The 52,442-nt window shown below is 29.2% G+C and carries 44 protein-coding genes; 31 read left to right on the forward strand and 13 right to left on the reverse strand.

The genetic code is table 11. From position 1 onward, the window contains the following. Positions 1 to 81: 81 nt before the first annotated feature. The 4 genes from I6E15_RS04005 to I6E15_RS04020 all read right to left on the reverse strand — a co-directional run bounded on the left by I6E15_RS04005 (position 82) and on the right by I6E15_RS04020 (position 2,962). On the reverse strand, positions 82 to 585 hold the full coding sequence (locus I6E15_RS04005; RefSeq protein ID WP_235244673.1) for a flavodoxin: 504 nt from the start codon (positions 583 to 585) through the stop codon (positions 82 to 84). 14 nt (positions 586 to 599) lie between these two features. Next, complete coding sequence (locus I6E15_RS04010) at positions 600 to 1,307, reverse strand: tRNA threonylcarbamoyladenosine dehydratase (RefSeq protein WP_235244675.1); 708 nt, start codon at positions 1,305 to 1,307, stop codon at positions 600 to 602. Then, positions 1,297 to 1,548, reverse strand: coding sequence for an acyl carrier protein (locus I6E15_RS04015; RefSeq protein WP_235244677.1), 252 nt, complete (start codon positions 1,546 to 1,548; stop codon positions 1,297 to 1,299). The genes I6E15_RS04010 and I6E15_RS04015 overlap by 11 nt, the downstream gene beginning before the upstream one ends. A gap of 343 nt (positions 1,549 to 1,891) precedes the next feature. After that, complete coding sequence (locus tag I6E15_RS04020) at positions 1,892 to 2,962, reverse strand: AbrB family transcriptional regulator (RefSeq protein ID WP_235244693.1); 1,071 nt, start codon at positions 2,960 to 2,962, stop codon at positions 1,892 to 1,894. 105 nt (positions 2,963 to 3,067) lie between these two features. On the opposite strand from I6E15_RS04020, the gene I6E15_RS04025 reads away from it, so the two are divergent. After that, on the forward strand, positions 3,068 to 3,457 hold the full coding sequence (locus I6E15_RS04025) for a VOC family protein (RefSeq protein ID WP_235244701.1): 390 nt from the start codon (positions 3,068 to 3,070) through the stop codon (positions 3,455 to 3,457). Between the two features lie 79 nt (positions 3,458 to 3,536). Here I6E15_RS04025 and I6E15_RS04030 read toward each other — a convergent pair whose 3' ends face one another. Further along, positions 3,537 to 4,364: an MBL fold metallo-hydrolase gene (locus I6E15_RS04030; RefSeq protein WP_235244709.1), complete on the reverse strand. Its 828-nt coding sequence runs from the start codon at positions 4,362 to 4,364 to the stop codon at positions 3,537 to 3,539. 182 nt (positions 4,365 to 4,546) lie between these two features. Between I6E15_RS04030 and I6E15_RS04035 the strand changes: the two genes are divergently transcribed. The 12 genes from I6E15_RS04035 to I6E15_RS04090 all read left to right on the forward strand — a co-directional run bounded on the left by I6E15_RS04035 (position 4,547) and on the right by I6E15_RS04090 (position 18,264). Beyond that, complete coding sequence (locus I6E15_RS04035) at positions 4,547 to 4,738, forward strand: hypothetical protein (RefSeq protein WP_177160977.1); 192 nt, start codon at positions 4,547 to 4,549, stop codon at positions 4,736 to 4,738. Positions 4,739 to 4,952: 214 nt separating this feature from the next. Then, the gene (gene ligA / locus I6E15_RS04040; RefSeq protein WP_235244711.1) at positions 4,953 to 6,962 is read left to right on the forward strand and encodes an NAD-dependent DNA ligase LigA; all 2,010 of its coding nucleotides are present in this window, start codon (positions 4,953 to 4,955) and stop codon (positions 6,960 to 6,962) included. A gap of 78 nt (positions 6,963 to 7,040) precedes the next feature. Beyond that, entirely contained in the window at positions 7,041 to 9,695 is a 2,655-nt protein-coding gene (secA, locus tag I6E15_RS04045) for a preprotein translocase subunit SecA (protein ID WP_235244719.1), read from the forward strand. Positions 9,696 to 9,725: 30 nt separating this feature from the next. Further along, positions 9,726 to 10,442, forward strand: a complete 717-nt coding sequence (locus I6E15_RS04050) for a hypothetical protein (protein WP_177160980.1) — start codon at positions 9,726 to 9,728, stop codon at positions 10,440 to 10,442. A 133-nt stretch (positions 10,443 to 10,575) separates the two neighbouring features. Beyond that, entirely contained in the window at positions 10,576 to 11,571 is a 996-nt protein-coding gene (gene rfaD, locus I6E15_RS04055; RefSeq protein WP_235244741.1) for an ADP-glyceromanno-heptose 6-epimerase, read from the forward strand. Positions 11,572 to 11,584: 13 nt separating this feature from the next. Continuing rightward, positions 11,585 to 12,391: an undecaprenyl-diphosphate phosphatase gene (locus I6E15_RS04060; protein ID WP_235244743.1), complete on the forward strand. Its 807-nt coding sequence runs from the start codon at positions 11,585 to 11,587 to the stop codon at positions 12,389 to 12,391. Positions 12,392 to 12,421: 30 nt separating this feature from the next. Further along, a complete protein-coding gene (locus I6E15_RS04065) occupies positions 12,422 to 13,477 on the forward strand; it encodes a type IV pilus twitching motility protein PilT (RefSeq protein WP_235244745.1) in 1,056 nt (351 codons plus the stop codon). 12 nt (positions 13,478 to 13,489) lie between these two features. Further along, positions 13,490 to 14,890, forward strand: a complete 1,401-nt coding sequence (locus I6E15_RS04070; RefSeq protein WP_235244755.1) for a coproporphyrinogen III oxidase — start codon at positions 13,490 to 13,492, stop codon at positions 14,888 to 14,890. 12 nt (positions 14,891 to 14,902) lie between these two features. After that, a complete protein-coding gene (locus tag I6E15_RS04075) occupies positions 14,903 to 15,400 on the forward strand; it encodes a ComEA family DNA-binding protein (RefSeq protein WP_235244763.1) in 498 nt (165 codons plus the stop codon). 9 nt (positions 15,401 to 15,409) lie between these two features. Then, positions 15,410 to 16,312, forward strand: a complete 903-nt coding sequence (hslO, locus tag I6E15_RS04080; RefSeq protein WP_235244765.1) for an Hsp33 family molecular chaperone HslO — start codon at positions 15,410 to 15,412, stop codon at positions 16,310 to 16,312. Positions 16,313 to 16,431: 119 nt separating this feature from the next. Then, positions 16,432 to 17,214, forward strand: coding sequence for a formate/nitrite transporter family protein (locus I6E15_RS04085; protein ID WP_235244779.1), 783 nt, complete (start codon positions 16,432 to 16,434; stop codon positions 17,212 to 17,214). Between the two features lie 18 nt (positions 17,215 to 17,232). After that, the gene (locus tag I6E15_RS04090; protein WP_235244781.1) at positions 17,233 to 18,264 is read left to right on the forward strand and encodes a hypothetical protein; all 1,032 of its coding nucleotides are present in this window, start codon (positions 17,233 to 17,235) and stop codon (positions 18,262 to 18,264) included. A 342-nt stretch (positions 18,265 to 18,606) separates the two neighbouring features. Here I6E15_RS04090 and I6E15_RS04095 read toward each other — a convergent pair whose 3' ends face one another. Continuing rightward, positions 18,607 to 19,773: a dicarboxylate/amino acid:cation symporter gene (locus I6E15_RS04095; RefSeq protein ID WP_235244797.1), complete on the reverse strand. Its 1,167-nt coding sequence runs from the start codon at positions 19,771 to 19,773 to the stop codon at positions 18,607 to 18,609. 210 nt (positions 19,774 to 19,983) lie between these two features. Here I6E15_RS04095 and I6E15_RS04100 point away from each other — a divergent pair, with 210 nt between their 5' ends. The 10 genes from I6E15_RS04100 to I6E15_RS04145 all read left to right on the forward strand — a co-directional run bounded on the left by I6E15_RS04100 (position 19,984) and on the right by I6E15_RS04145 (position 35,575). Then, positions 19,984 to 23,022 (forward strand): UvrD-helicase domain-containing protein, encoded by a 3,039-nt coding sequence (locus tag I6E15_RS04100; RefSeq protein WP_235244805.1) that lies wholly within the window; start codon positions 19,984 to 19,986, stop codon positions 23,020 to 23,022. Between the two features lie 184 nt (positions 23,023 to 23,206). Then, positions 23,207 to 24,241 (forward strand): carbamoyl phosphate synthase small subunit, encoded by a 1,035-nt coding sequence (locus I6E15_RS04105; RefSeq protein WP_235244807.1) that lies wholly within the window; start codon positions 23,207 to 23,209, stop codon positions 24,239 to 24,241. 54 nt (positions 24,242 to 24,295) lie between these two features. Next, the gene (gene carB / locus I6E15_RS04110; protein ID WP_235244881.1) at positions 24,296 to 27,502 is read left to right on the forward strand and encodes a carbamoyl-phosphate synthase large subunit; all 3,207 of its coding nucleotides are present in this window, start codon (positions 24,296 to 24,298) and stop codon (positions 27,500 to 27,502) included. A gap of 223 nt (positions 27,503 to 27,725) precedes the next feature. Next, a complete protein-coding gene (locus I6E15_RS04115; RefSeq protein WP_235244883.1) occupies positions 27,726 to 29,150 on the forward strand; it encodes an alanine/glycine:cation symporter family protein in 1,425 nt (474 codons plus the stop codon). A gap of 249 nt (positions 29,151 to 29,399) precedes the next feature. Next, positions 29,400 to 31,424 (forward strand): BglG family transcription antiterminator, encoded by a 2,025-nt coding sequence (locus I6E15_RS04120; RefSeq protein ID WP_235244885.1) that lies wholly within the window; start codon positions 29,400 to 29,402, stop codon positions 31,422 to 31,424. A 107-nt stretch (positions 31,425 to 31,531) separates the two neighbouring features. Next, the gene (locus I6E15_RS04125; RefSeq protein ID WP_235244894.1) at positions 31,532 to 31,969 is read left to right on the forward strand and encodes a PTS sugar transporter subunit IIA; all 438 of its coding nucleotides are present in this window, start codon (positions 31,532 to 31,534) and stop codon (positions 31,967 to 31,969) included. A 33-nt stretch (positions 31,970 to 32,002) separates the two neighbouring features. Beyond that, positions 32,003 to 32,278 (forward strand): PTS sugar transporter subunit IIB, encoded by a 276-nt coding sequence (locus tag I6E15_RS04130; protein ID WP_235244897.1) that lies wholly within the window; start codon positions 32,003 to 32,005, stop codon positions 32,276 to 32,278. A gap of 37 nt (positions 32,279 to 32,315) precedes the next feature. Further along, on the forward strand, positions 32,316 to 33,686 hold the full coding sequence (locus tag I6E15_RS04135) for a PTS ascorbate transporter subunit IIC (RefSeq protein WP_235244905.1): 1,371 nt from the start codon (positions 32,316 to 32,318) through the stop codon (positions 33,684 to 33,686). A gap of 27 nt (positions 33,687 to 33,713) precedes the next feature. Then, positions 33,714 to 34,610, forward strand: coding sequence for a carbohydrate kinase family protein (locus I6E15_RS04140; RefSeq protein ID WP_235244907.1), 897 nt, complete (start codon positions 33,714 to 33,716; stop codon positions 34,608 to 34,610). A 5-nt stretch (positions 34,611 to 34,615) separates the two neighbouring features. Continuing rightward, positions 34,616 to 35,575, forward strand: coding sequence for a ketose-bisphosphate aldolase (locus I6E15_RS04145; protein WP_235244910.1), 960 nt, complete (start codon positions 34,616 to 34,618; stop codon positions 35,573 to 35,575). A gap of 631 nt (positions 35,576 to 36,206) precedes the next feature. On the opposite strand, the gene I6E15_RS04150 is transcribed toward I6E15_RS04145, so the two are convergent. Together I6E15_RS04150 and I6E15_RS04155 are read right to left on the reverse strand one after the other, a co-directional pair. After that, positions 36,207 to 36,548: a DUF2023 family protein gene (locus tag I6E15_RS04150; RefSeq protein WP_177160964.1), complete on the reverse strand. Its 342-nt coding sequence runs from the start codon at positions 36,546 to 36,548 to the stop codon at positions 36,207 to 36,209. Further along, entirely contained in the window at positions 36,548 to 37,024 is a 477-nt protein-coding gene (locus I6E15_RS04155) for a flavodoxin (protein WP_235244912.1), read from the reverse strand. The genes I6E15_RS04150 and I6E15_RS04155 overlap by 1 nt, the downstream gene beginning before the upstream one ends. 415 nt (positions 37,025 to 37,439) lie before the next feature. Between I6E15_RS04155 and clpB the strand changes: the two genes are divergently transcribed. Beyond that, positions 37,440 to 39,998, forward strand: coding sequence for an ATP-dependent chaperone ClpB (gene clpB, locus I6E15_RS04160; protein ID WP_235244914.1), 2,559 nt, complete (start codon positions 37,440 to 37,442; stop codon positions 39,996 to 39,998). A gap of 45 nt (positions 39,999 to 40,043) precedes the next feature. On the opposite strand, the gene I6E15_RS04165 is transcribed toward clpB, so the two are convergent. Together I6E15_RS04165 and I6E15_RS04170 are read right to left on the reverse strand one after the other, a co-directional pair. Next, the gene (locus I6E15_RS04165) at positions 40,044 to 40,742 is read right to left on the reverse strand and encodes a queuosine precursor transporter (protein WP_235244923.1); all 699 of its coding nucleotides are present in this window, start codon (positions 40,740 to 40,742) and stop codon (positions 40,044 to 40,046) included. Between the two features lie 15 nt (positions 40,743 to 40,757). Further along, positions 40,758 to 41,462 carry a radical SAM protein gene (locus I6E15_RS04170; RefSeq protein WP_235244925.1) on the reverse strand — a complete coding sequence of 235 codons (705 nt, stop codon included), beginning with the start codon at positions 41,460 to 41,462 and terminating at the stop codon, positions 40,758 to 40,760. 263 nt (positions 41,463 to 41,725) lie between these two features. Here I6E15_RS04170 and I6E15_RS04175 point away from each other — a divergent pair, with 263 nt between their 5' ends. Further along, entirely contained in the window at positions 41,726 to 42,805 is a 1,080-nt protein-coding gene (locus I6E15_RS04175; RefSeq protein WP_235244934.1) for a tetratricopeptide repeat protein, read from the forward strand. A gap of 194 nt (positions 42,806 to 42,999) precedes the next feature. Here I6E15_RS04175 and I6E15_RS04180 read toward each other — a convergent pair whose 3' ends face one another. The 3 genes from I6E15_RS04180 to xseB form a co-directional block, all read right to left on the reverse strand. After that, the gene (locus I6E15_RS04180; RefSeq protein WP_177160814.1) at positions 43,000 to 43,707 is read right to left on the reverse strand and encodes a hypothetical protein; all 708 of its coding nucleotides are present in this window, start codon (positions 43,705 to 43,707) and stop codon (positions 43,000 to 43,002) included. Positions 43,708 to 43,798: 91 nt separating this feature from the next. Beyond that, entirely contained in the window at positions 43,799 to 44,686 is an 888-nt protein-coding gene (locus I6E15_RS04185) for a polyprenyl synthetase family protein (RefSeq protein WP_235244943.1), read from the reverse strand. Then, complete coding sequence (gene xseB / locus I6E15_RS04190) at positions 44,679 to 44,915, reverse strand: exodeoxyribonuclease VII small subunit (protein ID WP_177160816.1); 237 nt, start codon at positions 44,913 to 44,915, stop codon at positions 44,679 to 44,681. The genes I6E15_RS04185 and xseB overlap by 8 nt, the downstream gene beginning before the upstream one ends. A gap of 170 nt (positions 44,916 to 45,085) precedes the next feature. On the opposite strand from xseB, the gene I6E15_RS04195 reads away from it, so the two are divergent. From I6E15_RS04195 to I6E15_RS04220, 6 genes are read left to right on the forward strand one after another with little or no spacing between them, the layout of a single operon-like run. Beyond that, positions 45,086 to 47,206, forward strand: a complete 2,121-nt coding sequence (locus I6E15_RS04195) for a penicillin-binding protein (RefSeq protein ID WP_235244951.1) — start codon at positions 45,086 to 45,088, stop codon at positions 47,204 to 47,206. 16 nt (positions 47,207 to 47,222) lie between these two features. After that, positions 47,223 to 49,514 (forward strand): replication restart helicase PriA, encoded by a 2,292-nt coding sequence (gene priA, locus I6E15_RS04200; protein WP_235244959.1) that lies wholly within the window; start codon positions 47,223 to 47,225, stop codon positions 49,512 to 49,514. Positions 49,515 to 49,553: 39 nt separating this feature from the next. Then, a complete protein-coding gene (def, locus tag I6E15_RS04205; protein ID WP_235244979.1) occupies positions 49,554 to 50,066 on the forward strand; it encodes a peptide deformylase in 513 nt (170 codons plus the stop codon). Positions 50,067 to 50,080: 14 nt separating this feature from the next. Continuing rightward, the gene (locus tag I6E15_RS04210) at positions 50,081 to 50,353 is read left to right on the forward strand and encodes a septum formation initiator family protein (protein WP_235244987.1); all 273 of its coding nucleotides are present in this window, start codon (positions 50,081 to 50,083) and stop codon (positions 50,351 to 50,353) included. 36 nt (positions 50,354 to 50,389) lie between these two features. Continuing rightward, positions 50,390 to 51,436: a class II fructose-bisphosphatase gene (gene glpX / locus I6E15_RS04215; RefSeq protein ID WP_177162405.1), complete on the forward strand. Its 1,047-nt coding sequence runs from the start codon at positions 50,390 to 50,392 to the stop codon at positions 51,434 to 51,436. A 10-nt stretch (positions 51,437 to 51,446) separates the two neighbouring features. Beyond that, entirely contained in the window at positions 51,447 to 51,932 is a 486-nt protein-coding gene (locus I6E15_RS04220; RefSeq protein ID WP_235244989.1) for a hypothetical protein, read from the forward strand. Positions 51,933 to 52,442: the final 510 nt, after the last annotated feature.

Consider the following 52,442-nt stretch of genomic DNA (forward strand, 5'->3'; position numbering starts at 1 on the left):
ATAACAGTTTGTAGGGGAGTTCTGATACTCCCCTATAAAAATGGCTATTTATCAACTGTTTGTTGTGACATAGCCTTAATTTTAATAAAATTCTTTTGTAATTTCTTTAATCCAAGCAAATACTCTATCAGGAGTTTCATCATCTTGGTTATTTTCATCAAGGGCAAGACCTACGAATTTATCTCCGATAACAGCTTCGCTCTCTTTATAAAGATATCCTTCATTAGAAGTCATTCCGATAACTTCTCCACCTCTTGCTGTAACTATATCATATAGTTTTCTCATACCTTCAACAAAAGATTCTCCAAAAGTAAATTGGTTTCCAAGTCCTACAAGAGCGACTTTCTTATCAGTAAAATCCATATTTTCAAGTTCACTTCTATGGCTTTCCCAATCTCTTTGTAATTCTCCAACTCCATAAGTAGGTGTTACAAGGATAAGATTTTTATAATTTTCAATCTCTCCAATACCGTCAGCCACATTAAATATTTCGTGGTCGATTTTTCTTAAGTTAAAATCTATTTCATCTGCAATAGCCTCTGTTTTACCAGAAGTTGTTCCATAAAATACTCCTATTTTTTCCATTTTTTTCTCCTTTATTATTTTAAATTACAAATATCTTTTATAACTTCACCAGCTATAATAAGACCTGCCACTGATGGCACAAAAGAAATACTTCCAACATTCACAGATTTTTCTCTGCTTCCCTCTTCATTAATAGGTTTTATTGGATTTTCCTTTGAGTATAAAACTTTTAATTTTTTAATTCCTCTTGCTTTTACCTCTTTTCTAATTACACGAGCCAAAGGGCAAACAGAGGTTTTTGATATATCAGCTATCTCCAATAAAGTTGGGTCAAGTTTGTTTCCAGTCCCCATTGATGAAATTATTGGGATACCAAGTCTAGCACTATTTTCTATAATGCTAAGTTTAGAAGTGACCATATCAATAGCATCAACTATATAAGTATAATTTTTATTTTCAAAAAATTTATCACTGTTTTCTTTTAGATATTTTTCGTTGATTTTATTGATTTTAATATCAGGATTTATAGATTTAGCTCTTTTTTCGATAAGGTCAGTCTTTCTTTCTCCAACAGTATCCATTGTGGCTATAATCTGTCTGTTAATATTAGTTATATCCACAGTGTCGTAGTCAACGATTGTTAATTCTCCAACACCACCACGAACTAATCCTTCAACTACATATCCTCCCACTCCTCCAAGTCCAAAGACAAGTACATGGGAATTTTTAAGTTTTTCTAAATTTTCTTTTCCAATTAATAATTCTTCTCTTTTAAATATCATTTTTCTCCAATTTTTTATCAGTATGTTCTATAAGTTCTTTAAAAGTTATAATATGTATTGCCTCAGCGTAAGGGATAGACACTCCAAATCCAACTTCAATCTCACTTATAATATTTGCTATATCAAAAGAATCAGCACCTAAATCTTTGAATAAATCTGCATCATCTACGATAGATGAATAGGGGATTTCAAGTTGTTCCTCTATTATTTTTTTAATTCTTTCTATTTGATTTAATTCCATAGATTTCACTTCCTTAATAATTTACTGCTAATATATTATATAATATTTAGAGAAAAATTTAAAGTATAAATTCCATAATTGTTATGATTAAAGAGTTTTATATAATTAAAAATTACTCCATATTCCAGAAATCTGATTTAGTGAATAAGAAAATAAAAAATTACTCCAGACTTCAATAAGTTGATTAACTACGGCTTATCTCACTAAAAGCATAAAACTCACTACGCTCAAACAGTTATGCTTTTTAGCGTTCGATAATTCCTTGTTAATCTAACTTCTTTCAGTAATTTTCGTAATTTTTTAAATTTTCTTTATTAGGTAGAATGTAACTTTTAATATAATTTTAAATAAAGAAATCCTTAATTATATTAATAATTATGGGATAGATTGCCACCACAGTTACAAGTCTAAAAAACTGCATTGTGGCTACCTTAGGAGTATCAGCTCCAAGTTCACTAGCAATTATAGATATATCAGACATTCCACCGGGAGCTGTTGCAAAAAGAGAAGTCTCTACACTAAAATCAGTTATCTTATAAATTAAAATTCCAAGTAAAAGATTCATCAAACAAAATCCCATAATTACAATTCCAACAGGAATAAAAATTTCTTTAAGGCTTACAATATCTCCAAGTGTCATCTTAGCTCCAATTAAAGCTCCAGCTAATACTTGGATAAGTTGTCTTAGTCTTAGTGGCATAAAAGCGTTGCTAGAATAAATATTATAAATAGCAGTAGCCACCATTGATAAAGTCATAGCACCAGATGGAATATTTAATATTTTTCCAATAACTCCTCCGATAGCTCCTATAACTAAAGTTATAAATACCTTTACAAATTTTTCTTTTTGGCTAAGATATAAGAAAGTATCTTCTTTGGAAGTATCAACTTTAGGAACAGTATTTTTTATATTTCCTTTTGATTTATTAAAGTTTTTTACAATTATTTTTATAAGTGCAGGGATAAGACTTACCACAGATATAAGACGTACCATTTGAAGTAAGGCTACCTTAGATGAGTCAGCTCCAAAATCATAAGAGATAATTGTCATATCAGTTAAACCTCCGGGAGCTGTTGCAAATAGAGCTGTTACCATATCAAGTGGTGTAAACTTATAAATAAAATATCCCATTAGAAAATTAACAATTCCCATTAAAATTACCATAATAAGACTTGGCAAGAAAATATTTTTAAGTCCTTTTACATCATTGGCTGTAATTTTTGCACCAATAAATGTTCCAGTAGAGATTTGGGCGATAATTTTATATGATTGTGGTAAATCAGCATTATTTGTTAATATGTTAAAAATAGCCACAGCAAATAAAGAGCCTATCATAGCACCTGCAGGAACTTTAAGTTTAAGAGCTATCATAGCACCGATAAGTCCTACCAATAAAGTAATTATAAAAAACATATCCCCTCACCCCTTTGTATACACCGCTTTTAATATAATTATACTACAAGAAAATACAAAAATAAAGTATAATATAGTAAAATAAAATGATTTTGGAGGATAGTTATGTTAAATATAGAAAATATTCATCATGTTGCAATAATAGCGTCAGATTACAAAAAATCAAAGGAGTTTTATACAAAAATTTTAGGTTTCCAAATAGAAAAGGAAACTTACAGAGAAGAGAGAGACTCTTATAAATTAGATTTAAAAATAAATGGACTTTATCAAATAGAGCTTTTTTCTTTTCCAAATGCTCCAAAAAGAGTTACTAACCCAGAGGCAAGAGGTCTAAGACATCTAGCTTTTCAAGTGGCTGACTTAGAAAAAGAGGTAGAAGAGTTAAATAAAAATGGAATATCAACAGAGCCAATAAGAGTTGATGAGGTTACAGGAAAAAGATTTACTTTTTTTAGAGATCCAGATGATTTACCACTAGAATTATATGAAAAATAAAAAAAGAACTGTTGCATTTTTTAGAAGTAGGTAATAAAAAGTTTAATCTACTTTCTAATTTTGCAACAGTCCTTTTAAATTAAAATATTTTTATCTCATCTCCAGTATTTAAAGAACAGCTTAAGAAATCCTTGTCATTTTTAATAAGCTCAACTATTTTTTCACCAGAACAGTGAGAGAAACCAAGAAGTTTAACTCCAAGTTTTTTAAGTTCTACTAAAGTTTTAGCAAGACGTTCATCACTAGCCTCTACAAGATGTGTTCCCCCATAAACTGCACATATATCCATATTAAATCTTTCTTTTATAGTTGATAGTATATTTAAAATCCCTGGGTGAGAGCAACCTGTAACTACAACAAGTCCCTCATCAGTTTTTATAACCAAAGATATCTCATCACGAAAATCATCTATTTGAATTTTTCCATCTCTTTCCACTACAAATCTAGCTGGACTTTTTTCAAAATCATAATTTCTTTTAAAATTACCAACTAAATAAACATTTTCTTGTAGCTCTAGCATATCATCACAGATAATATGTTCAATCCCATTACCTTCTAAGAAATCTTTATTAAATCCACAACCAAGATAAGTGTATTTCATTCCATCAAAAGAGTATTTAGGGTCAAAATAATTTTTTCCAGTGATAAGTTTTTTGATTTTAAAATTGTCTACCAAATCTAAAAATCCACAAGAGTGGTCATAGTGAGAGTGGCTACAAATTACAGTATCGATTTTTGATAAGTCGATATTCATTTTTCTAGCATTTTTTATAAATTTATCTCCACCGCTACAATCAAATAGATAAGATTTATCATCAACAGTCACAAAAAAAGATAATCCGTGTTCAAAAGCTAAAGCACGATTTCTCGAACCAGTATTTTCCAATAAAGTTTTTATAGTTATCATTTTTTCCTCCAAGTTTTTTATTAGATTATACCACATCTTGTTAAAAAGTGATTTAATTTTTAAGAAAGTGTTTACAATTTGCTCTATTTCTAATGAAAAATAAAAAATATATATAAATCCTTGAAAAAATGCAATGAAAGGACTATAATCAAATTGCTGGAGAGAATAGGAGATGATTTTTGATGAAAGAACATAAATATGTAAACTTTTCTCAGGAGGCAGACGTACACTATATAATAAATAAATATCATAAAAAAGAGCACGAGGCTGTAAAAGAATATCTTGAGACTTTAAAAGGTCAAAAAAATTTAACTCATGATGAAGTTTTTGCTTTAATAGAGAAAAATTTAAAATTCAAAAAAATAGCTAAGTAGTTTACTTTGATTAAATATATTTTTTAATTTATAGCTCCAGTACAAAGAGGGGTTGTTGCAAGTTTAAGAATATATGATTAAAAATTATTATAAATTTTGTAATTTTTAATTTATATTTTTATTTTCTAAGAGTGCAATAACTCCATTTTTTTATATTAAAAATACTTGTAATATGATATAATATTGTGAAAAATAAAAGCACGAAAGGAAGTTTATGAAAAAAGAAGAGAGAATAAAAGAGCTAAGAGAACTTATAGAAAAATATAGTTACTATTATTATACATTAAACGAAAGTCTTATCTCTGACGTAGAGTTTGACAAGCTTTTAAAAGAGTTAGAAGAGTTAGAAAAAGTAAATCCACAATATTCGATGTTTGACTCACCAACAATGCAAGTAGGGTCAAGCCTTAAGAATACAAAATTTAGTAAAGTTACTCATAAAGAAAAGATGTTAAGCCTTTCTAATAGTTATAATATTGGAGAGATAGAGGATTTTATAAAAAGAGTGGATAAACTTTTGGAAAATAGAAAAAAACCAAGCTATGTCCTAGAAGTTAAACTAGACGGACTTTCAATTAGTGTAACCTATAAAGATGGAAAACTTGTTCAAGGGGTTACAAGAGGAGATGGAGTAATTGGAGAGGATGTAACAGAAAATATTTTACAAATCCAAAGTATTCCAAAATTCTTAAAAGAAAAAATTGATATAGAGGTAAGGGGAGAAATCGTTTTACCAATCAGCAAATTCCAAAAAATAAATGAAAAAAGATTAGCTAATGGTGAAGAGATATTTGCAAACCCAAGAAATGCGGCGAGCGGTACATTAAGACAACTTGACCCAGAGATAGTAAAAGAAAGAGGTCTTGATTGTTATTTCTATTTCGTTGTTGGTGGAGAAAAATATGGTATCAAAACTCATAGAGAGGCTTTTGATTTCATAGAAAAAATTGGTCTTAAGACAACAGGAATTGACGAAGTATTAACATCAGTTGAAGAGATAGATAAACGTATTGAGTATTGGAAAGATGCAAGAGAGAAACTAGACTATGAAACAGACGGAATGGTTTTAAAAGTAAACGAGATAGAGTATTGGGAAGTTTTAGGAAATACTACAAAATCTCCTAGATGGGCAATAGCATATAAATTCCCAGCAAAACAAGTGTCAACAAAACTTTTAGGTATTACTTGGCAAGTTGGAAGAACTGGAAAAGTTACACCAGTGGCAGAACTTGAAGAGGTAGAAGTATCAGGTAGCCGTGTAAAAAGAGCTAGTCTTCACAACTTTGATGAAATAGTTAGAAAAGATATTAAAATTGGAGATAAAGTATTTATAGAAAAGGCAGCTGAGATTATACCGCAAGTTGTAAAATCTATAAAAGAACTTAGAACTGGAGAGGAACAAGAGGTTTTAGCACCTACAACTTGCCCAATCTGTGGAACAGCACTGGAAAAAGAAGAGGGGCTTGTGGATCTAAAATGTCCTAACCCAAGTTGCCCTGCAAAAGTTCAAGGAAGATTTGAATATTTTGTATCTCGTGATGGAATGAATATAATAGGTCTTGGTCAAAAGATAGTTGAAAGATTTTTAGAGCTAGGTTACTTAAATGATGTAACAGATATTTATAGACTTTCAGAACATAGAGAAGAGATGGAAGCCTTAGAAAAAATGGGTAAAAAAAGTGTAGAAAATCTTTTAAACTCAATCGAAGAAAGTAAACAAAGAGAGTATTCAAAGGTTTTATACTCACTTGGTATCCCAGAAGTTGGAAAATTTATGGCAAATCTTTTAGCTGACGAAAGCGGTAGCATAGATAGACTTATGGAAATGACAAAAGATGAGCTACTTATGATAAATGGAGTTGGAGAAAAAGTGGCTGATTCTATTATAAATTTCTTTGCAAGTGAAGAAAATTTAGAGATAATAGAAAAATTAAAAGGCTTTGGTTTAAACTTTTCTGGGGAAAAACAGTCTAAGGTAGAGAAGAACGTTTTTGAAGGAAAAACTTTTTTAGTCACTGGAAAGCTAACTAAATTTACAAGAGAGGGGATAAAAGAGGAGATAGAGAAGTTCGGAGGAAAAAATCTATCTGCTGTAAGTAAAAACTTAGATTATTTAATAGTCGGAGAAAAAGCTGGAAGTAAACTTAAAAAAGCCCAAGAAATTGGTACTATAAAAATAATTACTGAAGATGAATTTTTTAACATTGTAAGTGAAAAAGAGTAATAATTTGACTATTAAATAAGATTATGATATATTAATTATGTATAATTGTAAAAACTAGAATGGAGAGGAAATGAAAATATGATAACTGGTCTATTGAAGATGATTTTTGGTACTAAAAACGACAGAGAGATAAAAAGAATTCAAAAGAAAGTAAAAATGATTAACGCCTTAGAAGGAGATTATTCAAAACTTACTGATGAAGAATTAAAAGCTAAAACTGAAGAGTTTAAAGCTAGACTTGCAAAAGGTGAAACTTTAGATGATTTATTAGTAGAAGCTTTTGCAGTAGTAAGAGAAGCATCAAAAAGAGTTTTAGGAATGAGACACTATGATGTGCAACTTATCGGAGGAATTGTTCTTCACGAAGGAAAAATCACAGAGATGAAAACAGGAGAAGGAAAAACATTGGTTGCCACTTGTCCAGTTTACTTAAATGCTCTTACTGGAAAGGGAGTTCATATAATCACAGTTAATGACTACCTAGCAAAAAGAGACAAGGAACAAATGGGAAGAGTTTATGAATTCTTAGGTCTTACAACTGGAGTTATTCTTAATGGACTAGAAAATGAAGAGAGAAAGAAAGCTTATCAAGCTGATGTAACTTATGGAACTAACTCTGAATTTGGATTTGACTACCTAAGAGATAATATGGTAGGAAGATTAGAAGATAAAGTTCAAAGAAAATTAAACTTCTGTATAGTAGACGAAGTTGACTCAATATTAATTGACGAAGCTAGAACACCACTTATCATATCTGGTGCTGCTGAAAATACAGCAAAACTATATCAAACTTTCTATAAAATAGCTACTTTCCTTGAAAGAAGTAGAGAAACAGAAAAAATAACAGATGTTAAAAAGAAAAAAGAAATGAACATTCCAGATGAAGTTTGGAAAGATTATGAAGTTGATGAAAAAGCAAAAAATATCGTTCTAACTGAAAAAGGTATTAAAAGAGTTGAACAAATGCTTAATATAGAAAATCTTTATTCTCCAGAAACAATCGAATTAACTCACTACTTAATGCAATGTTTAAAAGCAAAAGAGTTATTTGAAAGAGATAAAGATTATTTAATCAGAGAAAATGAAGTAGTAATAATAGACGAATTTACAGGAAGAGCTTTAGAGGGAAGAAGATATTCTGACGGTCTTCACCAAGCAATCGAAGCTAAAGAGGGAGTAAAAATAGCTGGAGAAAACCAAACTCTTGCATCTATCACTTTACAAAACTACTTTAGAACGTATGAAAAACTTTCTGGTATGACAGGTACAGCTGAAACAGAAGCTACTGAGTTTATGTTTATCTATGGATTAGCTGTTGTAATTATCCCTACAAATAAACCAGTTATAAGAAAAGACAACGGAGATATAATCTACAAAACTCATGAAGAAAAAATCGAAGCTATCGTTGCAAAAATAAAAGAACTTTATGATAAAGGACAACCAGTATTAGTTGGTACAATCACTATTCAAGGTTCAGAACTTTTATCAAACGAATTAAAAAAATTAAATATACCTCACAATGTATTAAATGCTAAGTTCCACGAAAAAGAAGCTGAAATCGTTGCTCAAGCAGGAAGATACAAAGCTGTAACTATTGCTACAAACATGGCAGGTAGAGGGACTGACATAATGCTTGGAGGAAATCCAGAATTTATGGCAAAATCAGTTGCTAAATCACAAGAAGAATATGATGAGTTATTAGGAAAATATAGAACTCAATGTGAAGAAGAAAAAGAAAAAGTAAAATCACTTGGAGGATTATATATTCTTGGAACTGAAAGACACGAATCAAGAAGAATTGATAACCAATTGAGAGGAAGATCTGGAAGACAAGGAGACCCAGGAGAATCTCAATTCTATCTATCTCTTGAAGATGATTTAATGAAACTATTCGGTTCTGACAGAGTAAAAACTGTTATGGAAAAATTAGGAATGGAAAGAGGAGAACAAATCACTCATAGAATGATAACAAAAGCTATTGAGAACGCTCAAAAGAAAGTTGAATCAAGAAACTTTGGAATCAGAAAATCTTTACTTGAATTTGACGACGTAATGAACAAACAAAGAGAGGCAATCTATGCAAGTAGAAATGAAGCTCTTTCTAAAGATGACTTAAAAGAAACAATAATTGCAATGCTAAGAGGAAGTATCCAATCAGCAGTAATCGAAAGATTTGTTGGAGAATATAAAGAAGAGTGGGATATAAAAGGTCTTGCTGAATTCTTAGAAGAAAAATATGGATATGTAATAGAAAACTTAGATGATTATAAAGCTTATGGTATTGAAGAATATGCCGATAAATTAGCTGATGAGTTAGAAGCAAAATATAACGAAAAAGAAGCAGAAATCACTCCAGAAATAATGAGACAAATTGAAAAATATGTTTTATTAGAAGTTGTTGATAACAGATGGAGAGAACACCTTAAAGCTCTAGATGGTTTAAGAGAGGGAATTTACTTAAGATCTTATGGACAAAGAGACCCTATCGTTGAATATAAATTACTTTCTGGAGATTTATATGGAAAAATGCTAGAAACAATAAAAAGAGAAACAACTTCTTATATGTTTAAAGTAATGGTAAGAAATCCAGAAGACGAGGCTAAAATAGAACAAGTTGAAGTTGAGGATTTAACAAAAGAAGAAGATAACGTAAATATTGGTGGACCAGATAATCCAGACGCACCTTGTGCTTGTGGAAGTGGAAAACCTTATAATAGATGTTGCGGAAGATAAAAAAGAAACTAATAAAGGTATGGTGATAAAATGAAAAAAGCTTTACTAATAATGTCAGTTTTAGTTTTAGGTGCTTGTAGCTCTCTAAAAAATAACGAAAGACAAGTTACAACAGATGAGATGAAAAACTGGGAACAAACTATATCAAAAGCTGTAGTAGAAAGTGCTTATATATCAGATGAATATGGAAATGAAGATCCAATCTATTACTTAAGAAAAACTGGTAAAATGTCAGAAAAAGATTTTAACTTCTTAAGTACACTAACTACTAAAAAAGAGATGGACGAGGAAGATATAGAAAAATTCCAAAAACTTTTAAATAAATATCCAAATAAAATAGATAGAAAATTCTTCTTAGAAGATACTAACTTAAAAAATCCAAAAGGATTAGTTGATAAAATGGTAGCAGATTCTCGTCTTAGAATGGCTAACCCATCAAACCACATAGCAACTCAAGTGGCTAGTGAAGAAGAGTGGCAAGATATAGTTACTCTTTCTCAAAAATCTGATTTAGATGAAAAAGATACTAAAAAATTAAGAAAACTTTTAAATAAATTTATAAAAAGAAAAGAGTTCTTTGATGAAAGAAGTTGGTACGGAGCTGAGATCTCTGAAAGATTAGAAGAGATAGTAGGAAAAGCAAAAGTTGGATATGAAGATAAAAAACAACTTAACAATATAAATGCAAAAGCATTATACATAGCTTATCCTGATTATTTATCACCATTAGAAAGATGGAAAGATTAATTTAGATGGCGTCTTCAAGACGCCATTTTTTGATGAAAAACCAATAAATCACTTTAAAATTTTAGTAAAAAATGGTAAAATCTATATAAGTATATAAATAAGACACAAATGGGTAGAAGAAAGGAGAACTTTTATGATTATAGTAACTGGAGCAGCAGGATTTATAGGAAGTGCTTTTATATGGAAATTAAATGAAATGGGAATAAATGATATCTTAGCTGTTGACAAAATGAGAACTGAGGATAAATGGTTAAACTTAAGAAAAAGAGATTATGCTGATTGGGTAGATAGAGATGATCTTTTTGCTTGGTTAGAAGATCCAGAAAATGCTAAAAAAATAACAGGAGTTGCTCACTTTGGAGCTTGTTCAGCTACAACTGAAAAAGATGGAGATTATTTAATGAGCAATAACTATGGATATACAAAAAAATTATGGGAGTTCTGTGCAAAACAAAATATAAACTTTGTAAATGCTTCATCAGCAGCAACTTATGGAGCTGGAGAGTTAGGATATGATGATGATATATCTGTAGAAGAATACAAAAAACTTATGCCATTAAATAAATATGGATATTCAAAAAAATTATTTGATGACTGGTCATTTAAACAAACAAAAACTCCAAAACAATGGATAAGCTGTAAATTCTTTAATGTTTATGGACCACAAGAATATCATAAAGGAAGAATGGCGTCAATGGTATTCCATACATTTAACCAATATAAAGAAAATGGAAAAGTAAAACTTTTTAAATCTCATAAAGAGGGATTTGGTGACGGAGGACAACTTAGAGATTTCGTTTATATAAAAGATATTGTTGATGTATTATATTTCTTCTTAACTGAAAAAGTAGAATCTGGAGTATACAATCTTGGAACTGGAGAGGCTAGAAGTTTTAGAGATCTGTCAATGGCTACTATGGAGGCAGCTGCTGGTAAAAAACTAAATGAAAAAGAAGTTATTGAATATGTTCCTATGCCAGAAGATTTAAGAGGAAAATATCAATATTATACAAAAGCTGAGATGGCTAAACTTGCAAGAACTGGTTATAATAAAAAATTCCATACTCTAGAAGAGGGAGTTTATGACTATGTTGTAAATTACCTTGCAAAAGAAGACCCATATCTATAGGAGGAAGTTTTAGATGAATCCATTTTTACTAGTAATAATTCTTGGGATAGTAGAAGGAGTTACAGAATTTTTGCCAGTTAGTAGTACTGGACATATGATTTTAGTGGAGAAATTTATAAACAGTCCCTATGTAACAAAAGCTTTTATGGATAACTTTTTGATAATAGTTCAACTTGGAGCGATACTTTCTGTTGTAATTTATTTCTGGAATGATATTCACCCTTTTGTAAAATCAAGAGAGGTCTTTGCTCAAAGATTAAATCTTTGGAGTAAAGTTATAGTTGGAGTTATACCAGCAGGAGTTTTAGGACTTTTATTAGATGATTATATTACAGAGTTTTTCTTAGGAAATACAACAGTAGTAGCGATTACTCTTATTCTTTATGGAATAATTTTCTGTTTCATCGAGGGAAAAATAAAAAAAGCTAATCCAATAACAAAGATAGAAGATATACCTTATAAATTAGCACTAGCTGTTGGATTTTTCCAATGCCTTGCTATGATACCAGGGACATCTCGTTCAGGTTCAACAATAATCGGTGCATTACTACTTGGACTTGCTAAAGGAGTAGCAGCAGAATTTTCATTTTTCTTAGCAATCCCAACAATGATGGGAGCTACACTTTTAAAAGTTGTAAAAAATGGTCTATCTTTTACACCATTAGAGTGGCAACTATTAGGAATAGGTTTTGTAGTATCTTTTATAGTTGCTTATGTAGTAATAAAATGGTTTATGGGATATATCAAAACTAAAACTTTTAGATTATTTGGAATATACAGAATAATATTAGGAATATTGGTTTTATTATTTTTAAGATAATAAAATTTTAAATATTGGGAAGGAGAATCTATGAATAAAGAGATTTTTTTGGAAATGATAGCTAAGGGAAGAACTTACAAAGTAACCGACATTCATTTATCAGTAGATGAATTTCCAATTTTTAGGGTAAATGATAAAATATATAGATTTGAAGAGTATGAGGCTCTTACAAAAGAGGGGATTGAATCACTAGCTGAGGAGATTTTAACTTTTGAAGAGAGAGAAAGATTAGATGAAGAAAAAGAGATAGATCTGTCTTTTAGAGATTTAAGTGGAAATTGTAGAATAAATATATTTTACGAAAGGGGAAATCTTTCTTTTGCAGTAAGAATCATAAGAGATGAAATTCCTACAATAGAGGAGTTAAATCTAAGTGTAAAAGTAAATGATTTCTTTGATGAAAGACAAGGTTTAATAATTGTCTGTGGAAAAACAAGCTCTGGAAAAACTAGCACAATATCAGCTATGCTTAATAAATACAACAATGAAAATTGTTATAATATTTTAACATTGGAAGATCCTATCGAATATATTCACAAGAATAATAAATCTATAATAAGACAAAGAGAGATAGGAAAAGATGTAAAAAGTTATAAAGAGGGAATAAAATCAGCTCTAAGACAAAATGTAGATGTTATTATGATTGGAGAGTTAAGAGATAGAGAAAGCGTAGAAATGGCTTTAACTGCTGCTGAGACTGGTCACATTGTAATTACAACTCTACATTCAAACAGTGTAATTGATACAGTAGATAGACTTATTGGAATGTTTGGAGAGGAAAAAAGAGATTTTATCCAAAGACTTGTGGCATTAAATCTTATAGGAGTTATTCATCAAGAGTTTACAACTGGTATAGATGATGAGGCTCAACCTATAAAAGTTCCTATTTGTGAGATAATGTATATGAATAGTGGTATACAAAATCTTATAAAAAATGGAAAAATTTCACAAATATCTTCATTTATAGATGTCAGTGGAAGAAAAGGAATGCTTAATAAACAAGAATCTATAAAAGAACTTTATAGAGCTAAAAGATTTACAACTGAGCAATTTGAAAAAGAGATTAAAAATTTAAGAAAGATTTAATAGGAGTATGATTTGGAAATAAGATTGGACTTTGAGGCAAAGGAAAATACCATATATGAGTTTAAAAAAGTTCTTTTGCCTGAAGAAGATATAGATATTTTAGAGGTAAAGACCATAGAAGAAACTAAAGATTATATATCTTTGGAACTTTCTTGTGGAAATAGAAAAAAAATCTTTACTTTAAAAAATTATACAGATAGAATGGTAGACCAAAAAACAGTTATGGTAAAGGCTGGACTTTTACTTTTGTTTGATAAAGTTTATCCTTGGGGGGCTTTGGTTGGTGTTAGACCTACAAAACTTATAAGAAGATATCTTATTATGGGGTATACTTATGATGAGATTGATGAGATTTTAGAAAAACTTTATTTTGTGTTTCCTGAAAAAAGAAAACTTCTTATAGAGGTAGTGAAAAAAGAAAATGAATACCTAAACCCAAAAGGTATAAATATGTATGTAGGTATTCCTTACTGCCCTACAAGATGTAAATATTGTTCTTTCGCCTCATACGAGATAAATAGCAAACTTGGTAACTATTATGACGATTTTGTAAAAACTCTTATTGAGGAGATAAGACTTACTGGTGAGATGCTAAAAGATAAAGATGTAAAGATAGAATCTTTATATTTTGGTGGAGGTACACCAAGTATCTTAAAAGAAAAAGATCTAAAAGATATCTTAGAGGAACTTTATAAAAATATAGATCTTAGTCATTTAAAAGAATTTACATTCGAGGCTGGAAGAGAGGATACTCTTACGAAAGAAAAGTTAGAAATATTAAAAGAGATGAAAGTGGATAGAGTAAGTCTTAATCCACAGACTTTTAATGAAAAAGTTTTGAAAGAGCTTAATAGAAATTTTGATAAAAAACATTTTGATGAGATGTTTAGAGAGATAAAAAAACTTGGTTTTGTGGTAAATATGGACTTTATAATCGGTCTTCCGGGAGAGAGTGTTGAGGATATACTAAATACTTTTGAAACTGTAAAGGGATATGATATAGATAATCTTACTATACATTTCTTAGCTATAAAAAATGGTTCAACTCTTATTAAAAATAAATATAGAATAACTGAGATTGAAAGCCAAAGAATAGAGGATAAAATAAGAGAGGTAGTAGAGGAAAAAAATCTGAAACCATATTATCTATACAGACAAAAAAATAGTATGAACTGGGGAGAAAATCTTGGTTACTCTATTGAGGGAAAAGAATCTATATTTAATATAGAGATGATAGAGGAAAATCAATCAACTATCGGTCTTGGTGGAGGAGCTATCAGTAAAAAAGTAGAGATGATAGACGAAACAAGATTTTCAATAGTTAGATATATAAATCCAAAAGACCCATATATGTATATCTGTGAATTAAAAGACAGAATGAAACAAAAAGAGGAGTTATTTAAGAATTTATAAAAGGGGGAACATATGAAAAAAATCTATTTATTAATATGTAACTTTTTTATTATATTTTCTCTAGCTTTTTCACTGCAAAGTGAATACAAAGTAATCTATAGCGATAAAGGTTCAGGAAAACTTGATATCAATATTGCAAAACAAGAGGATATGTTAAAAGCTGGAGTGGCACCAAGTTATGTTTCAAAGATAATAAGTTTTAGAGATAAAAAAGGTGGCATAGAATCTCTTGATGAGCTTGATAGAATAAATGGTATAGGTAAGAAAACTTGTAAAAAACTTGAAAAATATTTTTTCGTAGGAGATAATTACAAGATAAATCCCCTTAAAATTAATAAAGCTGATGAAACTTTATTAAAATATTATGGCTTTTCAAAAGAGGAGATAAAGGCTATCCAAAAACTTAAAAAAGAAAATAAATATATAAGAAATAATATAGAATTAAGAAAAATTTTATCTAAAAAAAGCTATAACAAATACAAAGACTTATTTAGATATGATAGATATTAGGAGGAAAAATTGAAAAGTAGAATAATAAGAGGAGTTAGTAAAAACGCTAGATTTTTTGTAATAAACTCAACAGATGTAGTACAAAAGGCTTTAGAAATTCATAAATGTAGTCCAACAGCAATCGCTGGTTTTGGAAGATTTTTAACAGCAGGTCTTATAATGGGAGCATCACTTAAAGGAGATGATAAACTTTCTCTTATAACTGATACAGATGGACCAGTTAATAATATGGTTGTAACAGCAGACGCAAATGGTCATATAAAAGGATATTTATCGAATCCACAAGCTGATTTACCATTAAAACCAATAGTAAATCAACCAGATGTGGCAAACTTAATCGGAAAAGGAAGTCTTAGAGTAATAAAAGATATGGGACTTAAAGAACCATACTGCGGATTATCTGAAATTCAAACTGGAGAGATTGCAACAGACATAGCTTATTATTATGTAACTTCTGAACAAACTCCAACAGTAATCGCTTTAGGAGTAGATCTTCAAGATGAAAAAACTGTAAGATCAGCTGGTGGATATATGGTACAACTATTCCCGGGAGCTGACGAAAAATTTATAGATCTTTTAGAGGCAAAAATAAAAGCTATAAGAAATGTTACAGAACTTTTCAAAGGTGGAATGGACTTAGAAAGAATAGTAAAACTTCTATATGAAGATATGAGTGATGAAACTTATCAAAAACTTGTAGAAGATTATGAAATCTTAGAAGAGAGAGAAGTATCATATTACTGTGATTGTAATAAAGAAAAATATTATAAAGGTCTAATCACTCTTGGAAAAGAAGAGATATTAAATCTTTTAGAAGAACTTGATGGAACAATAGAAACTGAATGTCACTTCTGTGGTAAAAAATATCAATTCACTAAAGAGGATTTTAAAGAGTTTTTAGAAAGCAAATAGTATTGACATATTTAAAAAAAAGATGTTATACTGTTAAAGTGTTAAAAATATAAAAAATATAGATATAGCACATCAAATATGGTGTGCTTTTTAAAAAATATCAAAAAAAAGGAGATGAGATGTCGTTACATTTATTTCATAGTCCAGTTGAAGCTATTGAGGTTATAATAAAAGGAAATTTAAAAAAAGTTTATGGAGAGATAGAGAAAGTATTCTTAACAGGGATACTTGGTGGAGTTTTTATAGGAGTAGCTGGTATAGGTCAGATTTCTATAATTCAAAATGTTAATCCTGCCAATGAAAGTTTGATGAAGTTTATAGGAGCAGCGGTGTTTCCAGTAGGACTTATTCTTTGTTTATTGCTTGGAGGAACTCTTTTTACAGGAAACTGTCTACTGTTTGTAAATTATTTTAAAAAAGACATTACTCTTAAACAGATATGGAAAAATTTATCAATCACTTGGGTAGGAAACTTCATAGGTGGAGCTGGAGTGGCATTAATAAGTTATCTAGCTGGAATGTTTGACCCAATAACAATGCAAAATACAGTAGTAAATATTGCAACAGGAAAACTGGCTTTAAGTTTTTCAAAATGTATTTTCAGTGGATTTCTTTGTAATATATTGGTTATAGCAGGGATTTGGCTTTCGACTTCTTCAAAGGATTCAGCAGGAAAGTTCTATGGTTGTTGGTTTCCTATAATGCTTTTCGTAATAAGTGGATATCAACACGTAGTTGCTAATATGTTTATAATAACTATGGCAAAATTAGTTTCACCAGAATCTATTAATTTTTTAGGAAGTTTTGTAAGTCATTTTTTACCAGTTACAATAGGAAATTTTTTATCAGGAGGAATAGTTTTTCCAATGGTATTTTATTATCTATATGTTCACAAAAAGTAAAAAAAATGAGGAAAATTTATGAAGAGGAAAATATTAAATAGTTTTGTAGCTATGGGGATAATTTTTTATTTAGGTGGTTGTACATCTTTAAAAAATTATTTTGGCAAGAGAGATATAAAAAGTGCTACTACAATTTACAATAAAGAGGGGATAACTCTTAATGGTGTAAAAAAATTAGCTGACGGAATAGAGGCAATCCCTGATTCACAAGAGGGTCTATCACTTTTTAATGTTCAGTTTACTGAGATAATATCTGAAAAAAATCGGATACTAAAGAAAGAAAAAATATCAAAAGAGGATATAGAAAAACTTACAATCTTTATCTACATAGGAGAAAAAGCTGGAGAGCTAGTTGGAAAAGTTCCAAATATAGTTTTTAATAGAGAGAAGTATCTAAATTCTAAAAAAGAGATAATAAATAGATTTGAAAGATATATTTTAGATGAAGATTATAATACTTATTCAAGAGAGGATAAAATTAGAAAAATAAAAGAGTGTAAACACATTCTAAAATATGTATCAAGTCCTAAGATTTATACTCAGAAACTTAAATTAGAAGAGGAAGTAACTATTGATGTATCTATTGTTTCTACTAGACTTGGGTATGACACTCTTTCAAATGTAATCAGAGGAGAGCTATATAAACTTTCAACAGAGAATAAAAATCTTTTATTAGATGATTATATCTATTTTAGAGGTTATGGAAAAGATAGCGAAACAGATTATCTTGTAGAATTAGAACTTTTTAAAGAAAATGTCTATACTAAGAGAGTAGCTATAGAAGAAAATGAAAATAAAGAGAAAGTGTTTATAAAAGAAAAAGAGGTTGTTTTAGAGGGGTATTACAATCTTATAAAACTTTCAGATAGAAAAGTTCTTAATAGAAGACCTTTTAAAGTTAATAAAAATTATTCTATAAAAACTGTTCAAGGGGATAATCAGTTACTTTTTGATTCAGAAAGAGAGATTGTAGAAAAAGTTATAGATGAAGAATTAAGAGATATATTTATAAGAGATATAAATTTCTTAATAAGTGATTCAAATTTATAAAATATAAAGAGAAAGCTGTTGTAAAATTGAGGAATATAGGATTAAAAATTACTACAGATTACGAAAAATTGATTTATTATAAGCTCATCTCATTAAAATCACAAAACTCGCTAACGCTCAAACAGTTGTGATTTTTAGCATTCGATATCGCTTTATAAATCTAATTTTTCTCCATAATTTCCGTAATTTTTAATCTATATTCTTTTTAATAAAAAATGAAACAGCTTTTTATATTTTTTATAAAGTAGAGGTTATTACATTTTTAATTCTATATTTCTTAAACCACATCAAATAAAAAAAGTGCTGATGAACTCAGCACTTTCTTATATTATTTAGATTCAATTAATTTCTTTTTTTACCAAATAATCCGTTAAGAATCATTGTAAGAGCACCGTCACCAGTTACGTTACAAGCAGTACCGAAACTATCTTGAAGAGCGAATACTGTAAGCATTAAAGCAACTCCTGTATCGTCAAATCCAAGAACAGATATGATGATACCGATTGATGCCATAACAGTTCCACCAGGTACTCCAGGAGCTCCAACAGCGAATATTCCAAGTAAAACAACGAATAATAACATTGTTCCAAAAGAAGGAATACTTCCATATAATATTTTTGAAACAGTCATAACGAAGAATACTTCAGTTAAAACAGATCCACAAAGGTGAGTAGTTGCTCCTAATGGAACTCCAAAATTAACTATATCTTCATCAAGTACTGGAGATTGTTTAGCACATTTTAAAGCTACTGGTAAAGTTGCAGCAGATGACATTGTTCCAACAGCTGTTAAGTAAGCTGGTCCATAATGTCTTAAAACGTCCATAGGATTACATTTATTAACTATTCCTCCGATTGTATAAAGAACTGTTAACCAAATGAAGTGTCCAATTAAAACTATTACAATAACTTTTGCGAATACTGGGAATTGTTTTATAATTACACCTTCGTAAGATAAAGTTGCAAATGTAGTAGCAACGAATACTGGAAGAATAGGAATTATTATTCTGCTAACTATTGCAAGCATAATATCCCCAAATTCAACTAAAACATTTTCAAAATTTTTAGAGTTAGTCCATACAGTTGCAAGTCCAATGAATATTGCAAGTATAAGAGCTGTCATAACTGACATTGTAGGTGGAATTTCAACTTTGAATATAAGTTCAGGAATAACTTTTTTTGCATCATCAGCTGCTGAAACGATGCTAAGTATAGGGATTAAAGAATATCCAGCTATCATTGACATAACAGCTGCCCCAACAGATGAGAAATATGAAAGTCCAATCATAGTTCCAAGCATTTTACTTGCATTAGACTTCATTTGAGTTATTGCTGGTGCTATAAATCCAAGAATGATTAGCGGAACTACAAATGAAATTACTTGTCCCAATAAAAATTTAATAGTGTTGATTAGTCCGATTACAGTTTCGTTACTGTATAATCCAACTATAAGCCCTACTATTACTCCTAATATTAACTTTAATATTAGGGAATCTTTTAATTTTTCCATAAAGAAACCTCCTAAAATGAATAAATAAATATTAAATTACCCCACTAATAGATTGTAGCTCATTTTATAAAAAAAGTCAACATATTTGCATTAAAAAAAGTAATTTTGATTTAAAATCATTCATTTTAAAGGAAAAATAAAAATAGTTTATAATATGATGAAAATATAGTATAATAAAATAAGAACATTTATATAAAAAAGAGGAAAATTATGAAATTTTTAATTAGAGAAAACTTTTTTAAAAATATAAAAAAAGAAAAAATCAACGAGATAGAGAAAAATATAAATTATTTTTATCAAGAGATTTTAAAAAATATAAATAATATAAGAAATATACCAAAAGGTTTTTGGATAAAGAAAATAAATGGTGTAGAAAATAGATATGAATTTCGTGTAAATAATGGAGATAGAATTTTCTTTTCATTAGATAGACGTCAAGATGAAGAGGAAAAAATTACCTTTATATTATATTCAACTCACGACGGTGGAGTTAGAAAAGGAAAAAAAGCTCAGATAAAAGATGTAAGAGAGTTTGATATTGATAGAAGTGAATTTGTGGAAGAGAGTTTTGAAATTCCTCAAGAGGTTTATCTTGACTACAATCAAGTTATAAGTTATGAAGTGAAAGATGACGGAGAATTTATAAAGATAAGTGATAGTAAAAACAAATATTTCTACTATTATCTAAATGATGAACAATATGATGCTCTAAAAGAAAATACACCTCTTTTGGTGGCTGGTAGTGCAGGTAGTGGAAAAAGTACCATAACTATTAGAAAGATTTTAAATCTTGAGGAGTATAGAGAGGTTTATGGAGTAAAAAAAATAGCTTATTTTACAGGAAATAAACTTTTGAAAGAGAGTATAGAGGAGCAATACAATCTTTTTAGAGAGAAAGACACAGAGAAAATAACAGAGTTTTATACACCGAGAGAGTTTTATAAAAAAGTATTAAAGGTAGATACTAGAAAAATAGTTCGTCTTAAAAAATTTAAAGAGTTCTTAGCTTTCTCATTTCCAGATAGAAAAAAAATGAAAATAGAGGATTTTAATATCTATTTTGAGATAATGGGAATTTTAAAAGGTTTGATGTTTGACAAAAAGCCTGATAACTGGAATAGAGATCTGACTAAAAAACTTATTCCTTTTGATGAATATACAAGCCTTAACAAAAGTTATTCGCTACTTAGTTTTGAAGAGAAAGAGTTTATATATAGAATAGCTGAAAAATATGAAGAGTGGAAGTTTGAAAACGAGCTTTATGATATGAATGATTTGGCAGTAAAAAGTATCAATTCAAATATTAAATATGATTTTTTAGTAGTTGACGAGATACAAGACTTTACAGAAGTAGAGATATATTTTATGGCAAGTCTTATAAAAAATCCTGTAAATATTTTGCTTGCTGGAGATATTCACCAGATGATAAACTTTAACTCCTTTAGCTTTGAACGTCTTAGAAACTATTATTTTACAAAAAATATAAGAAATCAAGAGGTAATACTTAGTAAAAACTATAGAAATTCAAAGGATATAGTGGAACTTGCAAATTTCTTGACAGATCTTAGAAAAGAATATATTGGAAATCTTGGGGTAAAAGATTATAAAGAAAACTTTATAGTTGATAAAGGAAAGATAACTCTTATGAAACCAGACTATGAACTTCTTAAAAATATTCAAAAAGACGTTAAGTTTGCAATCTTAGTTTCATCTAAAGAGGAGAAATACAATCTTGATCGATTTTCAGATGTTCATATGAGGGTCTTTAGTATTGACGAGATAAAGGGGCTTGAGTATGATAATGTCATCTGTCTAAACCTTGCTACAACAAATCTATTTGCTTGGAAAAAGATTTTTAATGGAGAGGTAAAGAGAGACCAAAGATATAGAAAATATTTTAATCTTTTCTATGTAGGTATTACAAGATGTAAGAAAAATCTTATAATAATGGAAGATAAAATTCAAGGTAATCTTCTTCTTGAAAAGATAAAGGACTTTATAACAGAGGCAAACCAAGAGAATAAAGAGATACTTTCTAAAGAGATAAATATATCTAATAAAGAGGAATGGTTTGAAGAGGGAAAAAGATTATATAATGTAGAAAACTATGAAGAGGCACAAAAAGCTTTTGAAATGGCAGGTTGTCCTACTTGGATACTTGAAAAAAATATAGAAGAGGACATTGAAAACGGAGATTATAAACTTGCCCTTGATAAGATAAAAGAGAATAAACTTGATAAGAAAAAGAAACATTATGAAAATCTTATAATAGATACTACATTAAAAAGAGAGGAATATATAAAAAGTCTTATTTTTTCAGTAGAAACTTTTGATACACCTTATAGATATGTAGAGATTAAAAAAATATTCTTAGAAAAAATGAATGAGGAGTTTTTTACTAAGAAAGAGCTTGATAGAGCAGTAGCGATATTTAGCAAGAAACAAGAAAATAATATTCTAGGAGAGATCTACGAAAAACAAAAGAACTATACTTTGGCTTTAAACTTCTATAAAAAATCTGCCAACTATATAGGTATAGCAAAAATGAGAAGAAAGATTTTAGAAGAAAAGTTTAGTGAAAAGAAAGATCTAGATAGCAAAATCAAAATAGTCGAAGAGCTTTTAGGAAAAAAAGATATAAACTCTTATGATAAAAATAAACTAACTCCCCTTTACAACAGTCTAAAATACAAGGATATTGATATTATAGATATGCTTTTATTCTTAGGAGCTAAGAAAAATGTCAAAGTTCAAGGAAAATATGACATTCTTACATATATAGCTAAAGAAAATTTTGAAAATGCAATGGAGCTGTATAGATACTTTTATGATAAGGACTATGAATATATATTTAGTCCAAAGGTAGAAAGTCCAGTTGAATTTTCATTGAAAAATAGAAATAGAGAACTGACAGATATGATTATTAATATGAAACTTATGAGTGATGACTATAAAAGTGTAGAAACTAATCCGATAGATGTCTGTATATCCACTTATCAAGTAAAGTATTTTAAACTATTTTTAAATAAATTGGACTTAAATTTTTTAAGTGATAAATTTTTTGAAGAAATTTTTAAGATTATCTTAGGGCTAAAATCAGATGATGTGTTAGGAAAAAGAAAAAAAGATATTATGAAGAAGATATATTTAAGAATTTTGACCAAAAAAAGTGAAGAGTTAGTTAAAAAGCTTAAGGAAATAGAGCAAAAACCTGAAGAAAAAAATCTTGACAAAAAAGTAAAGTTATAGTACAATACTCTTCGAAAATTAATTTAGGAGGAAAAAATGAAAAGGTTAGACGGTTTTTTTAATGATAATAATTCTATATTTTTATTAAAAAAAGATAATCTTTTTGATTTTTTAATTTTTCAATTTGAGATATAACCATTTTTAGTGGTTATATCTTTTTTTTATAAATTTTGGGAGGTCTTTAATGAAAGGAAAATTAATTCTTGAAAATGGAAAAGTTTTTGAAGGAAAAATTTTTGGTGAGTTAGCAGATACTGTTGGAGAGATATCTTTTAATACTGGAATGACAGGATATCAAGAAATGCTTACTGACCCAGCAAATCACGGAATGATGATTGCTATGACATATCCAATGATAGGAAACTATGGAATAAATACTGAGGATATGGAATCTGATAAAGTTCAATTAAAAGCATTAATAATTAAAGAAGATGCAAAATTACCAAACAACTTTAGATGTGAAATGACTTTAGATGGATTCTTAAGACAATACAACGTAACAGGATTTAAAGGAATCGATACAAGATATCTTACTCAAATCGTAAGAGATAACGGTTCTATGAAAGCTATAATAACAGCTGAAGATTTAACTAAAAAAGAAATTCAAGAAAGATTTAAAAACTTCTCAAATAAAAATGCAGTGGCAGAAGTAAGCTCAAAAGAAGTTTATGAAATTGCTGGAGGAGAAAAAAGAGTTGGAGTGATAGATTTAGGAGTAAAAAACAGCACTCTTAACTATATAAAAGACGCTGGATTTACAGTAGTAGTATTCCCATACAATACAAAAGCTGAAGACATCTTAGCTCAAAACTTATCAGCACTTGTTGTATCAAATGGACCGGGAAATCCAGAAGATTTAGTTGAAACTCAAAATACAGTAAAAGAATTAGCTGGAAAAATGCCAATATTTGGAGAAGTTTTAGGACTTCAAGTAATTGCTTTAGCATTCGGTGGAAAAACAGCAAAATTAAAATATGGTCACAGAGGTGGATACCCTATTAAAAATCTTGCAACAGGAAAAGTTGTTATAACTTCTCAAAATGCAAGCTATGTAGTAGAAGAAATTCCTGCTGGATTTGAAATGACTCATCAAGGAATCAACGTAAAAACAATAGAAGGAATGAAAAATGAAGCTTTAAAAATAGTTGGTGTTCAATATATGCCTGATTTATATAAAGATTCAAAAGATGTTTTTGAAAACTTTTTAAAACTTGTTTAATAAAATTTTAAATATTTTTGCATATTTTGAAGGGAACAATTTTAGGAGGATATAATGTTAGATAAATCAATAAAGAAAGTATTAGTAATAGGTTCAGGACCAATTATAATAGGACAAGCAGCAGAATTTGACTATTCTGGTACTCAAGCTTGTGAAACTTTAAAAAGCGAAGGAATAGAAGTTGTACTTATCAACTCAAACCCAGCTACAATAATGACTGATAAAGCTGTTGCAGATAGAATATACATAGAACCAATCACAGCAGAATTTGTTGAAAAAGTAATAGCAAAAGAAAGACCAGACTCCTTACTTGCTGGAATGGGAGGACAAACTGCTTTAAACCTTGCTGTTGAATTAACAGAAAAAGGAATATTAGAAAAATATGGAGTTAGAGTAATCGGAACTTCTGTTGAATCTATCAAAAAAGGTGAAGATAGAGAAATATTCAGAGAAACAATGGAAAAAATCGGAGAACCTTGTATCGAAAGTGAAATCGTAGAAAGCTTAGACCACGGTTTACAAGTTGCAAGAGAAATCGGATACCCAGTTGTAGTAAGACCAGCTTATACAATGGGAGGAACTGGTGGAGGAATTGCTTATACTCCAAAAGAATTAGAAGAAATCTTATTAAAAGGATTAAAAGTTTCAAGAGTTGGACAAGTATTAATTGAAAAATCAATCCTTGGTTGGAAAGAGATAGAATATGAAGTAATGAGAGATAGAAACGGAAACTGTATTACAATCTGTAATATGGAAAACGTTGACCCAGTAGGTATTCACACTGGAGACTCAATAGTTGTTGCTCCTACACAAACTTTATCTCACAAAGAAGCTGTAATGCTTAAAAAATCAGCTCTTAAAATATTAGACGAAGTTGGAGTAGTCGGAGGTTGTAACGTACAATTTGCTCTTCACCCAAAATCAATGAAATATGCAATAATAGAAATTAACCCAAGAGTATCTCGTTCATCAGCTCTAGCATCAAAAGCTACTGGATACCCAATCGCAAGAGTTTCTACAAAACTTGCTTTAGGATACACTCTTGATGAAATTATAAATGAAGTTACTGGAGAATCTTACGCTTGTACAGAACCAACAATTGACTATATAGTTGCAAAAATTCCTAAATGGCCATTTGACAAATTTAGAAATGCAAATAAAGTATTAGGAACAAAAATGATGGCTACTGGAGAAGTTATGTCAATAGGAGATAACTTTGAAGCAGCATTCTTAAAAGGATTAAAATCTCTTGAAATCGGAAGATTTAACCTTGAACACCCAGCAGTTAAAAAACTTACAATGGCAGAACTTAAAAAAGCAGTTGTAAGACCTGACGACGAAAGAATCTTCGTTGTTGCTGAAATGTTAAGAAGAGGATATATAAAAGAAAAATTACAAAAAATTACTGGTATAGATAAATTCTTTATGGAAAAAATCGAATGGCTAGTAAGACAAGAAGAAATCTTAAAGAAAACTAAATTTAAAGATTTAGATCCAGAATACTTAAGAAAATTAAAGAAAAAAGGATTCTCTGATAAAGGTATAGCAGAACTTATGGGAGTTACTGAAGATGACATCAGAGGAAAAAGATTAGAACACCACATTGTACCAGCTTATAAGAGAGTTGATACTTGTGCTGCTGAATTTAAAGCACAAACTTCTTACTTATATTCAACATATGATGAACACGACGAAGTAGAAGTAGAAAACAAAAGAAAAATAATCGTAATAGGTTCAGGGCCAATAAGAATTGGACAAGGAATTGAGTTTGACTACTGTACAGTTCACTCAATCAAAACTTTAAAGAAAATGGGAATTGAAAGTATAATCATCAACAACAACCCAGAAACAGTTTCAACTGACTACAACACTGCTGACAGATTATATTTTGAACCATTAATTCTTGAAGATGTATTAAATATAATAGAAAAAGAAAAACCAGAAGGAGTAGTTCTACAATTTGGAGGACAAACAGCAATAAAACTTGCTAATGCACTTTCTGATAGAGGAATAAAAATCCTTGGAACATCAGCTGAAAAAATCGACGAAGCTGAAGACAGAGAAAAATTTGAAGCTATGATGGAAGAGTTAGATATAAAAAGACCAAAAGGAAGAGCAGTTTGGGATATCCAACATGGAATAGAAATAGCTAATGAAATTAAATATCCAGTTCTTGTAAGACCTTCTTACGTTCTTGGAGGACAAGGAATGGAAATCTGTCACGATGAATACAACCTTGTAAAATATCTTGAATCATCATTTGACAGAGACCCTGAAAACCCAGTATTAATCGACAAATACTTAAACGGAATCGAATTAGAAGTAGACGCAATCTGTGACGGAGAAGACGTATTAATCCCTGGAATAATGGAACACTTAGAAAGAGCAGGAGTTCACTCTGGAGACTCTATAACAATCTATCCTCAACAAAACTTATATGAAGGAACAGAAGAAAAAGTATTAGAAATCACTAAGAAAATTTCAAGAGCTTTAGAAACAAAAGGTATGATGAACATTCAATTTATCGCTTACGAAAATGAGCTATATGTAATTGAGGTTAACCCAAGATCATCAAGAACAGTTCCATATATTTCTAAAATATCTGGACTTCCTGTAATAGAAATTGCTACAAGAATCATCTTAGGTGAAACATTAAAAGAAATAGGATATGGAACAGGAATCTACAAAAAACCAAACTTAGTAGCTGTAAAAGTACCAGTATTCTCAACTGAAAAATTATCAGAAGTTGAAGTATCATTAGGACCTGAAATGAGATCAACAGGAGAAGTTTTAGGAGTTGGACATACAGTAGAAGAAGCAATCTACAAAGGATTACTTGGAGGAAAAAGAGTTAACAAAGTTTCTGGTAAGAAAATACTTCTTACTATAAGAGATAAAGATAAAGAAGAATTTTTACCAATAGTTAAAGAATTAATCGAACTTAACTGTGAAATCTTCGCAACAGCAGGAACAAATAAATTCTTAGCTGAACACGGAATTAAATCAGAAGTAGTAAGAAGAATAGGAGAAGAAGAACCAAATATCTTAACAATTCTTATGAACAAAAAAGTTGACTTATTAATCAACACTCCAACAAAAGCAAATGACGCTCAAAGAGATGGATTTAGAATGAGAAGAACTGCCACTGAATATGGTGTAGAAGTTCTAACATCAATAGATACATTAAAAGCTGTTATTAAAATGGAAAAAGAACATTTAGAAGAAGATAAATTAGAAGTATTCGATATTTCTAGAATCTAGTAGATTTTTAAAAGAGGTTGCAGTACAGAATGCGACCTCTTTTTTTCTATAAAGTAAAATCCAATCGAACAAAAAAACTATGTACAAAATTTTATAAAGTCTTGATTTTCAAGACTTTAATTTTTTTTTAACGAACAAAAAATAAAAAATATTGTTATCTATTATTTTATATATAATAATGATATACTTAATGAGTAAAATAAAATTAAGGGGTTGAGAGACAATGGAAATTTTAGCACAGATTAGAGGAATAGTAGATCAAGTAAATAATCTGCTATGGGGAAAAAATATTTTAGTAGTATTACTTATAGGAGCAGCGATTCTTGCAACATTTGGAACAAGATTTATGCAATTTAGATTATTAGGACCAATACTTTCAGTATTTACTAATGAAGAAAAAAAAGAAAATGGTATCAGTTCTCTTGAAACATTTTTCTTAGGGACTGCTTGTAGAGTTGGAGCTGGAAATATAGCTGGAGTTGTAGCAGCTATAACTGTTGGAGGGCCGGGATCACTTTTCTGGATGTGGCTTGTAGCACTTTTTGGAGCATCAACATCTTTTATAGAATCTACACTTGCTGTTATCTATAGAGAAAAAGATAGAGACGGAAAATATATAGGTGGAACACCTTGGATAATTAGAAAAAAATTAAAAATGGGTTGGCTTGGAAGTATCTATGCAGTGGCATCAATTCTTTGTTATGTTGGAGTTACTCAAGTTATGTCAAACTCAGTTACTGAATCAGTTTCAAGTGCATATAATATAAAACAAAGTTGGATAGCAATAGTTTTAACAATTATTGTTGGATTAATAATTTTTGGAAAAGGAAAAAGAGATAGAATAATAGATGCTCTTAATAAAATAGTTCCTGTAATGGCTGGATTGTATTTAGGAGTTGTATTATATATAATTCTTACAAATATATCTTCAATTCCTGCTATGATAGGAAGTATCTTCTCACAAGCTTTTGGAACAAAAGAGATTGCTGGTGGAGCAATGGGAGTTATAATTATGCAAGGAGTTAGAAGAGGATTATTCTCTAATGAAGCAGGAAGTGGAAACTCTAACTATGCAGCAGCAGTTGTTGATATTGACCAACCTGCAAAACAAGGAATGGTTCAAGCTCTTGGAGTTTTCGTTGATACACTTTTAGTTTGTAGTGCAACAGCTTTTGTAGTTCTTTTAGCAGGTGCTAAAAAAGTTGCTGGTGTAGAGGGAATGATGTTAAATGGGAAAGAGTTAAGCGGAATGGCATTGTTCCAAGAAGCTATTAAAACTCACATTGGATTTGTAGGACTACCATTTACAGTGATTGTAATATTCTTCTTCTCATTAAGTACAATACTTGCAGTAGCTTATTATGGAAAAAATGCTATAAACTACATAAGTGAAAAAACTTCATTAAATATAGCTTATCAAATAGCAATTATCTATATGGTATATATCGGTGGAATAAAACAAAATATCTTCGTTTGGTCATTAGCAGACTTCGGTCTTGGAATAATGACAGTTATAAATATAATTTGCCTTTCTCCATTAGCTAAAGAGGCTCTTGTAGAACTTAGAAAATATGAAATTTTCTTAAAAGAGAAAAGTAGAGAATTAAAAGAACAAAGGAAAAAAATAAGAGAACAAGTAAAAGAATAAATAAAAATAATTTTGGAGATGTTGCAAGTTAGAAATTGAATTTTTCTAAGTGTAATATCTCTTTTTATTATTAGAAGTATGATATAATATAGTTAGTTTAAAAAGTAAGAATTTACAATGGATGGATTAATTGAATAAAAAAATTCTAAATATTAATTTTATAAAAATGGAAAATAAGGTATAATATAAGAGAGGTTTAATTATTTTTTTTATAGAATCAAAGCAATTACATATTTAAAAGGGGATGAAATGCTTACAAGTAAATCTACAGAGTTACTAAAATTTTTATTAGATAAAAAAGATAAAATATTATTGAAAGAAATTGCTGAATATCTTAAACTTAGTGAAAGAAGTATAAGATATGAAATTGAAAAAATAAAAGAAGTAACAGAGAATGAAGAATTTGAAATCTCTCTTAATAAAGGAGAATGTTGGATAAAGAATTATGAATCTCTTGCAAAGTTTTTAACTAATAATAATGGATATGTTCTTTCTCCAAAGGAAAGAGAGCTGTATATTTTTTTAAAAATATGTTTTGAAAGAAAAATAAATCAAACTATGATTTCTGATGAACTGGATATAAGTAAGAGTACAGTAAAAACTCATTTACGTGATATAAGAAAAATTTTAGAAATATATAATTTAGAATTAGAACTTCTTCCTAAAAAAGGTCTTATTCTAAAGGGAGAAGAGGAGCAGTTGCGTCAATGTGTTTTAAAAGCAGTTTATCTTTCAAAAAAACAAAAAAGTAAATTTCTTGATGATATTATTTATGGTTACTTAAAAAATATTGATAAAGAAGGAATAAAATTATTTATTAATTATTGTCAAAAATTAATGAATAAAATAATCTCTGATGAAGCTTATGAAATTATTTTAAAATATCTTGTTATGGTGATTTATTTTAACGAAAAAGGTTATAAAATAAAATCTATTAAAAATGAAAACTTTTTAAAAGGAACACAGGAGTATGAATCAGTTCAAAAGTCGAAGGCTATTCTTGAAGGGTATTATGAAATTGAATTTTCTGAAGCTGAATATTTAAAAATTACAGATTATTTTTTAGGGAGCCATACATACAATATTTCTTATTCTTATTATGAAAATTGGGTAGAAATAGAGATTATAGTCAGAAATTTTATTAAAAAAGTTAACGAAGAATTAGATATTGATATTTCAGATGATGCGACTCTTATACTTGGACTTGTAAATCATATTAAACCGACTATTTATAGGATAAAAAATGGAATAGAGCTTGAAAATACTATATATGAAGAAGTAGTTGAAAGTTATCCAAATCTTTTTTCTCTTGTTAAAAAAAGTGTAGGAGAACTTGAAAAATTTATAAATGAAAAATTTACAAATGATGAAATAGCATTTATAACAATTCACTTTAAAGCAGCTATTGATAGAAATGTTAAAAAGAAGAAAGAAAAAATAAAAGTATTAATCGTGTGTGGTTCTGGGTATGGAAGTTCAAAATTACTTGCTCAACGAATAAAAGATATTTATAAAGTGGAGATAGTGGATATAATTCCAAGATATTTACTTGAAAAAGTTAACAAAAGAACAAATATAGATGTAATATTGACTACTGTTCCAATTGAAAATTTTAAAACTGAAAGAAAAATAATAAAGGTTAGTCCTCTTTTAACAAAGGAAGATATTCAAAAACTTGATAGTTATCCAATTCCACGGGATAGTAAGAAAATATTATTTTCGGAACTTATAGATGTTATTGAAAAAAATACTGGAGAAAAAGTTTCAAATAAACTTAAAACAGGATTAAAAAATTTTCTTGATACAAGATTAATAGATGATATATTTCATAAAAAAATTACAATTTTTGACCTATTGACAGAGCAGAGAATTAAGATTAAGGGAAAAGCAAAAAATTGGCAAGAAGCGATAATTGAAGCAGGAGAACTCCTTTTAAAAGACGATTGTATAGAAAATGAATATATAAAAGAGATGATAAAGGTAGTAGAAGAATTTGGTAGTTATATTTTACTTGTTCCTAATATAATTTTTCCTCATGCTAAATCAAAGAATATGGTAAAAAAGACAGCTTTTTCAATAGTTACTTATGATAAAGAAATAGATTTTTTAGATGGACAAAAAATAAATATGGTAATATCTTTCTGTTCAAAGGACGAAAGAGAGCATCTTGATGGGTTAATAAATATAATAGATAAAATTGAAGAAGATAGCTCTAGAGAAAAACTAATGAAATTAAAAACCGCTAAAGATATTATAAAATACTTTGTAAAATAAAAAGGGAGTTACAAAACTCTCTTTTTTTTTGAAAAAAATAGAACCTTTTAAAATATGTTTAAATAAATTATAATAAAATTGAACAAAATAGATGGAGATGATGAAAAATGTTGAAAAAAATTCTTGAAAATAAAATTAGCATAGTTGACAACGTTAAAGATTGGCAAGAGGCAATTAAAATAGCAGCCAGTCCTCTAGTAGCAGATGGATCAATAGAGGAAAGATACATAGAGGCAATGATAGAAAATATAAAAAAATTTGGGACATATATAGTTGTTGCCCCAAAAGTAGCGATGCCACATTCTAGACCAGAAGATGGAGTGAATAAAAATTGTTTGGCACTTTTAAAAATAAATGAAGGAGTAGTTTTTGGAGAAGAAACAAACGAAGAGGAAAAAGTATACTTTATTTTTATTCTTGGTGCAATAGATAATGGTTCACACATAGAAACATTGATGAAATTGATGGATGTAATAGATGATGAAGAGAAAATAGATGCTATGACAAAAGTTAGCTCTGTTAAAGAACTTATGGAATTAATTTAATTAAAATAAAAAACTTTCAAGGAGGAAAAACAAATGATAAAAATTTTAACAGTATGTGGAAACGGAATAGGAAGTAGCTTAATGTGTGCTATGAAAATTGAAGAAATTTGTAAAGAAGAGGGAATAGAAGCAGATGTATCTTCTTCTGATTTTAATTCAGTTTCAGGAAAAGGTGCAGACCTTATTGTAACAGTAAAACAACTTGCAGATCAACTAAAAGACTATAATGTAGCAGAAATAAGAAGTTATACTAATAAAAAGAAAATTAAAGAGGATGTTTTAGATAGAATAAAAGAATTAGTAAAATAGAACCAAAAATGATTATATCTATTCTAGGAGGAAAATTATGAATTTATTAAAAATTATTGCTAATGATATTTTAACAAGCCCAGCATTTTTAATGGGACTTATATCTTTATTTGGACTTTTAGCTTTGAAGAAACCTTTCAATAAACTTATAACTGGAACATTAAAACCTATACTAGGTTATATAATGTTGGGGGCTGGAGCAAGTTTTATTGTATCAAATCTTGATCCACTTGGAAAAATGATAGAAAAAGGATTTGGAATAACAGGAGTTGTACCAAATAATGAAGCTATAACTTCAATAGCTCAAAATCTTTTAGGTAAAGAGACAATGTTTATTCTTGTAACAGGATTAGTAATAAATATAATAATTGCAAGAGTAACTAAATTCAAATATATATTCTTAACAGGACATCATAGTTTCTTTATGGCTTGTATGTTTTCAGCTGTTTTATCTACATCAGGATTAAAAGGTGGAATGTTAGTGCTTGTGGGAGGATTTTTACTTGGGGCTTGGTCTGCAATCTCTCCTAGTATAGGTCAAAAATATACAGATTTAGTAACAGATGATGATGGAATTGCTATGGGACATTTCGGATCTTTAGGATATTATTTAGCATCTTTTATTGGATCAAAAGTTGGAAATAAAGAAGATAGTACAGAAGATATAGTTATTCCTGAAAAAGTAAACTTCTTAAGAGATAGTACAATTTCAACAGCTATAACAATGGTAGTATTTTATATGATAGCCGCTCTTGCAGCTGGACCTGAATATGTTACAACAAATCTTTCAAATGGAACTAACTACATTGTTTTTGCTCTTACATCAGCTTTAAGTTTTGCTGTTGGAGTTACAATAGTTTATAATGGAGTTAGAATGATTTTATCAGAACTTATTCCAGCATTCCAAGGTGTATCTCAAAAACTTATTCCTAATGCTATACCAGCAGTTGACTGTGCAGTATTCTTCACATACGCACCAAATGCAGTTCTTATCGGATTTATCTCTTCATTTATCGGTGGAGTAATAGGAATGATAATTCTTGGATCAATAGGAGCAGTTTTAATTATACCAGGACTTGTACCTCATTTCTTCTGTGGAGCAACAGCTGGAATATATGGAAATGCAACAGGAGGAAAAAGAGGAGCTATAATAGGAGCATTTATAAACGGTCTTTTATTAGCATTTTTACCAGCAGCACTTCTTCCAGTTCTTGGAAATATAGGATTCCAAAATACAACGTTCGGAGATTTTGACTTTGGAGTACTTGGAATATTAATAGGTAAAGTAGTTGAAAATTTTGGAGAAATAGGAATATTTGGAATAATCGCAGTTCTTGTTGTAATCCTAATTGCTCCTAACTTTATAAAAACAAACTCTCATGTTATAAATGCTAAGGACGAATATTAATTTCTGAATTAACAGAAAGGATAAATTATGAAAAAAATACTTTGTGTGGGACATTCGGCATATGACATAACTTATCTTTTGCCAAATTTTCCAGTAGAAAACAGAAAATATAAAGCTGAAGATAGAATAATGGTAAGTGGTGGACCAGCAGGAAATGCTTCTTATCTTTTAGGAAAATATGGAGAAGCTGTATCATATATTACTACTTTGGGAAATGATGTTTATGGTCGTGAAATATTAAACGACCTTAATGAAGTGGGAGTAGATACAAAAAATATAATTATAAGAGATGAAATTGTAACTCCATGCAGTATTATAATAGCTAATAGACATAATGGTTCAAGAACAATTATCAATTATAGAGAAGAGAAAAAAATAGAAGGTGTGGAGTTTAAGTACAAAACTAAACCAGAAATAATTCTTTTTGATGGACACGAACTTGAACTTGCTATGCAAGCTGTTGAAAAATTTCCTGAAGCAATAAAAGTTCTTGATGCTGGAACATATAAAGAAGGAACTAGAGTTCTTGGAGCAATAGTTGATTATTTAGTATGTTCTGAAGATTTTGCAAGAGATTATTGTGGATTAGAAAAAATAAAAGAAGAAGACTTCGCTTATGTTTTAGAAAAGTTAAAAGAACTTAACAAAAATACAATTATAGTTACTCTAGGTGAAAGAGGTTCTATAATGGAAAAGGACGGAAAAATTAAAAAGTTTAAAGCATTTAAAGCAAAAGCCATTGATACAACAGGAGCTGGAGATATATTTCACGGAGCATTTGTATACGGATTGAGTAATAATTTTTCAATTGAAAAAAATATAGAATTTGCTTCTGCTTGTGCTTCACTTTCTGTAGAAAAACTAGGCGGAAGAAATTCGATTCCTGAGATTAAAGATGTTTTAGAAAGAATAAAAAGAGGTTAATAGATATGAGAAAATATAATTTTAAAGAATTAGGTTTGGAAAACACAAGAGAAATGTTCAAAAGAGCAAATGAAAATGGATACTCAGTTCCAGCATTTAATTTTTGTAATATGGAACAGCTTCAAGCAATACTTTCAGCTTGTGTAGAAGCAGAAAGTGATGTTATTCTTCAAATTTCGGCAAGTGCTAGAAAATATATAGGAAAAGAAACACTTCCTCTAATGATTAAAGGTGCTATAAATGAAATTAGAGAACAAGGATCACAAATATCAGTAGCTCTTAATCTTGATCACGGAAAAGAAGTTGATATGATAAAAGATTGTCTTGATTATGGATTCTCTTCAGTTATGATAGATGCTTCAAAATATGATTTTGAAAAAAATATTGAAATAACAAAATCAGTAGTAGAGATGGCTAAAGAGTATGGTGCTTCAGTTGAAGGAGAAATTGGAGTAATAAGTGGAACAGAAGATGAACATGTTTCAGATGACAGTCTATTTACAAAACCTCAAGAAGCTGTAGAATTTATAGAAAAAACAGGGGTTGATTCTTTAGCAATAGCAATAGGAACAGCTCATGGAGCTCATAAGTTTAAACCTGGAGAAGATCCGAAACTAAGACTTGACATATTAGAAGAAATAAAAGAAGAGATAGGAAGTTTCCCAATAGTTCTTCATGGTTCTTCATCTGTTCCTCAAGATTTTGTAAAAAGATTTAGAGAATTTGGGGGAGAAATAAAAGATGCTATAGGAATTCCTGATGAAGAATTAAGAAAGGCTTCAAAATCAATTGTTACAAAAATAAATGTAGATACAGATGGAAGACTTGTTTTTGTAAGTAGTCTTAGAGAAAATCTTACTAAAAATCCAAAAGAAATGGATTTAAAAAAGATTTTAGAATACCCTAGAGATGAAATGAAAAAATTTTATAAGAAAAAAATAGATTCTGTTTTTAAAATAAAATAAAAACTATAAAAATAGAGTTATAGGTAGTTATATTACAAATATTCTAAATAAAACAGAAGTCTAAATATTGGGAAAAATATTTAAAAAATATAGTAAAAGCTAAAGGACTATTACAATCCTCAATTTTGGGACTATGAAAAAGATTCTATAAATTTAATAACACTAACTTTTAATAGCTTTCTATGATAAAATTAATATCATAGGAGGCTATTTTTTATAGAAAAAAGTATTAAAATGACTAAAAGAAAAAAAGGTTTTAAGCATAGAAATTGGGGAAAAATATATGGAGAACTTCAAATAATGTTTGAAGATCGTCTTTAATAAATAGAGATTAACTAAATATGAAAAGAATACTCTAAAGAGAGTGCCTTTGACATAGACTAAAATATATGGTAAAACCATATAAAGTAAAAATATTAAATTAAACAATTTTTATCATAGAAAGTTAAGATTTACAGAAAACTCTTCACACCCTCTATGTTTGAGAAACTATCCGCACTCCCCTCTTGTTTTTATTGATATTTTTTCTAGAATAGTGGTAGGATGGATAATGGATACTAAAATGAAAAATTTATTCTCAGTATTTTTAATTAGTGGAGCTATTTAGAAAATGCCAATAGCTCCAATTTATTTAAGCAGATTTTCTTGTTAAGTATCTAGCACATTGTTTTTCAGTATTATATCCTAGTAAAACTCCAAGAATAAAATCTTCTTCTGGAGAAAGGTGTGAAAGAGGGGCTTTTTTAAAACTTTCAACTACTTTTATAGAATTAGCAGTTCCAAAATAAACATTTATCATCTTATTATTTAGATGTTCTATCATATATTTATATTCAGAGCTATCTAATTTTTCCCTGATAACTTCTTCGTTATCAGAAGAAGTAGTAAGAAGAGAAAGCACTCTTACACCTTTATCCAATTCATAAATCATATGTATAAACAAATCTAACTCTCTTCTTTTTTCTATACTCATTATTTCACGCTCTCAACCCAATTTTTAATTCTTTCTTCAGTCAATTCACTTTGATTATTTTCATCTATTACAAGTCCAACGAAATGATCATCTCTTACAGCAGTAGAGTCTGAATAATCATATCCCTCTGTTGAAGTTTTTCCTACAACATTAGCTCCAGCCTCAACAACTGCATCATATAAAGTTCCCATTCCATTTACGAAAGTATCACTAAATCCACATTGATCTCCAACACCGATTAAAGCCACTTTTTTATTAGAAAGATTTTTATTTTTTAAAGAATCAATAACTTCTAACCAAGAGTCTTGTAAATCTCCCATTCCCCAAGTAGAAGTGGCAAAGATAAGAAAATCATAGTCATTAGCTTTGTCAATCTCACAAGCTTCAAAAACATCAGCTCTTAAAAGAGTTGCTACCTTTTTACAAACATCTTCTGTAACTCCTGTTGTACTACCATAAAATATTCCTGTTTTCATAATTGCCTCCTGTATTATTAATTTCTGTAAACTAATATTATCATAAAATAATTAGAAAGTCAAATTATTTTAAAATAAAATTTAAAAAATAGTAAAAATCATTGGAAAATAAGAAAAAAATAAAAAATCTTTAAAATATTAAAAAAATTTTTAAGAAAAATAAAAAAATATTGTGTATTTTTTTTAAAATAGTAGTATATAAAGGATAAGAAATCTACATAAAAATTATAATTTATGCTTTTAATAGAGGTTATTGATTTTCATTTTGAAAAAACTTTTAAACTTTTTTGAAAGACCCTACGTCTTAGTGATGAAAGTTAAAAAAGAATAGTTCTTTTTTGAAAGTTAAGAACTATTCTATAAAAGTTTTTAAATTGCCAAGAATATTTGCCTGTCGACAAAGGAGGTAAATTGTATGAACCCAAATATTTTTACAGAAAATTCAGTTTTGGCTCTAAATGAAGCTAGAGCGTTGGCTATAAAATATAGTCAACCAAGTATTAAGCCAGAGATTTTGGCTTTAGCACTTCTTACAAATAAAGAAGGGCTTATTCCTAGAATAATGGAAAAAATGAATCTTAGCACTAACACAATAATAAGAGAACTAGAGGCAGAGATCCAAAAATATCCAAAAGTTTCAGGAAATAACGAAGTAGGACTTGATATGGCAACTAATAAGGTGCTTATTAATGCCGAAGAGGAAATGAAAAAAATGGGAGACTCTTATATAAGTGTTGAACATATTTTTATTTGCTTATTAGAAGAAAGTAGATTTTTACAAAGAATGATTGATTTAGGAAAATTCAAAGAGGCTGTAAAAGCTGTAAGAGGAAATCAAAAGGTTGACTCTCAAAACCCTGAATCAAAATACGAAGTCCTTGAAAAATATGCAAGAGACTTAGTTGAACTTGCTCGTGAAGGAAAAATCGACCCAATAATCGGTAGAGATACTGAGATAAGAAGAACTATCCAAATAATTTCAAGAAGAACAAAGAATAACCCAATTCTTATCGGTGAACCCGGTGTTGGTAAAACTGCAATAGCAGAGGGGATTGCTCAAAGAATATTAAATGGAGACGTTCCAGAAAACTTGAAAAATAAAAAGATATTCTCTCTTGATATGGGAGCTTTGATTGCTGGTGCAAAATATAGAGGAGAATTTGAAGAAAGATTAAAAGCTGTATTAAAAGAAGTAGAAGAATCTCACGGAAATATAATATTATTTATTGACGAAATCCATACAATAGTTGGTGCTGGTAAAACTGACGGTGCTATGGACGCAGGTAACTTGTTAAAACCAATGCTTGCAAGAGGAGAAGTAAAAGTTATCGGTGCTACAACAATAGATGAATATAGAAAATATATTGAAAAAGATCCGGCTCTTGAAAGAAGATTCCAAATTGTAATGGTTGATGAACCAAGTGTTGAAGATACAATCTCTGTACTAAGAGGTTTAAAAGAAAAATATGAAGTTTATCACGGAATAAGAATCAGCGACGGTGCTATTGTATCAGCTGCTGTCCTAAGTGATAGATATATCTCTGATAGATTTTTACCAGATAAGGCTATTGACTTGATTGACGAAGCTGCAGCAATGATAAGAACTGAGATTGACTCTATGCCAAGTGAACTTGATGAACTTACAAGAAAATCAATGCAACTTGAAATAGAAAGAGAGGCTTTGAAAAAAGAGGACGACGACGCATCTAAAGAAAGACTTGTTAACCTTGAAAAAGAATTGGCTGAGGTAAACTCTAAAAAAGCTGTTTTAAAATCTCAATGGGAAGTTGAAAAAGAGGGTGTTGATAAGGTTAAAAAACTTAAAGCTGATATTGATAAAACAAAACTAGAAATAGAAAAAGCTGAAAGAGACTATGACCTTAATAGACTTGCTGAATTAAAATATGGTAAACTTGCTAACCTTGAAAAAGAATTAAAATCACAACAGGAAGCTATTGAAAGTAAATTTAGCCACTCTTTATTAAAACTTGAAGTAACTGATGAAGAGATAGCTGATATAGTTTCTAAATGGACAGGAATCCCTGTTAATAAATTAGTTGAAAGTGAAAAAGAAAAAATACTTAATCTTGAAAAATCTCTAAATGAAAGAGTAATTGGACAAGAGGAAGCTGTAAAACTTGTAGCTGATACTATCTTAAGAGCAAGAGCAGGATTAAAAGATAGCAGAAGACCAATTGGTTCTTTTGTATTCTTAGGTCCAACAGGTGTAGGTAAAACATACTTAGCTAAATCTCTAGCTTATAATTTATTTGATGATGAAGATAATATTATAAGAATTGATATGAGTGAGTATATGGATAAATTCTCAGTAACAAGACTTATCGGTGCACCTCCGGGATATGTTGGATATGAAGAAGGTGGACAACTTACAGAAGCTGTTAGAAGAAAACCTTATTCAGTAATTTTGTTTGACGAGATAGAGAAAGCTCACCCAGATGTATTTAATACATTCTTACAAATCCTTGATGACGGAAGACTTACTGACGGACAAGGTAGGGTAGTTGACTTTAAAAATACTTTAATAATTATGACTTCAAATATAGGAAGTAGCTTAATACTAGAAGACCCAAGCTTATCAGATTCTACAAAAGAAGCTGTTATGAAGATAATGAAACAATCATTTAAACCTGAGTTTTTAAACAGAATTGATGATATTATAATCTTCAAGAGCCTTGGACTTGAATCAATTAAAAATATCGTAAAAGCATTACTAAAAGATACAGTAGAAAAATTAAAAGACAGACATATTGGTCTTGAATTTTCTGACAATGTGGTAGAATACTTAGCTAAAAATGCTTACGAGCCACAATATGGTGCTAGACCACTTAAGAGATTTATTCAAAAAGAGGTTGAAACAGAACTTGCTAAGAAAATCTTATCAAATGAAGTTAAAGAAAAAAGTGATGTTTTGGTAGATATTGAAAATGATAATATAGTATTTAAAGTAAGATAAAAAATAAAAACTGACTTGATTTTTTCAGGTCAGTTTTTTTATAAGTTACATATCTTCTTCTATTAAATCTTTTTTCTTTAGATAGTTAGCTATATATACAAATGGCGTATCAGATACAGCTACCAAAAATTTTAAAATATAAGTTGAAATGAAAATATCTTTTAGAATATCAAAAGAGTAAACCCCATAAAAAGCTATAAAAGTAAAAACTAAATTATCTAAAAGTTGGCTAATCATTGTACTAGCATTATTTCTTATCCAGATATGTTTTGTCTCAGAATATTTCTTTCTCCAGAACTCATAAGCCCAAATGTCGTGAGTTTGTGATATAAGATAAGCTACTAAAGATGCAACCATAAGTCTTGGCATAAAGTCAAATATACTTTTTACACTTTCAAACATTAATACTCCCTCTTCCATTGGTGTAAATAGTACAGCCACTTTCATTATAGCAGATGTTACTATCAAAGAGAAAAATCCAAGATAAACAGCTTTTTGTGCAGCTTTTCTACCATAGTTTTCAGCCAAAATATCTGTTACTAAAAATCCTCCAGCATACAAAATATTTCCTAAAGTTGCATTTAAACCAAAAAGATTTACTAATATTACAACCTGAATATTTGCAAGAATAGTGGAGATAGGTATCCAAGAATAAAGCCCCACCTTACCAAATTTTTTATAAACAAATGTGATACTTAAAAAGTTTAAAAGTAACATTAAAGCCCAAAGTAATTCGTTTTTCATCTTTCCTCCTAAAAATTATTGTTCAAAAACTCCTAAATCCTTGTTATCACTCAAAAGTTCTACCCTGTCGTCTTCTGTAAGATAAGAATATTTACCAACAAACCATTTTACTAATTCGTTATCTCTTTTCACAACAGTTCCATTATCTATAAAAATATTTATAGTAATATTTTTAAAATATTTAAGTCCAAGCTCAATATCCCTTGTAATCATCTCACGAGTTTGCCCCTTTGTACAAATCAAAAGACACACAGAATAAAGACGCTCCCCTAACATAAGATAATCTTTTTCTTCTAAATGGAAATTTTTATTATAACAGTTAATTCTAAAATCATTATCAAAAGTCTCAAGTCCCATTCTAAATCTAACCTCTACACCTTTAAAATAATCTCTTATCTTATCCAGAAGATTAATATAACCATAGTAGATTTCAAAATACAAGACTTTTATATTTTTCTCCATAACTATTCTTTTAATTTCAGCTAAAGTATTAGGTGTGATTTCAAATACAGACCCAGAGTTTATAACCTCCAAACTTCCAAATTCCCCAGTTATATTTTTTAAAACTTCAAGATTAACTCTATCAATCTCATCAATATCTGTTGAATTATCCTCGATATAGTTACAGAAACTGCATTTCCCATATCTACAAGGTAGACTTTTTAAAAGAACAATCTCCCTTTGATGTTTATCAATGATTTTGTTATAACGTATTCCCATTTTATTCCTTTCATAAAAAACAAATAAAAAAGAGCAGTTTAAATTCTGCTCTCCAAAAAAATTATTATCCGATAATAAATAACCTAGTTTTTTATAGATGGTTTAACTGTGCAGAACATCTCTCCAATAAAGATTGGAATTATATAAAATTGTGACGTTAGATAGTATAGCGTTTTTTTTAAACTTTGTCAATAATTTTATTAAAAAAAATAGAAAAAGGTGGTATAATATGTGTAAATCCAATATAAGAGAGGGAAAAATATATGGATAAAAAGAGAATGATAGAAAGTTTGATAAATAAAAAAGAATATGAAATGGTTTTGGAAATCCTACTTGAGATAGAAAAAACAGAAGAACCAAACTACTGGCTTTATTGTAATATAGGTTGGGTGCTTGGGAGACTTGGGAAGAGAGAAGAGGCTGTTAAATATCTTAAGAAAGCCGAAGGAATGGAAGAGTATGATGAAAATGGCTGGCTTTGTTGTGAACTAGCTTGGAATTATGGAGGATTAGGTAAACATAAACTTGCTGAATATTATCTAAAAAAATCTAAAGAATTTGGTAGAGATGACGGTTGGCAAAACTCAGAACTTGGGTGGAACTTAGGAAGACTTGGGAAATATCAAGAGGGACTTTATTATCTTAAGAAAGCTGAGGAAACTGGTAGAAGTGATTATTGGTTAAATTCTGAAATTGGTTTTATGTATGAAAGTCTTGAAAATTATAAAGAGGCGATAAATTATTACAAAGCTGCTAGAGCATATAGAGAAGATGATATTTGGATATATTCTCATTTAGGTTATTGTTATGAAAAAATTCATAAATTGGATAAAGCTTTGGAAAATTTTTTAAAGTCAGAGGAACTTGGTAGAAATGATTTGTGGCTTTATTCTCAAGTGGCTTGGTGTTATGGTAAAATGCTAAAACATAAATCAGCAATCACTTATCTTTTAAAAGCTAAAGCTCAAGGAAGAGATGATTTTTGGCTTAACTGTGAACTTGGGTGGAATTTTGGTAGAGTAAAAAGCCATAATAAAGCTATTGAACTTTTGAAAAAAGCTTATAAGATGAATGGGGAATCTGATGGTTGGATAGAAAGTGAGATAGGGTGGAACTTAGGAAGAATAGGGAAACACCAAGAGGCGATAGAATATCTAAAAAGTTGCCTTGCTAAAAAATATTATAACTCAACTTGGGTAAAAGAGGAGATTGCTTGGAATATGGCAAAACTTGAAAAATATCAAGAGGCACTAGACCTTTACGAAGAGGTAAATAGAGAAAATCCAAGTGATGAAAACAGAAGAAATATAGAGATACTAGAAAATATATTAAAGATTAAATAGTTGTTTATTATTTACAAATTATAAAAAAAATGATATAATTATTATAGAAACAAACCCGTAGGGAAAAGTATTGATTTAAATAAGTTCAGAATATCAGCCACAATTTAATTATTGTGGCTTTTATTCTTTTTTTATTTTAAATAAAAAAATCACAAACCACTAATTAAAGTGATTTGTGACTATAAAATTAATTATCAATTAACTTTTGTTGGTTCTGCTGGAGCTTCCCCTTCAGGTTTTTTCATATCTTCAGCTTTTGGCATAGGTCTTCCAAACATCCATTCAAGGTGTCTTCTTAGTCCTAATAAATCTATTTCTTTTCCGTCAACAACTAATTTGTTATTTTCAGGTATTGTAACATATCCGTCCATAAGTGGAGTATTAGGATCTAAACTATGTTGAATTTTTATTTTTGTTTCAGTTCCTAGTGGTTGGAATTCTGTTCTAACTACTTTTATAAGATTTTCATCAGCTAAGATGTGTCTTATTTCATCTTGAGTGAATGGTCTTTGAGGTGGATAGTCAGCTATAAATAATGTATGTTCAGATATAAATTTATATTTGTTATCTGGTAATTTTTCAAATAATTCTATAGTGTATCTTCCTCTTGTAGGTATTAAGAATTTTTCTAAGTCAAGGATTTTTTTACCAACACCAAATGGATCTACCATAGGTTGAAATTCTCCTTTAGTTATTAAATCTCCTTCTGGTCCACTGATTCTAGCTTCAAAAAGAGTTGGTTTTATAATTTCATCGATAGTTATTACTATTGACATATGTTGCATTGGAATTGGGAACATAGGTTGAATCATATTGTCAAAAATTCCTAAAGCATCAACAGCTCCTCCTAATTGTGGGTTGATTTGTGCTCTATGTGCAACAAGAACGCTTCTGATTTTCATAATTTTCCTCCTATTATTTTAGTAAAATAATCTACACTCTATATAATATCATACTTTGAATAAATATTAAACATTTTTATTTAAAAAAAGTTTAATTTTTTCTGAAAGCAATATAATCTGTAAGTTCTATCAACATTTTTCCTTTTTCGTGAGAGAAGTTTTCTTTGATAATATTTTTAGCTTCATCAACAATCTCTTGTAGAAGTTTTTTACTTTCATCAAGTCCTATAAGTGACGGATAAGTAGATTTATTAAGTTCTGCATCACTTCCAATAGGTTTACCTAAAGTTTCAAAATCTCCTTCGATGTCTAGTATATCATCTTTTATTTGGAATGCAAGACCGATTAAGTCAGCAAATTTTTCTAATTTTTCTCTTATATCTTTTGAAGTTTCAGAGATAACACAACCGATTTCGATAGGAAGTCTTAAAAGTTTACCAGTTTTATTTTTATGGATATATTTTAAAGTTTCCATATCGATTTTTTTATTTTCACTTTCAATATCTATCATCTGTCCACCAATCATACCGTTAATACCAGCATAACTAGAAGTTAGTCTTACTATTTCAACTATTTTTTCAGGAGAAAGTAGGTTTAGATTTTTTTCAGTTAAGATATAGAAAGCGTGAGTAAGTAGAGCATCTCCTATTAATATCCCCTCTGCCTCTCCAAATTTTTTATGAGTAGTAAGTTTACCACGTCTATAATCATCATTATCAAGAGCTGGTAAATCATCGTGAACCAGTGAATAAGAGTGTATCATCTCTAGAGCCGCAGCTGACGGTACACCTAATTTTTCATCTTTATCAAATAGATCTAAAATCATCAAAAGTAAAATAGGTCTTATTCTCTTACCACCATTTAAAACAGCGTATTTCATTCCCTCAGCAATCTGAGTTGGATAAGTTAATTCATTTAAAAACAGATTGATACTGTCTTCAACAAAAACTTTCTTTTCACTTAAAAAATTCTTAAGCATTTTCTTTCACCTCGAACTCTTCTATTTGTATTTCATCATTGCTGTCTTTTATAACTTTTAAAAGTTTACCCTCAGCACTGTCGATAATATCTTTTGCAGTTTTTATATACTTCATAGCTTTTTCATATTCTTTTATTGATTCATCAAGAGTTAGACTTTCATTCTCTAACTTTGATATAATCTCGTCGATATTTTCTAAAGCCTTTTCAAATGAAATAGATTTTCCCATAAAAATCCCCCTAATCATATATTAAAATCATAGATTTTTATCTATCATTTTTATTTTAACAAAAAAAAGCTGTTTCATCAATAAAATAAAAAAAATTTTTACTTTATACAGAACTTTTGTTATAATATATTGTAGGATAGATAAAATAAAGGATAGAGGCAGTTTAGATAATGAAGAAAGAGGCAAAAATAAAAATAGCACTATTAATATTGAACTTGGTACTTTTGGTTGCAAGTATTGTGAAGACAAATCACCTTTTTATAATGATGTTTTCTGTAAGCTTAGTTTATCTTTTTTGGTTGTTTAGAAGAACAAAGATTATAGGTAGAAAGAAAAACTTTGTAGTAAAAGCCACTATGAGTACAAATATAGTTCTTTTTTTAATAATGATTTTATTTATAAGACTTTATAAAGTACAAGTTGTTGACAATGAAAAATATAATAATCTTATAAAAAGACAGATAGAAAAAGTTTATACTTTTAGAGGGAAGAGAGGAAGTATCTACGATAGACAAGGAAGAGAGATAGCTTATGACATTCACGTCTATGATATTATAATCGACCCTTATATGCTTAGCCAAACTAAGAAAACTAAAGAGATAATAAATGAACTTTTTGAGACTTTATCTATTAATAAAAATGAAAATAAATTTGTAGATGAGTTGGAAAAAGACGCCAAGAATAAAAGAAGATATAAACTTCTTGGGGTAGAATTAACTAATGATGAAAAAGTAAAAGTTGATGATATAAGAAAAAAATATTCTCTTAGAAATAACGAAATTATCTTAAAAGAGGATACAAAAAGAATCTATCCTCGTGGTGAGATATATCAAAATATAGTTGGAATTATGGGATATGAGCAAGAATCATCAGAGTTTGTAGGAGTAAACGGAATAGAAAAACAATATGAAGATTACTTAAAAGGAAAAATTCTTAAAAAGAGAGTGTCTTCTGTAAAGAGTAGAAACTTTGCTCTTCCTACAGCCAAAGAAGATTTTGATATTTCATCAGACGGAAAAGATGTATATCTAACTTTAGAAGAGGATCTACAATATATCCTAAACGACGAGATAAAAAAACAATTTGATGAAACAGATTCAGAAGAGGCTTATGGTATAATAGTTAATCCAAACTCTGGAGAGGTATTAGCTATTGCCACTTTTAAGAAGAATAAAAAAGTTGTAAGAAATCCAATATTCCAAAACCAATTAGAACCGGGATCAATATTTAAACCAATAGTTGTAGCTGGTGCATTGGAAGATGGTTATATCAATGAAGATTCAACATTTGATGTAAAAAATGGTAGAATTACAAAACATAGACATACTATAAAAGAGGCATCTTGGTCAGTAAAAGGTGTAATGTCAGTAAAAGATATATTGGCAAAATCTAGTAACGTAGGAATGGTACTTATAAGTGACGAGTTTGAAGACAGTGTAATGTCTGGATATTTAAAGAAATTTGGTTTCTATGACAAAACAGAGATTGATTTTCCTTATGAAAAAGTTCCTTATCATACTCCAAGTAGAAAATGGGACGGTCTTAAGAAAAATACAATCGCCTTTGGTCAAGGGATAGTTGTAACGCCAATACAAATGGTAATGGCATTTTCATCTCTTGTAAATGGTGGAGTTTTATATAGACCATACTTAATGGAAAAAATAGTTGATTCGAGCAACGGAACAGTTATAAAAAGAAATACTCCGAAAGTTGTTAGACATACAATTAGCAAAGAGACATCTGAAAAGATGAAAGATATGCTAGAACAAGTTGTTGTGAGTGGTGGAGGAGCTAGAGCAAAAGTTTCTGGATATAGAATTGGTGGAAAAACTGGTACTGCACAAATAAGTGCTGGTAGAGGTGGATATTTAAAAGATGATTACTTAACATCTTTTATCGGTTGTTTCCCAGCTGATAATCCTAAATATGTTGGACTTATAATGTTTTATAAACCAAGAAATGTTGAAAGAAAACTTGGAGGACTTATAGCAGCTCCAGTATTTTCAAATGTTATAAAAAGACTTACAATAACAAGAGAGATTGTAGCTGACGACATTTCAAAAATAAAAATCACTGAAAGTGAAATAGAAAATATAAATCTAAAAACAACAAAAACTAAAATATATATTATGCCTGATATAAAAGGAAAAACTATGAGAGAGGTTGTAGATATATTTAGTGGAAATCAAGTTAAACTTAATATAAAAGGAACTGGTAAGGTAAAAGAGTTTTATCCTAAGCCGGGAACAGAACTTTTGGAAGTAAACGAGATAAAAATCATATTAGAATAAATTTGGAGGGTGAAAGATGAAGTATTATAAACTATTTGTAGACGGCACAAATTCATTTTTCACTTACTCTGATGAAAAAGAGCAGTTTAGTATTGGAGATAGGGTAGCTGTAAACTTTAGAAATAGAGAAAGAGGAGCTTTAGTAATCGAAGAGGATAAAAGTGAGAGTTTTGATTTTAAAGTCTTAGGAATTAAAAGAAAACTAGAAAATGAAATATCACTTTCCCCTAAGTATATAGAGCTTTTATTATGGATAAGCAGATATTATCTATGTAACTTCTCAACAGTTTTATCAGCTGCACTGCCAAAAGAACTTAAGATAAAATATAGTGAGTTTTATAGTTTAAACCTTAGTGATAAAGAATATGACGAAAATCTTGATTATTTTTTTGATAAATTAGGAGCTACAAAACAAACTCTTAGAAAGACCTTTGAGCTTTCTGAGATAAAAGACTTTATAGATAGTAAAATTCTTACAGAGATAAAAGATAAAAAATATATTTTAGATTTTGCAAGATATGAGACACTAGAAAACAGAGAAAAATATCAAGATATTTATAATTATTTTATAAAAAGAAATAGATTTAGTAAGAAAACCATTGATGAAAAGTTTGAAAAAAAAGTTATAGATAGACTTATTGAAAATAAAAAACTAATCTATGAAAAGAAAATATCTGAAAGAGAGTTTGAAGAACTAGAGGAGATAAAAAAAATAACTTCTAAAGATGTAGAACTAACAGATAAACAAAAAGAGGTAGTTGAAAATATAGAAAACTTGGATAAAAAATATTTTCTTATCCGTGGTATAACTGGAAGTGGAAAGACGGAGGTCTATATAAAACTTATAAAAGACGCTTTAAAAGAGAAAAAGGGAAGTATATTTTTAGTCCCAGAGATTTCCCTTACACCACAGATGAAAGAGAGATTTGCAAGGGAGTTTGGAGAGGAAGTGGCTGTTCTTCACAGTAATATCTCTGATAAGGATAAACAGAGAGAGTGGCTTAGTATAATCAGTGGAGAGAAAAAAGTTGTACTTGGAGCGAGGTCAGCTATATTTGCTCCAGTGAAAAATCTAGCCTATATAATTGTAGACGAGGAACACGAAAATAGCTATAAGCAAGATACAAACCCTCGTTACAATGCAAAATATGTGGCTATTAAAAAAGCTATCTTAGAAGATTGTAAGGTTGTCCTTGGGTCAGCTACTCCAGATGTAGAGAGTTATTATTTAGCTAAGAAAAATCAATTTCATTTAGAAATTTTAGATAAAAGATACAATGATGCAAAACTTCCAGAGATTAAACTTGTGGATATGAAAGAGGAAGAAAATAGTTTCTTTAGTCGTGAACTTTTAAAATCTATAAGAGAGACACTATTAAGAGGGGAACAAGTAATACTTCTTCTAAATAGAAAAGGTTATTCTACAATGATTCAATGCAAAGATTGTGGACATATAGAGGAGTGTGAACATTGCTCTATAAAACTAAGTTACTACGAAAGTACAAAAAGATTAAAATGTAATTATTGTGGCAGAGAGAAACGGTTTTTAGGTAAATGCTCTAAATGTGGTAGCACTAATTTATACTTTGGTGGAAAAGGTACAGAACAGATAGAAGAAAAACTAAGAGAATATTTTAATGTCCCAATAGTAAGGGTTGATTCTGAAACAGCTAGACAAAAAGATTTCTATGAAAAAACATATTTTGACTTTTTAAATAAAAAATATGATATAATGATAGGGACACAGATGATAGCGAAAGGGTTGCACTTCCCAAATGTAACTTTGGTAGGAGTAATCAACGGAGATTTGATTTTAAGTTTTCCAGACTTTAGAGCCTCAGAAAAGACATTCCAACTGATAACTCAAGTGGCAGGTCGTGCAGGTAGAGGGGATAAAAGTGGTAAGGTTATAATTCAAACCTATCAACCTGAAAACTATGTTATGGAAAATATTAAAAATAGTGATTATGATAAATTTTATGAAAAAGAGATAGGAATGAGGGATATTTTGGAATATCCACCATTTTCTAAAACTATAAATATAGGATTTTCTCACACTGATGAAAAGATACTAGAAGAGGTTTCAAATGAGTTTTTTCATCTTATAAAGAGAGATTATGTAATGGTCTTTGTGCCAAATAAAAGTCTTGTATATAAAGTAAAAGATAGATATAGAAAAAATATCTTTATAAAAGGTGAAAAATCAAAAATAAATTATTTTAAGAAAGAGTTATTAAATGTATTAGAAAAATTTGATAGCAGAGGGTGTCGGATAGTAATTGATGTAGACCCAATCAATTTAATATAGAAAATAAAAAATATTTAGAAATAAAAAAGGTGGTAAGAGATGTTATACGAAATAAGAACTTATGGTGAACAATGTCTTAAAGACAAAAGTGAAAATGTCACTGAAATAACCCAAGAGATAAAAACTTTATTAGATGATATGGTTGAGACTATGCACGAGGCAACAGGAGTTGGACTTGCTGGACCACAAGTAGGAGTTAATAAAAGACTTTTTGTTATAGATATTGGAGACGGAGTTGTTAGAAAAATAATAAATCCTGAGATATTAGAGATGTCAGAGGCTTGTATTGAAAGTGATGAAGGGTGTCTAAGTGTACCTGGGATTTATAAAAAAGTAAGAAGAGCCCAAAAAATAAAAGTTAGATATACTACAGTTGAGGGAGAAATAGTTGAAGAAGAGATGAAAGATTTCTTAGCAAAAGCTTTCCAACACGAGTATGACCATTTAGACGGGACTTTATTTATAGAAAGAATTTCTCCAGTGGCTAAAAAAATGATATCTAAAAAATTACAACTTATAAAAAAAGAAACTGAGAAAAAATTAAAAAAATAAGTTGGTGAAACTAGATGAACTTAAAAAGAGTAGGATTAGTTCTAATTGTACTATCAATAGTAGTGGGAGTAACACCAAGAATATATAAAAGTTTTATAAAAATCCAAAAGTTAACTTTTGAATTAAATGCCTTAAAATATAGAAAGCAAGAATTAAACGACGAGATAAGAAGATACAAAATAAATACTGATCATTTAAAAGATGATTTCTATAAAGAAAAGGAAGTAAGAGAAAAACTTAAAATGGTTAAACCGGGAGAACATATTTATAAAGTATTGGTTAAGTAATAAAATTTAATATACAAAGTAAGTATAGGAGGAAAAATGAAAAAAGAAATAGCATTAGATTTTGCCAGAGTAACTGAAGCAGCAGCATTAGCAGCTCAAAAATGGGTAGGAAGAGGAGATAAAAACCTAGCTGATAACGCAGCAGTAGAAGCTATGAGAAACGTTCTAAACAGAATGAAAATAGACGGAGAGATAGTTATTGGAGAGGGAGAGATTGATGAAGCTCCAATGTTATATATCGGTGAAAAATTAGGTTTAAAATATAATGAAAAAGATATTGAACCATTCACAGAAGAAGAATTATCTTTAGTTGATATAGCTGTTGACCCAATTGAAGGTACAAGAATGACAGCTCAAGGGCAACCAAATGCAATCGCAGTTTTAGCAGCAGCTGAAAAAGGAACTCTTTTAAAAGCACCAGATATGTATATGGAAAAATTAGTTGTTGGACCAGAAGCAAAAGGTGTAATAGACCTTGATAAATCTTTAGAAGATAATATAAGAGCAGTAGCTAAAGCTTTAGGAAAAGATGTAAAAGATGTAATGATAGCTATTCTTGACAAACCAAGACATAAAAAAGTAATCGAAAGAATAAGAGAATTAGGAGCAAAACTTTATGTATTCCCAGACGGAGACGTTGCATCATCTATTCTTACATCAATTGTTGATTCTGATGTAGATATGATGTATGGAATCGGTGGAGCACCAGAAGGAGTAATCTCTGCAGCAGTTATAAGAATCTTAGGTGGAGATATGCAAGGAAGACTTATCCTTAGAAGTGATGTAAAAGGTTCTGACGACAAAAACGACAAAATATCTGAAGAAGAAGCTAGAAGATGTAAAGAAGTTGGAGTTGAAGTTGGTAAAAAACTAGAACTTAACGACCTTGTAAGTACAGATGAAATTATATTCTCTGCCACTGGTATAACTTCTGGAGATCTATTAGAAGGTGTAAAAAGAAAAGGAAATATCGCTAGAACACAAACTCTTTTAGTAAGAGGAACTAGTAAAACAATAAGATATATCAACTCTGTTCATAACTTAGATTTCAAAGATGCACATCTAAATGATTTAGTAATTTAGTAGGTGGGGTATGTTATTTTATGAAGAGTTTATAAAAAATATAAAAAATAATTTAGAATTAAAAGGAAGAGAGAGATTCTTACTTGATATTAAAAAAACTGTCTTTTGGTTAGGTACAGGACTTCCAATACTTGTTATGGGGATAGCTGAGCTTATGATGTATTCATCAAGTAAAGCTCCAAAAGATATGATACTTGCAGTTATATTTATCTTTATCGCTCTAAGACATTTAAAAGTATATTTTAGTTACAAGATAATATTAGATTTTGAAAAAGATCTATTAATAAGCAATGATGTTAAAATAGAACTAAATAATATAAAATCTTGTGTATTAAAAGAAGAAGTTCTTGGAAGAAAAGGAAAAGTACAAGCTGTAGTTGAAATAGTAACTAATGATAAGAGAAAAATCATCATACCTTTAATGATGAATAAACAAGTGAGATTTGTTAGTCTTTTAAATACTAGATTAAAAAATATATTTGTTATTGAAAAATAATCAAAGTAATAATTAAAGCTGGTTAGGGATAATTTTTAACCAGCTTTTTTTATTTTCTAAAATTATAAGAAAAAATATAGAAGATGTTATTATATAAAAATTTTGACTAAGGAATAAAATTTTTAAAGAAAGAGGTTATCCATAATTATAAAAAGCATAATGAAAAGATTTCAAAATGAGAATCATAATATAATATAGTTATGAAAAAATAAAATTTCCAAAAAATAAGAAAAGAACACCTCTGGGTATAAGTGTTCTTTCCTTGTATAACACAAAATAAATAGGATGAGTATAACGAAAAATTGATCTGAGTCAATATTTCTTGGAAAACTCTGGATAAAATTTCCCATACACATATGATACAACATTTTTTAAAAAAAAGCAAGTAAAAATATAAAAAAGAAAACATAAAAGGATAAAAAAATATTCAATTTTAGAGGGTGTGAAGAGTTTTCTGTAAATCTTAACTTTCTATGATAAAAATTGTTTAATTTAATATTTTTACTTTAT

This window comes from Fusobacterium perfoetens (assembly GCF_021531475.1).
Lineage (GTDB): Bacteria > Fusobacteriota > Fusobacteriia > Fusobacteriales > Fusobacteriaceae > Fusobacterium_B.

What these genes read in the sequence shown, in the direction of transcription:
- I6E15_RS04150 (WP_177160964.1), bottom strand. Translation starts at nt 36,548, where the DNA reads ATGAGTATAGAAAAAAGAAGAGAGTTAGATTTGTTTATACATATGATT.
- I6E15_RS04075 (WP_235244763.1), top strand. Translation starts at nt 14,903, where the DNA reads ATGAAAAAAATCTATTTATTAATATGTAACTTTTTTATTATATTTTCT.
- I6E15_RS04145 (WP_235244910.1), top strand. Translation starts at nt 34,616, where the DNA reads ATGAGAAAATATAATTTTAAAGAATTAGGTTTGGAAAACACAAGAGAA.
- I6E15_RS04065 (WP_235244745.1), top strand. Translation starts at nt 12,422, where the DNA reads ATGAATAAAGAGATTTTTTTGGAAATGATAGCTAAGGGAAGAACTTAC.
- I6E15_RS04135 (WP_235244905.1), top strand. Translation starts at nt 32,316, where the DNA reads ATGAATTTATTAAAAATTATTGCTAATGATATTTTAACAAGCCCAGCA.
- I6E15_RS04125 (WP_235244894.1), top strand. Translation starts at nt 31,532, where the DNA reads ATGTTGAAAAAAATTCTTGAAAATAAAATTAGCATAGTTGACAACGTT.
- rfaD (WP_235244741.1), top strand. Translation starts at nt 10,576, where the DNA reads ATGATTATAGTAACTGGAGCAGCAGGATTTATAGGAAGTGCTTTTATA.
- I6E15_RS04035 (WP_177160977.1), top strand. Translation starts at nt 4,547, where the DNA reads ATGAAAGAACATAAATATGTAAACTTTTCTCAGGAGGCAGACGTACAC.
- I6E15_RS04005 (WP_235244673.1), bottom strand. Translation starts at nt 585, where the DNA reads ATGGAAAAAATAGGAGTATTTTATGGAACAACTTCTGGTAAAACAGAG.
- I6E15_RS04185 (WP_235244943.1), bottom strand. Translation starts at nt 44,686, where the DNA reads ATGCTTAAGAATTTTTTAAGTGAAAAGAAAGTTTTTGTTGAAGACAGT.
- I6E15_RS04020 (WP_235244693.1), bottom strand. Translation starts at nt 2,962, where the DNA reads ATGTTTTTTATAATTACTTTATTGGTAGGACTTATCGGTGCTATGATA.
- I6E15_RS04010 (WP_235244675.1), bottom strand. Translation starts at nt 1,307, where the DNA reads ATGATATTTAAAAGAGAAGAATTATTAATTGGAAAAGAAAATTTAGAA.
- clpB (WP_235244914.1), top strand. Translation starts at nt 37,440, where the DNA reads ATGAACCCAAATATTTTTACAGAAAATTCAGTTTTGGCTCTAAATGAA.
- I6E15_RS04195 (WP_235244951.1), top strand. Translation starts at nt 45,086, where the DNA reads ATGAAGAAAGAGGCAAAAATAAAAATAGCACTATTAATATTGAACTTG.
- xseB (WP_177160816.1), bottom strand. Translation starts at nt 44,915, where the DNA reads ATGGGAAAATCTATTTCATTTGAAAAGGCTTTAGAAAATATCGACGAG.
- I6E15_RS04120 (WP_235244885.1), top strand. Translation starts at nt 29,400, where the DNA reads ATGCTTACAAGTAAATCTACAGAGTTACTAAAATTTTTATTAGATAAA.
- I6E15_RS04165 (WP_235244923.1), bottom strand. Translation starts at nt 40,742, where the DNA reads ATGAAAAACGAATTACTTTGGGCTTTAATGTTACTTTTAAACTTTTTA.
- def (WP_235244979.1), top strand. Translation starts at nt 49,554, where the DNA reads ATGTTATACGAAATAAGAACTTATGGTGAACAATGTCTTAAAGACAAA.
- I6E15_RS04095 (WP_235244797.1), bottom strand. Translation starts at nt 19,773, where the DNA reads ATGGAAAAATTAAAAGATTCCCTAATATTAAAGTTAATATTAGGAGTA.
- I6E15_RS04100 (WP_235244805.1), top strand. Translation starts at nt 19,984, where the DNA reads ATGAAATTTTTAATTAGAGAAAACTTTTTTAAAAATATAAAAAAAGAA.
- I6E15_RS04175 (WP_235244934.1), top strand. Translation starts at nt 41,726, where the DNA reads ATGGATAAAAAGAGAATGATAGAAAGTTTGATAAATAAAAAAGAATAT.
- I6E15_RS04060 (WP_235244743.1), top strand. Translation starts at nt 11,585, where the DNA reads ATGAATCCATTTTTACTAGTAATAATTCTTGGGATAGTAGAAGGAGTT.
- I6E15_RS04220 (WP_235244989.1), top strand. Translation starts at nt 51,447, where the DNA reads ATGTTATTTTATGAAGAGTTTATAAAAAATATAAAAAATAATTTAGAA.
- I6E15_RS04170 (WP_235244925.1), bottom strand. Translation starts at nt 41,462, where the DNA reads ATGGGAATACGTTATAACAAAATCATTGATAAACATCAAAGGGAGATT.
- I6E15_RS04140 (WP_235244907.1), top strand. Translation starts at nt 33,714, where the DNA reads ATGAAAAAAATACTTTGTGTGGGACATTCGGCATATGACATAACTTAT.
- secA (WP_235244719.1), top strand. Translation starts at nt 7,041, where the DNA reads ATGATAACTGGTCTATTGAAGATGATTTTTGGTACTAAAAACGACAGA.
- I6E15_RS04115 (WP_235244883.1), top strand. Translation starts at nt 27,726, where the DNA reads ATGGAAATTTTAGCACAGATTAGAGGAATAGTAGATCAAGTAAATAAT.
- I6E15_RS04025 (WP_235244701.1), top strand. Translation starts at nt 3,068, where the DNA reads ATGTTAAATATAGAAAATATTCATCATGTTGCAATAATAGCGTCAGAT.
- I6E15_RS04090 (WP_235244781.1), top strand. Translation starts at nt 17,233, where the DNA reads ATGAAGAGGAAAATATTAAATAGTTTTGTAGCTATGGGGATAATTTTT.
- I6E15_RS04030 (WP_235244709.1), bottom strand. Translation starts at nt 4,364, where the DNA reads ATGATAACTATAAAAACTTTATTGGAAAATACTGGTTCGAGAAATCGT.
- priA (WP_235244959.1), top strand. Translation starts at nt 47,223, where the DNA reads ATGAAGTATTATAAACTATTTGTAGACGGCACAAATTCATTTTTCACT.
- glpX (WP_177162405.1), top strand. Translation starts at nt 50,390, where the DNA reads ATGAAAAAAGAAATAGCATTAGATTTTGCCAGAGTAACTGAAGCAGCA.
- I6E15_RS04180 (WP_177160814.1), bottom strand. Translation starts at nt 43,707, where the DNA reads ATGAAAATCAGAAGCGTTCTTGTTGCACATAGAGCACAAATCAACCCA.
- I6E15_RS04105 (WP_235244807.1), top strand. Translation starts at nt 23,207, where the DNA reads ATGAAAGGAAAATTAATTCTTGAAAATGGAAAAGTTTTTGAAGGAAAA.
- carB (WP_235244881.1), top strand. Translation starts at nt 24,296, where the DNA reads ATGTTAGATAAATCAATAAAGAAAGTATTAGTAATAGGTTCAGGACCA.
- I6E15_RS04015 (WP_235244677.1), bottom strand. Translation starts at nt 1,548, where the DNA reads ATGGAATTAAATCAAATAGAAAGAATTAAAAAAATAATAGAGGAACAA.
- I6E15_RS04155 (WP_235244912.1), bottom strand. Translation starts at nt 37,024, where the DNA reads ATGAAAACAGGAATATTTTATGGTAGTACAACAGGAGTTACAGAAGAT.
- I6E15_RS04210 (WP_235244987.1), top strand. Translation starts at nt 50,081, where the DNA reads ATGAACTTAAAAAGAGTAGGATTAGTTCTAATTGTACTATCAATAGTA.
- I6E15_RS04050 (WP_177160980.1), top strand. Translation starts at nt 9,726, where the DNA reads ATGAAAAAAGCTTTACTAATAATGTCAGTTTTAGTTTTAGGTGCTTGT.
- I6E15_RS04085 (WP_235244779.1), top strand. Translation starts at nt 16,432, where the DNA reads ATGTCGTTACATTTATTTCATAGTCCAGTTGAAGCTATTGAGGTTATA.
- ligA (WP_235244711.1), top strand. Translation starts at nt 4,953, where the DNA reads ATGAAAAAAGAAGAGAGAATAAAAGAGCTAAGAGAACTTATAGAAAAA.
- I6E15_RS04130 (WP_235244897.1), top strand. Translation starts at nt 32,003, where the DNA reads ATGATAAAAATTTTAACAGTATGTGGAAACGGAATAGGAAGTAGCTTA.